Source organism: Janthinobacterium sp. JF4, from assembly GCF_059617925.1.
Map to the genome: position 1 here is coordinate 1 of NZ_JCAQAV010000044.1, position 44189 is coordinate 44189.

The 44189-nt window shown below is 62.7% G+C and carries 39 protein-coding genes and 1 pseudogene; 21 read left to right on the forward strand and 19 right to left on the reverse strand.

Annotation, left to right across the window (positions count from 1 at the left end):
* Positions 1-114: 114 nt before the first annotated feature.
* The 3 genes from AC54AF_RS23180 to AC54AF_RS23190 all read right to left on the reverse strand — a co-directional run bounded on the left by AC54AF_RS23180 (position 115) and on the right by AC54AF_RS23190 (position 4899).
* On the reverse strand, positions 115-2205 hold the full coding sequence (locus AC54AF_RS23180) for a M13 family metallopeptidase (RefSeq protein ID WP_496638433.1): 2091 nt from the start codon (positions 2203-2205) through the stop codon (positions 115-117).
* Between the two features lie 182 nt (positions 2206-2387).
* Positions 2388-4472 carry a M13 family metallopeptidase gene (locus AC54AF_RS23185; protein ID WP_496638434.1) on the reverse strand — a complete coding sequence of 695 codons (2085 nt, stop codon included), beginning with the start codon at positions 4470-4472 and terminating at the stop codon, positions 2388-2390.
* Positions 4473-4677: 205 nt separating this feature from the next.
* Positions 4678-4899 (reverse strand): hypothetical protein, encoded by a 222-nt coding sequence (locus AC54AF_RS23190; protein WP_496638435.1) that lies wholly within the window; start codon positions 4897-4899, stop codon positions 4678-4680.
* A 367-nt stretch (positions 4900-5266) separates the two neighbouring features.
* Here AC54AF_RS23190 and AC54AF_RS23195 point away from each other — a divergent pair, with 367 nt between their 5' ends.
* The 3 genes from AC54AF_RS23195 to AC54AF_RS23205 all read left to right on the forward strand — a co-directional run bounded on the left by AC54AF_RS23195 (position 5267) and on the right by AC54AF_RS23205 (position 9942).
* A complete protein-coding gene (locus AC54AF_RS23195) occupies positions 5267-6721 on the forward strand; it encodes a S41 family peptidase (RefSeq protein ID WP_496638436.1) in 1455 nt (484 codons plus the stop codon).
* A 181-nt stretch (positions 6722-6902) separates the two neighbouring features.
* On the forward strand, positions 6903-8024 hold the full coding sequence (locus AC54AF_RS23200; protein ID WP_496638437.1) for a beta-ketoacyl-ACP synthase III: 1122 nt from the start codon (positions 6903-6905) through the stop codon (positions 8022-8024).
* A gap of 208 nt (positions 8025-8232) precedes the next feature.
* Positions 8233-9942 (forward strand): cation:proton antiporter domain-containing protein, encoded by a 1710-nt coding sequence (locus AC54AF_RS23205; protein WP_496638438.1) that lies wholly within the window; start codon positions 8233-8235, stop codon positions 9940-9942.
* Positions 9943-10020: 78 nt separating this feature from the next.
* Here AC54AF_RS23205 and AC54AF_RS23210 read toward each other — a convergent pair whose 3' ends face one another.
* The gene (locus AC54AF_RS23210; RefSeq protein WP_496638439.1) at positions 10021-12066 is read right to left on the reverse strand and encodes an oxidoreductase; all 2046 of its coding nucleotides are present in this window, start codon (positions 12064-12066) and stop codon (positions 10021-10023) included.
* Between the two features lie 159 nt (positions 12067-12225).
* Here AC54AF_RS23210 and AC54AF_RS23215 point away from each other — a divergent pair, with 159 nt between their 5' ends.
* On the forward strand, positions 12226-12807 hold the full coding sequence (locus tag AC54AF_RS23215; protein ID WP_496638440.1) for an SRPBCC family protein: 582 nt from the start codon (positions 12226-12228) through the stop codon (positions 12805-12807).
* Positions 12808-12934: 127 nt separating this feature from the next.
* Here the strand turns inward: AC54AF_RS23215 and AC54AF_RS23220 are convergent, their stop codons facing one another.
* From AC54AF_RS23220 to AC54AF_RS23235, 4 genes are all read right to left on the reverse strand, one after another.
* Positions 12935-13390: a hypothetical protein gene (locus tag AC54AF_RS23220; protein WP_034752899.1), complete on the reverse strand. Its 456-nt coding sequence runs from the start codon at positions 13388-13390 to the stop codon at positions 12935-12937.
* 42 nt (positions 13391-13432) lie between these two features.
* A complete protein-coding gene (locus AC54AF_RS23225) occupies positions 13433-13873 on the reverse strand; it encodes a DUF2721 domain-containing protein (protein ID WP_034783716.1) in 441 nt (146 codons plus the stop codon).
* Positions 13874-13985: 112 nt separating this feature from the next.
* On the reverse strand, positions 13986-14942 hold the full coding sequence (gene pip, locus AC54AF_RS23230; RefSeq protein ID WP_496638441.1) for a prolyl aminopeptidase: 957 nt from the start codon (positions 14940-14942) through the stop codon (positions 13986-13988).
* A 77-nt stretch (positions 14943-15019) separates the two neighbouring features.
* Positions 15020-15502: an Lrp/AsnC family transcriptional regulator gene (locus AC54AF_RS23235; RefSeq protein ID WP_034783718.1), complete on the reverse strand. Its 483-nt coding sequence runs from the start codon at positions 15500-15502 to the stop codon at positions 15020-15022.
* A 152-nt stretch (positions 15503-15654) separates the two neighbouring features.
* Between AC54AF_RS23235 and AC54AF_RS23240 the strand changes: the two genes are divergently transcribed.
* Complete coding sequence (locus AC54AF_RS23240) at positions 15655-16275, forward strand: LysE family translocator (protein WP_496638442.1); 621 nt, start codon at positions 15655-15657, stop codon at positions 16273-16275.
* Here the strand turns inward: AC54AF_RS23240 and AC54AF_RS23245 are convergent.
* The 5 genes from AC54AF_RS23245 to AC54AF_RS23265 form a co-directional block, all read right to left on the reverse strand.
* Entirely contained in the window at positions 16212-17657 is a 1446-nt protein-coding gene (locus AC54AF_RS23245; protein ID WP_496638443.1) for a hypothetical protein, read from the reverse strand. The two genes, AC54AF_RS23240 and AC54AF_RS23245, sit on opposite strands and share 64 nt — an antisense overlap.
* A 117-nt stretch (positions 17658-17774) precedes the next feature.
* Entirely contained in the window at positions 17775-18515 is a 741-nt protein-coding gene (gene phbB, locus AC54AF_RS23250; protein ID WP_034752894.1) for an acetoacetyl-CoA reductase, read from the reverse strand.
* Between the two features lie 142 nt (positions 18516-18657).
* Complete coding sequence (locus AC54AF_RS23255; RefSeq protein ID WP_035823614.1) at positions 18658-19836, reverse strand: acetyl-CoA C-acetyltransferase; 1179 nt, start codon at positions 19834-19836, stop codon at positions 18658-18660.
* Positions 19837-20050: 214 nt separating this feature from the next.
* Complete coding sequence (locus AC54AF_RS23260; RefSeq protein WP_496638444.1) at positions 20051-20536, reverse strand: phasin family protein; 486 nt, start codon at positions 20534-20536, stop codon at positions 20051-20053.
* Positions 20537-20665: 129 nt separating this feature from the next.
* Positions 20666-21574, reverse strand: a complete 909-nt coding sequence (locus AC54AF_RS23265) for a LysR family transcriptional regulator (protein WP_034783726.1) — start codon at positions 21572-21574, stop codon at positions 20666-20668.
* A 118-nt stretch (positions 21575-21692) separates the two neighbouring features.
* Between AC54AF_RS23265 and AC54AF_RS23270 the strand changes: the two are divergent.
* Positions 21693-23626: pseudogene (locus AC54AF_RS23270) on the forward strand (5-methyltetrahydropteroyltriglutamate--homocysteine S-methyltransferase).
* A 115-nt stretch (positions 23627-23741) separates the two neighbouring features.
* On the opposite strand, the gene AC54AF_RS23275 reads toward AC54AF_RS23270, so the two are convergent.
* Positions 23742-24128: a hypothetical protein gene (locus AC54AF_RS23275; protein WP_496638445.1), complete on the reverse strand. Its 387-nt coding sequence runs from the start codon at positions 24126-24128 to the stop codon at positions 23742-23744.
* Positions 24129-24509: 381 nt separating this feature from the next.
* Between AC54AF_RS23275 and minC the strand changes: the two genes are divergently transcribed.
* From minC to minE, 3 genes are read left to right on the forward strand one after another with little or no spacing between them, the layout of a single operon-like run.
* Complete coding sequence (gene minC / locus AC54AF_RS23280) at positions 24510-25259, forward strand: septum site-determining protein MinC (RefSeq protein ID WP_496638446.1); 750 nt, start codon at positions 24510-24512, stop codon at positions 25257-25259.
* Between the two features lie 37 nt (positions 25260-25296).
* On the forward strand, positions 25297-26112 hold the full coding sequence (gene minD / locus AC54AF_RS23285; RefSeq protein ID WP_131689577.1) for a septum site-determining protein MinD: 816 nt from the start codon (positions 25297-25299) through the stop codon (positions 26110-26112).
* Between the two features lies 1 nt (position 26113).
* Positions 26114-26365 (forward strand): cell division topological specificity factor MinE, encoded by a 252-nt coding sequence (minE, locus tag AC54AF_RS23290; RefSeq protein WP_034752886.1) that lies wholly within the window; start codon positions 26114-26116, stop codon positions 26363-26365.
* Positions 26366-26368: 3 nt separating this feature from the next.
* Here the strand turns inward: minE and AC54AF_RS23295 are convergent, their stop codons facing one another.
* On the reverse strand, positions 26369-26872 hold the full coding sequence (locus tag AC54AF_RS23295) for a hypothetical protein (protein WP_131689578.1): 504 nt from the start codon (positions 26870-26872) through the stop codon (positions 26369-26371).
* A gap of 173 nt (positions 26873-27045) precedes the next feature.
* Between AC54AF_RS23295 and AC54AF_RS23300 the strand changes: the two genes are divergently transcribed.
* The 7 genes from AC54AF_RS23300 (at position 27046) to AC54AF_RS23330 (ending at position 34611) form a co-directional block, all read left to right on the forward strand.
* The gene (locus tag AC54AF_RS23300) at positions 27046-27735 is read left to right on the forward strand and encodes a response regulator transcription factor (RefSeq protein ID WP_101483426.1); all 690 of its coding nucleotides are present in this window, start codon (positions 27046-27048) and stop codon (positions 27733-27735) included.
* An 81-nt stretch (positions 27736-27816) separates the two neighbouring features.
* Positions 27817-29091 carry a glutamyl-tRNA reductase gene (gene hemA, locus AC54AF_RS23305; RefSeq protein ID WP_496638447.1) on the forward strand — a complete coding sequence of 425 codons (1275 nt, stop codon included), beginning with the start codon at positions 27817-27819 and terminating at the stop codon, positions 29089-29091.
* A gap of 86 nt (positions 29092-29177) precedes the next feature.
* Positions 29178-30254, forward strand: coding sequence for a peptide chain release factor 1 (gene prfA / locus AC54AF_RS23310; RefSeq protein ID WP_496638448.1), 1077 nt, complete (start codon positions 29178-29180; stop codon positions 30252-30254).
* Between the two features lie 154 nt (positions 30255-30408).
* A complete protein-coding gene (locus AC54AF_RS23315; protein WP_496638449.1) occupies positions 30409-30879 on the forward strand; it encodes a disulfide bond formation protein B in 471 nt (156 codons plus the stop codon).
* A gap of 11 nt (positions 30880-30890) precedes the next feature.
* Positions 30891-31721: a peptide chain release factor N(5)-glutamine methyltransferase gene (gene prmC, locus AC54AF_RS23320; protein ID WP_496638450.1), complete on the forward strand. Its 831-nt coding sequence runs from the start codon at positions 30891-30893 to the stop codon at positions 31719-31721.
* 216 nt (positions 31722-31937) lie between these two features.
* On the forward strand, positions 31938-33539 hold the full coding sequence (gene gshA, locus AC54AF_RS23325; RefSeq protein WP_496638451.1) for a glutamate--cysteine ligase: 1602 nt from the start codon (positions 31938-31940) through the stop codon (positions 33537-33539).
* A gap of 28 nt (positions 33540-33567) precedes the next feature.
* Positions 33568-34611, forward strand: coding sequence for a histone deacetylase family protein (locus AC54AF_RS23330; RefSeq protein WP_496638452.1), 1044 nt, complete (start codon positions 33568-33570; stop codon positions 34609-34611).
* 43 nt (positions 34612-34654) lie between these two features.
* On the opposite strand, the gene AC54AF_RS23335 is transcribed toward AC54AF_RS23330, so the two are convergent.
* Positions 34655-35437, reverse strand: coding sequence for a LytR/AlgR family response regulator transcription factor (locus AC54AF_RS23335; protein ID WP_496638453.1), 783 nt, complete (start codon positions 35435-35437; stop codon positions 34655-34657).
* Entirely contained in the window at positions 35424-36689 is a 1266-nt protein-coding gene (locus tag AC54AF_RS23340) for a histidine kinase (protein WP_496638454.1), read from the reverse strand. The genes AC54AF_RS23335 and AC54AF_RS23340 overlap by 14 nt, the downstream gene beginning before the upstream one ends.
* A gap of 284 nt (positions 36690-36973) precedes the next feature.
* Here AC54AF_RS23340 and AC54AF_RS23345 point away from each other — a divergent pair, with 284 nt between their 5' ends.
* The 3 genes from AC54AF_RS23345 to AC54AF_RS23355 all read left to right on the forward strand — a co-directional run bounded on the left by AC54AF_RS23345 (position 36974) and on the right by AC54AF_RS23355 (position 38667).
* On the forward strand, positions 36974-37399 hold the full coding sequence (locus AC54AF_RS23345; RefSeq protein ID WP_035823589.1) for an organic hydroperoxide resistance protein: 426 nt from the start codon (positions 36974-36976) through the stop codon (positions 37397-37399).
* A gap of 123 nt (positions 37400-37522) precedes the next feature.
* On the forward strand, positions 37523-37999 hold the full coding sequence (locus AC54AF_RS23350; protein WP_496638455.1) for a GNAT family N-acetyltransferase: 477 nt from the start codon (positions 37523-37525) through the stop codon (positions 37997-37999).
* Positions 37996-38667, forward strand: coding sequence for a Dph6-related ATP pyrophosphatase (locus tag AC54AF_RS23355; protein ID WP_496638456.1), 672 nt, complete (start codon positions 37996-37998; stop codon positions 38665-38667). The genes AC54AF_RS23350 and AC54AF_RS23355 overlap by 4 nt, the downstream gene beginning before the upstream one ends.
* Before the next feature lie 67 nt (positions 38668-38734).
* Here the strand turns inward: AC54AF_RS23355 and AC54AF_RS23360 are convergent, their stop codons facing one another.
* Together AC54AF_RS23360 and AC54AF_RS23365 are read right to left on the reverse strand one after the other, a co-directional pair.
* Positions 38735-39211, reverse strand: a complete 477-nt coding sequence (locus AC54AF_RS23360; RefSeq protein WP_496638457.1) for an FKBP-type peptidyl-prolyl cis-trans isomerase — start codon at positions 39209-39211, stop codon at positions 38735-38737.
* A gap of 145 nt (positions 39212-39356) precedes the next feature.
* Entirely contained in the window at positions 39357-41234 is a 1878-nt protein-coding gene (locus AC54AF_RS23365; protein ID WP_496638458.1) for a potassium transporter Kup, read from the reverse strand.
* A 238-nt stretch (positions 41235-41472) separates the two neighbouring features.
* On the opposite strand from AC54AF_RS23365, the gene rarD reads away from it, so the two are divergent.
* On the forward strand, positions 41473-42357 hold the full coding sequence (rarD, locus tag AC54AF_RS23370) for an EamA family transporter RarD (protein WP_496638459.1): 885 nt from the start codon (positions 41473-41475) through the stop codon (positions 42355-42357).
* Positions 42358-42453: 96 nt separating this feature from the next.
* Positions 42454-44121, forward strand: coding sequence for an energy-dependent translational throttle protein EttA (gene ettA / locus AC54AF_RS23375; RefSeq protein WP_034783756.1), 1668 nt, complete (start codon positions 42454-42456; stop codon positions 44119-44121).
* Positions 44122-44189: the final 68 nt, after the last annotated feature.

A 44189-nucleotide genomic window follows, 5' to 3' on the forward strand; every position in this document is an offset into this window, starting at 1 on the left:
AACGTTATTGAAAGCAACGCTGGGAGCGTTCCCACATCTGACGGTGACATAGCCTAAAAAAATGCCGCCCGGCTTGCGCGGGGCGGCTGGCAACTGATGCCTGGGACAAGCGTCTTACCACATGATGACGCGGTCTTTCGGTGGCAGATACATCTTGTCGCCCGGTTTCACGTCAAACGCCTGATAGAAGCCGGGCTGGTTGCGCATGGTGCCGTTGGCGCGGAACTGGCCTGGCGAGTGCGGGTCCGTTTTCAGCAAGACCAGTTGCTGCGCTTCGCGCATCTTCATGCGCCATACCTGGGCAAAGCCCGCATAGAAACGCTGCTCGCCCGTGAAGCCGTCGATGACGGGTGCTTTCTTGCCATTGAGCGACAATTTGTACGCCTTATACGCGATCGCCACGCCGGAATTGTCGGCGATGTTCTCGCCCAGGGTCAGTTCGCCATTGACGAAGTGGCCCTTGACGGGGCTGAAGCTGTTGTACTGCGCCACCAGCTGCTTGGTTTTCTTGGCGAAGTTTTTATGGTCGGCCTTGGTCCACCAGTCGCGCAGGTTGCCGTCGCCGTCGTACTGGGCGCCCTGGTCGTCGAAGCCGTGGCTGATTTCATGGCCGATCACGCCGCCAATGGCGCCGTAGTTGACGGCGTCGTCCGCGTTGGCGTCGAAGAACGGCGCTTGCAGGATGGCGGCCGGGAAGACGATTTCATTCAGTTCCGGGTTGTAATAGGCGTTCACGGTCTGCGGCGTCATGCCCCACTCGTCGCGGTCGATGGGCTGGCCCAGCTTGTTCAATTCGCGGTTGTAGTTGAGCAGGTGCGAACGCTGGATGTTGCCGATCAAATCGTCAGGCGCCACCGTCAGACCCGAGTAATCGCGCCATTTGTTCGGATAGCCGATCTTGGTGGTGAACTTGGCCAGCTTGATCTGCGCCTGTTTCTTGGTGACGGGGCTCATCCAGTCGAGCTTGTCGATGCTTTGCCGGTAGGCCGTCATCAGATTTTTCACCAGCGCTTCCATGCGCACCTTGCGCTCGGCCGGAAAATATTGCTCCACGTACAGCTGGCCCACGGCTTCGCCCAGCGCGCCTTCGACGGCGCCCACGCCGCGTTTCCAGCGCGGACGCATTTCCGTCACGCCCGTCAGGGTGGTGCCATAGAAAGAGAAGTTTTCATCGACATATGCTTTCGGCAGGTAGCCGGCGTTGGCGTGCAGCAAGTGCCACTGGAAGTACGCTTTCCACGTGTCCAGCGGCGTCTTGTTGGCGATCTCGGCAAAGCCTTTCAGGTAGCTAGGCTGGCTGACGATCACGTAATTGACCTTGCCGGCGATGCCCGTGTCCTTCAGGTAGCGGGCCCAGTCGTAGCCTGGCGCCACGCTGGCCAGTTTCGCCAGTTCCACCTTGTTGTAGGTCTTGACGGGGTCGCGGTTCTGCACATTGCTCCATTGCGCCTTGGCCAGTTCCGTTTCCAGCGCAACGATAGCCTTGGCGTTGGCAGCAGCATTCGCGTCGCCGGCCAGGCTGAGCATTTTTTCCACGTGGGCCAGGTATTTGGCGCGCGTGTCGGCCTTGCCTGCTTCCAGGTAGTAATCGCGGTCAGGCAGGCCCAGGCCGCTTTGCACGATGTCGGCCACGTATTTGGTGGAATCCTTGGCGTCCTGGTGGATGCCGAAGTCGTACGGCGAGGTCACGCCCAGCTTGCTGAAGTGGGCAATCACGGCAGGCAGTTCCGCCTTGTCCTGCAAGGCGGCGATCTTCGCCAGCTCCGCGTTCAAGGGGGTCAGGCCCAGGCTTTCCAGCTTGGCTTCGTCCATGAAGCTATTGTAGAAATCACCGATCTTCTGCGCATTCGAACCGGCCGCGCGGGCCTTGTCGGCGGCTGCGCCTTCGACGATGCCGCGCAGCTGGGTTTGCGTATCGTCGGCCAGCTTGGCAAAGCTGCCCCAGCTCGACTTGTCGGCAGGAATCACCGTTTCCGCCAGCCATTTGCCATTCAGGTGCTGGAACAGGTCGTCCTGCGCGCGCACGGCAGGGTCGACGTATTCGACGGCGATGCCGGACGTCAGCACGGCGGCCGCGACAGCCGTGGCGGTGGCAGGCGCGGCAGCGGCCTTCTTGGCAGGATCGGCGACGCCAGCGGCGCCAGCCATGCCGGACACGCCGGCCAGCAAACTCAGGGTCAATGCACTTAACAAATAACGATTCACGGTTGTCCTCTATATTATATTGTGTGGAATATAAGGGTCAGAAGGCCCAAGGCTTCTGGCCCGGTTTTTGACTGTAGCATACCGGCTGAAACGACAGAAACAACTTTGGCCAGAATGCAAAAAAGACCACGCAAGGTGGTCTTTTCTGTTGCTACAGGATTACGTTTTCATCCAGACAGGGCTTACCAGATGATCACACGGTTTTCCGGCGCCACATACATCTTGTCACCCGGTTTCACGCCAAACGCTTCATAGAAGCCAGGCTGGTTGACCATGGTGCCATTCGCGCGGTACTGGCCCGGCGAATGGGGATCGGTCTTGATCTGCACGATCTGCTGCGCTTCGCGCATCTTGCTGCGCCACACCTGGCCAAAGCCCATGTAGAAGCGCTGGTCGCCCGTCAGGCCGTCCAGCACAGGCGCCGGCTTGCCGCCCAGCGAAATCTTGTACGCCTTGTACGCGATCGCCACGCCCGAGTTGTCGGCGATGTTTTCGCCCAGGGTCAGTGCGCCGTTGACGTGGTAGCCAGGCAAGGGGCTGTAGCCATCGTATTGCTTGGTCAGCGCGTCGGCCTTGGCCGCGAAGTTCTTGCGGTCGGCCGGGGTCCACCAGTCGCGCAGGTTGCCGTCGCCATCGGACTGGCTGCCCTTGTCATCGAAGCCGTGGCTGATTTCATGGCCGATGACGGCGCCGATGGCGCCATAGTTGACGGCGTCGTCCGCGTTGGCGTCAAAGAACGGCGGCTGCAGGATGGAGGCGGGGAAGACGATTTCATTCATCGTCGAGCTGTAATAGGCGTTCACCGTTTGCGGCGTCATGCCCCACTCTTCGCGGTCGATCGGCTTGCCCAGCTTGGCCACCTGGCGGGCCGAAGCGAAATTGGCGGCGCGCATCATGTTGCCCACCAGGTCGCCCTGGACGATTTGCAGCTTCGTGTAATCGCGCCATTTGTTCGGATACGCGATCTTCGGCGTGAACTTGGCCAGCTTGGCTTGCGCTTCCTTCTTGGTTTCCGGGCTCATCCAGTCCAGGGTGTCGATGCTGTCCTTGTAGGCGGCCAGCACGTTCTTCACCAGTTCCTGCATGTGCGCCTTGCGCTCCGCCGGGAAATACTGCGCCACGTACAGCTTACCGACGGCTTCGCCCAGTACGCTTTCGACGGCGCCCACGCCACGCTTCCAGCGCGGCTGGTTTTGCGTCACGCCGCTGAGCACCGTGCCGTAGAAGGCGAAGCTCTCGTCGACGAAGTTCTTCGACAGGTAGCTGGCATAGCTGCGCAGCAACTGCCATTCGAAATACGCTTTCAGGGTGTCCAGGTCGGTGGCGGCCAGCACCTTGTTGTAGCCGGCCAGGTAGCTCGGCTGGTTGACGATGACGTAATCGACCTTGTTGGCGATGCCCAGGGCGGCCAGGCCGGATTTCAGGTCGTAACCGGGGGTCAGGTCATTCAGCTTGTTGAGGTCGGTCTTGTTGTAGCGTTTGACGGGGTCGCGGTTCTCGACCTTGGTCCATTGCGCTTCGGCCAGGGCCGTTTCCAGCGCCACGACAGCCTTGGCGCGGGCGGCGGCATTCTTGTCGCCTGCCATGGCCAGCATCTTTTCCACGTGCGCCTGGTATTTTTCTTTGACGCCGGCCTGCTTGGCTTCCAGGTAGTAGTCGCGGTCGGGCATACCCAGGCCACTCTGGCTCACATACGCCGCATATTTCGTCGAGGCACGGGCATCCAGGCCCACGTAGACGGCGTACGGGGTCGACACGCCCGTCTGGCTCAGGTGGGCGATCAGGGCCGGCACGCCCTTCTTGTCGCGCAGCGAGCGGATGCGGTTCAGTTCGCCGGCCAGCGGCTTCGTGCCCAGCGCATCGAGGCGGGCTTCATCCATGTAGCTGGCGTACAAATCGCTGATTTTCTGCGCTTCGGAACCGGCCTTCTTGTTTTTATCCTGTTGCGTGGCTTCGATGATGCCGCGCAACTGTGGCGTCGTGTCATCGCGCAGCTTGGCGAACGAACCCCAGCTCGACTTGTCGGCTGGGATCTCGGCAGTGGCCAGCCACTTGCCGTTCAAATGGGTGAAGAAATCGTCCTGCACGCGCACGGCGGGATCGATGTACTGCACGTCGATGCCGGAAACGACGCCACCAGAGGCAGGCGCGGAAGGTGCGACACTGGGCGCCACGGTCGGGGCGGCCACGGGGGATACGGGCTCGGCGGCATGGGCAAACGCAGCCAACAGGGTCAGGGTCAGACTGCTCAAGAGATAGCGATTCACGGATTGTCCTTATGGGGCATGTCAAAAAGACCGGGCGGATAGCTTCGGGCGGATAGCCTGCCGCGCCTGGCGCTGCAGGAATGTAGCACGCGAGCATGCCCTTTGGCCATCCTTGCCCCCGGACTGCCCGTGAATCGCCGCTCAGTTCGGCCAGGCTCAAGGGGTCCGGTGAGCATGGCGCGGGCTGGAACAGCGCATGGAGCGTTTATCCATACAGATAGAGCAGGTCGTCGATCAGCGCCAGCTCCTGTTGCGTGAACTGCGTGTGGTTGAACTGCCCGATAGCTTCGAGCACACCTCGAATCGGCACTTGCCGTGACGAATCCTGAACGATGTCAATCAGCAGGTCGACATCAGGATCCCGCCCCCTCAGATACTTTTCAATCAGTTCTTTGAGCGAGACACGTGCCTGCAAATCAGTTAACATTTTTTATCTGCTGGTAAGGAAGAAGCTCCAGTCTAAATGAGCCTGAGCCCACGGATAAAAAAAAGCCTGCGTCCGAAGACGCAGGCAAAACCACTTCGGGTCGAGAATGCGAGTCCACTATAGGGCCGCCGCACACGCTTTTTTTCGACTCTTACAAATGCTTACTCCCCTCAAGATGAACTATACATCGCATACAAAACCGCAACATTGGGCAAGCTGACAGCCCCGTTTTCGCGCGTAGACTGGCTCCAGGCACGCTTTTTCCCCGGCCGGCCCACGCCGGCAGAGATTCAGGTCTATACTTTCAGGAAAGCGCCGCTCCACGGGGACTGGCGCTTGTGCAAGACACGCTAGCTGCAAAGGTGCAATGATGGGCAAACTCAAAAATACCGGCTTGATCGGCCTGGGCGTGGTGGCCGGCGTCGCCGTGTCGCTGCAATTTTCCGCCATGGCGCAAAAAACCGTCGAACCGCCCCTGCCGCTGGAAGAGTTGCGCCAGCTGGCCGATGTGTTTGGCCTGATCAAGTCCGATTACGTCGAGCCGGTGGAAGACAAGAAACTGCTGGAAGACGCCATTTCCGGCATGGTCGCCTCGCTCGACCCCCATTCCGCCTACCTGGACAAGAAAGCCTACGCCGAGCTGCGCGAAGGCTCGGAAGGCAAGTTCGTCGGCCTGGGCATTGAAATTGGCCTGAGCGAAGACGGCTACATCAAGATCGTCTCGCCCATCGAGGACTCGCCCGCCTACCGCGCCGGCATCAAGGCCGGCGATCTGATCACCCGCCTCGATGGCCAGCCCGTGAAAGGCGTCAGCCTGGACGACAACGTCAAGCGCATGCGCGGCGAACCGGGCACCAAGGTGTCGTTGACCATTGCCCGCAAGGATGAACCGCAGCCGCTGGCGTTCACCATCACGCGCGAGGAAATCCATCAAAAAAGCGTGAAGGCGAAGATGGTCGAGCCGGGCTACGCCTGGCTGCGCGTGTCACAATTCCAGGAACCGACCGTCGACGACATGGCCGCGCAAATCACGGCGCTGTACCAGCAAGACCCGAACCTCAAAGGCATGGTGCTGGATCTGCGCAACGATCCGGGCGGCGTGCTGCAGGGCGCCATCGGCGTCTCGGCCGCCTTCCTGCCGAAGGACGCGGCCATCGTCTCGACGAATGGCCAGTTGCCGGACTCGAAACAGGTGTTCTACGGCCGCGCCGAATACTATGCGTTCCGCTCGGAAGGCGATGCCCTGGCAAAATTGCCGGCAGCTATCAAAAAAGTGCCGCTGGTGGTGCTGGTCAACACGGGCTCGGCCTCGGCCTCGGAAATCGTCGCCGGCGCCCTGCAGGATTACAAGCGCGCCACCATCATCGGCACGCAAACCTTCGGCAAGGGTTCCGTGCAAACCATCCGCCAGCTGACAGCCGACACGGCCGTCAAGCTGACGACGGCCCGCTACTACACGCCGAATGGCCGCTCGATCCAGGCCAAGGGCATCGTGCCCGACCTGCTGGTCGATGAAAATGCGGATGGCGACGGCCTCAACGGCTTACGCATCCGCGAAGCGGACCTGACCAAGCACCTGAGCAACGACCGCGACCAAGGCAGTGCCAACAACGGTACCAAGGCCGCGCCCGTCAATGACGAGATGGAAGAGCAGCTGCGCATCATCGCCCTGGAAAAGACCCGCAAGCCGCTGGAATTTGGCAGCAAGGACGATTTTCAGTTGCACCAGGCGCTGAACCACCTGAAAGGTTTACCGGTGCAACTGGCCAAGGCCGAACCGGTGGTAGTGCAGGCCGACGTCAAGAAAGAACAGAAAAAGTAGGCAATTTGGGGTCAGACCCGCCGGGTCTGACCCCCGTTACCCCGTCCAGGCGACAAAAATCAATCTTCCGCTACACTTCTTCCTCCCCCGCAACACGAAACTCTCTACGGTCGAGCCCGTTTGTGTAAAATTTGCTTCACTTATCGGCATCGCGCCGATTGCCAAATTTGAAAGTTTAACCATGAAACAAGTCGTCATCAGCGGTACCGGACTGTACACGCCGCCATTTTCGATCTCCAACGAAGAACTGGTCACCTGCTTCAATGCCTATGCGGAAAAGTTCAATGCCGACAACGCCGACGCGATCGCCGCGGGCACAGTGACGGCGCTGGACCTGTCGAGCGTGGCCTTCATCGAAAAGGCGTCCGGCATCCAGTCGCGCTTCGTGATGGAAAAGGAAGGCATCCTCGATCCGGCGCGCATGGTCTCGCGCATCCCGGAACGGGGCGATGACGAACTGTCGCTGCAGGCGGAAATGGCCGTCGCCGCCGCGCGCGACGCGCTGGCCCGCGCCGGCCGCACGCCGGACGATATCGACATGGTGCTGGTGGCCTGCAGCAATATGCAGCGCGCCTACCCGGCCATGGCCGTGGAAGTGCAGGATGCGCTGGGCATCGACGGTTACGGTTTTGACATGAACGTGGCGTGTTCGTCCGCCACCTTCGGCATCCAGCAAGCCGTGGCCGCCGTGCAAAGCGGCCAGGCGCGCGCCGTGCTGGTCGTGAATCCGGAAATCACCAGCGGCCACCTGAACTGGCGCGACCGCGACAGCCATTTCATTTTCGGCGACGCCTGCACGGCCATCATCGTCGAAGCGAAGGACACGGCCGTCTCTGCGCACCAGTTCGAGATCATCGGCACGGAACTGAAAACGCGCTTCTCTAACGCCATCCGCAACAATTTCGGCTTCCTCAACCGTTTTGACGAATCCGGCGTGGGCAAGGCCGACAAGCTGTTCCGCCAGCAAGGCCGCAAGGTGTTCAAGGAAGTGTGCCCGATGGCCGCCGAGATGATCAAAACGACCCTGGCCAAGGCCGGCGTGGAAGTGGCGCAAGTCTCCCGCTACTGGCTGCACCAGGCCAACCTGAACATGAACTTGCTGATCGCGCGCCTGATCCTGGGCCGCGACGCCGAGGCCAATGAAGCGCCCGTGATCCTCGACACCTACGCCAATACCTCGTCGGCCGGTTCCATCATCGCCTTCCATAAATATCAGGATGACATGGCGGCGGGCAGCACCGGCGTCATCTGTTCGTTCGGTGCAGGTTATTCCATCGGCTGCGTGATCGTGCGCAAGCTCTGAGCGCATGGGTGTAACATCGCCTGACCCCTGAATTAGGCGATGTTCGAGGTCGATAGGCATGCGTTCGTGGCCACCTGGACGAAGATAGTGCACAGGTTTTTTGCAATAAAGCCGCAGGAACATTCCGGCAGGGGCTTTGATGCGTTTATACTTGGTCGCTGAGCAACATCTTTCCCATCCGCACGTCCGCATAAGGAACCCACCACGCATGCCCCATGACATCAGCCTGATCACCACCATCGCCGCCGCCCTCGGGTTCGGCCTCATCTTCGGCTTCATCGCCGCGCGCCTGAAACTGCCGGCCCTGGTCGGCTATCTGGCCGCCGGCATCATCATCGGACCGGCCACGCCCGGTTTTGTGGCGGATGCGGAAATAGCCGGGCAATTGGCGGAGATCGGGGTGATGTTGATGATGTTCGGTGTCGGCCTGCACTTTTCCATCGAAGATTTGTGGGACGTACGCAAGATTGCGCTGCCTGGCGCCATCCTGCAGATCGGTGTCGCCACGGCGATGGGCATGGGCCTGGCCCACTGGTGGGGCTGGACCCTCGGTGGCGGACTGATCTTTGGCCTGGCCCTGTCCGTCGCCAGTACCGTGGTGCTGCTGCGCGCGCTGGAAGAGCGGGGCATCCTCGATTCCCTGAATGGGCGCATCGCCGTCGGCTGGCTGGTGGTGGAAGACCTCGTCACCGTGCTGGTGCTGGTGCTGCTACCGGCGTTCGCCGGTGTGCTGGGCGGCAAGGTCGCGCCGGATGCCGAGGCCGTCAGCCTGTGGCAAACCCTGGCCGTGACCCTGGGCCAAGTGGCCGGTTTCATCGTCTTCATGCTGGTCGTCGGCCGCAAGCTGTTCCCCTGGATCTTGTGGCAAGTGGCGCGCACCGGTTCGCGCGAACTGTTTACATTGTGCGTGATCGCCGCCGCCGTCGGCATCGCCTACGCGTCGACCCAGCTGTTCGGCGTGTCGTTCGCGCTGGGCGCCTTCTTCGCCGGCATGGTGCTGCGCGAATCTGAACTCAGCCACCGCGCCGCGGAAGAGTCCTTGCCCTTGCGCGACGCGTTTGCCGTGCTGTTCTTCGTTTCCGTCGGCATGCTGTTCGAGCCGAACATCCTCATCGACAAGCCCCTGCAAGTGCTGGCCGTGTGCGCCATCATTATCTTCGGCAAGTCGATCGCCGCCTTTTTGCTGGTGATGGCGCTGCGCTATCCGCCGAAAACGGCGATCATCGTCTCGGCCAGCCTGGCGCAGATCGGCGAATTCTCGTTTATCCTGGCCGCGCTGGGCCTCTCCCTGGGCCTGATGCCGCAGGAAGGCCAAAGCCTGATCCTGGCCGGCGCCATCCTGTCGATCGCCCTCAACCCGCTCGTGTTCAGCATGGCCAAGCCCTTGCTGCGCGTGATCGGCAACAGCGATTTCGCGCGCAAGTTCGAACGCACCACCGATCCGCTGGCCGAACTGCCGATGACGGTGCCGCAGGAAAAACTGTCGGGCCAGATCGTCCTGGTCGGCTACGGCCGCGTGGGCCGGCGCATCGCCGCCGCCCTGCTGGAACGGGGCATCCACTTCGTCGTGGCCGAGGAAAACCGCGAAATCGTCGACCAGTTGCGCAAGCAGGGCATCCCGGCCGTGGCCGGCAATGCGGGCGAACCGGCCGTGCTGATCCAGGCGCACATCACGCACGCCACCATGCTCGTCATCGCCACGCCCGACACCTTCCACGTGCGTGCCATGATCGAGACGGCGCGCGCGCTGAACCCGAGCATCCTGACGGTGGTGCGCACGCACAGCGAGGAAGAGGCGGAATTGCTGCGCGCGGAAAACGCGGGCAAGGTCTTCATTGGCGAGCACGAGCTGGCGAATGGCATGGCCGAGCACGTGTTGCAGAGTTTTGAGACGGCGAAGAAAGGGCATGGCCATTAAGGTTCTTTGATGCCAAACCTCTAGCCCATGCAAATGCCGGGGTCGGTCCCTGCGGGCCCGACCCCAGTTTTTTCCGGGTTATAAACTCGCCGCCAGCTCCGCCCCTTCCCGTATCGCCCGCTTGGCATCGAGTTCCGCCGCCAGCGCGGCGCCGCCGATTTTATGGAAACGGGGGCCGCCCGCCTGCACTGGCTTGCCATCCTTGCCGACGGGTGGCATGAGTTCCGTCAAGCTGTCCTGGCCCGCGCAGATGACCACGTTGTCCACCGCCAGCAGGCGCTGCTCGCCGCCCACCGTGATGTGCAAGCCTTGCCCGTCGATCTTGTCGTAGGCCACGCCGGCCAGCATGGCCACGCCATTTCTCGCCAGCGCCGCCCGGTGTACCCAGCCCGAGGTCTTGCCCAGTCCCGCGCCCACTTTCGAGGTCTTGCGCTGCAACAGGAAGATTTGCCGCACGGGATGCGGCGCTGTGGGCGGCACCAGGCCGCCCCCGGTCGCCGCATTCAAGTCCACGCCCCACTCGCCCGCCCACGCCGATACCGGCTGCGGCAGCGGGTGCGCCGGGTCGTGCAACAGATACTCGCCCACGTCGAAGCCGATGCCGCCCGCGCCGATGATGGCCACGCGCGCCCCCACGGGCTTCTTGCTCTGCAGCACATCCAGGTACGACAGCACTTTCGGGTGCTCGATGCCGGCAATGGCCGGCAGGCGCACCTTGATGCCGGTGGCGACGATGACGTCGTCGTAGCCGCCAGCGAGCAATTGCTCGCGCGTGACGCGCTGGCCCAGGCGCACGTCGACATTCAACAGCGCCAGCCGGCGCGCAAAGTAGCGTATGGTTTCCGTAAATTCTTCCTTGCCGGGAATTTGCATCGCCACCTTGAACTGGCCGCCGACGCTGTCGCTGCTGTCGAACAGGGTCACCTGGTGACCGCATTCGGCGGCCACGCAGGCGGCGGACAGGCCGGCCGGCCCGGCGCCGACGACGGCCACACGGCGCGCTACGGCCTTTTTCGCGTACACGAGTTCCGTTTCATGGCAGGCGCGCGGATTGACGAGGCAGCTGGCGCGCTTGTTGGCGAACGTATGGTCCAGGCACGCCTGGTTGCAGCCGATGCAGGTGTTGATCTCGTCGGCGCGGCCTGATGCGGCCTTGGCGACAAAGTCGGGGTCGGCCAGGAAAGGGCGCGCCATCGACACCAGGTCGCAGTCGCCCCGCTCGAGGATGGCGTTGGCTTCATGCGGCATGTTGATGCGGTTCGAGGCGACCACGGGTATCGTCACTTCGCGGCGCAGACGGCCCGCCACGGAAGCGAAGGCGGCGCGCGGCACGGACGTGACGATGGTGGGGACGCGCGCCTCATGCCAGCCGAAGCCCGTATTCAGAATCGTCACGCCCGCCTGCTCCAGGGCCTTGGCCACCGTCACCACGTCATCCCAGGTATTGCCGCCCTCGACCAGGTCGAGCAGCGAGTGGCGGTACATGATGATGAAGTTGGGGCCGACGGCGGCGCGGATACGGCGCACGATCTCCACGGGCAGGCGCATGCGGTTCTCGATCGTGCCGCCCCAGCGGTCTTGGCGCAGATTCGTGCGCGCGCACAGGAACTGGTTCAATAAATAGCCTTCGCTGCCCATCACTTCGATGCCGTCGTAGCCCGCCTTTTGCGCCAGGCGCGCGCAGCGCACGTAGTCGCAGATGGTGCGGGCTATGCCCCGTTCGCTCAAGGGGCGGGGGCGGAAGGGAGAGATCGGCGATTTCTTCGCCGACGCCGAGACGACAAACGGCTGGTAGCCATAGCGGCCCGCATGCAGGATCTGCATGACGATCTTGCCGCCCTCCTCGTGCACGGCGCGCGTCACCTTGCGGTGGTTCGGTACGTCGCCGAGGAAATTGAGGGTGCCGCCGAACGGTAGCAGCCAGCCCTGGCGGTTCGGCGAGATGCCGCCCGTGACGATCAGCCCCACGCCGCCGCGCGCCCGCTCGCGGTAAAACGCGGCAAGCTTGCCATAATGATAAAAGCGGTCTTCCAGGCCCGTGTGCATGGACCCCATGATGACGCGGTTGCGCAAAGAGGTGAAACCCAGGTCGAGCGGGGCCAGCAAATGGGGATAGGCAGTCATGGTGATCGGTCCGGTAAGGTGGTTGCAGGCCGTACGGTAGCAAGCATTGCCGATCGCCGCAGCGACTTTCTCTAGACCGGGAGTTCTAAATCGCCCGGCGCGCCGGCCGGCGATGGGTACAGCTTGTGCCGGGGGCAAGTTTCCCGTAGGCTAGGTGGCATGACGCGACTCTTCCTTTGCCTGCTGATGCTGTGCGCCGTCCCCGCGACCGCGCTGGCACAGGCGATACGCCTGGACAAGCTGAAGGTCGAGGTCAAGCGCATCGAGGTCGACGGGCAGCGCATGTATGAAGTCGATGCCAGCGGCAGCGTGCAGGCGCCGCCGGCCTCCGTGTGGAAGACCCTGACCACCTACGAGCGCATGAGCGAATTCGTGCCCGACCTCAGTTCCTGCCGCGTGCTGTCGCGCAACGGCAATGAAGTCATCATCGAGCAGCAGGGCATGGCGCGCTTCCTGTTCATGAACCACCCCATCCACCTGGTGGTGCGGGCCACGGAAACGCCATTTACCACCATCGACATCGCCCTGATCTCTGGCGACATGCGGCATTACGAATCGCGCTGGAATCTGTATCCGATTCCCGAGACGGGCGGCACGCGCATCGTCTTTTCCAGCCGGCTGATGCCCGGCTTCTATGTGCCCGGCATGCTGGGCACGACCATGATACGCGGCGATATCGAGCGCATGATGGCGGCCGTATTAGCCCGCATCGACAGCCAGTACGCCGATAAATCCGGATAACGACACCGGACAAAACCTACTGCGCGTCGCGATTTGCAGCCTCCGCTGCTCACTGTGCTAAAGCACAGCTCCGCAGCTCAGCTACAACTCCCATCCGCTCGCTACGGTTTCATCCGGTGTTAAAAAATCAGGCCAAATAGGTATCGCGGTCGCGGATTTCCGCGAAGTTCTCCAGGCTGCCCAGCTTCACCGTGACGGGATTCAGGCTCGCCTGCGGCTGCATCGAGCGCCAGGCGAACAGCCATTCCTGCTCGGGCGCCTCGGCGCGCGTCTTGGTGAAGGCGGCGCCCAGGGCGGCGCGCTGGCCGTATTCGACCAGGCCATCGATGCCGGCCCAGCTGGGCAAGGTGCGCTGCACGGCACGGTGCAGGCGCTCGCCGAATTCTTCCGTATTGTGGATGATCAGACAGGCATCGGCCGGGGCGAACAGGTCGAATAGTTGCTTGTCCCACACTTGCGAAAAGCTCAGGGTCAGACAATTGCCCGCTGGCGCCAGGCGGAACTGGCCCAGGCTCAGCGCCAGCTCGAGTTCGCTGCGCTGGCCGTAGCGGTGCAGGGTGGGGGGACGTTTGTAATCGTGCATGCTGGACTCGTTCTTCAATAGTAGGGTAAACCGGCGGGCCGCTTAACGTGGCGGGCGGATATGGCGCCGGATGCGCTGGGCCGTCGCGGCCAGATAAATTTCGCGCAATAAGTAAATAAAACAGCCGATCAGGCAAATCACGGCCAGCACAAAGAAGGCCGCGATGTATTTGTCCAGGGTCAGGTTCAGGATATCGCCCAAAAACAGCATGGCGATGATGACGCAGACGAAGAAACCGCACGCCGTGCTGAGCGAAATCGAATAATTGATCAGATGGGTACGCCGATACAAGGTATCTAGCTCATCCATATAGAAATCGTTGTAGCCGATGTCGAGCCGGTCTTCCAGCACGCGCGTGCGGTCGATGATACGGCCCAGGCGGTTGGTCAGCACCACCAGCATGGTGCCGATACCGGTCAACAGGAAAACCGGCGCAATCGCCAGCTGGATGATATGGCCGATGTCGCCGATCTGTATGTTCATGGATAAAAAGTCGTGGGTTCACACCGGCGCCCGACCCTGGCGCCAGCACAGGCCATAGTGTAGCAGGTGGCGCACGCCGGCTGGCCGCTTTGCCAGCCGGCATGTTTTAACGTCATGCGAAGCCGCGCCCCGGCACGAAGCGCTCGGTGGCGCGCACCAGCGCCGAAGCGATACCGTGCTCGAGCGCGCCATGGCCCGCGTCCGGGATCATGTCGAGCTGCGCGCCGGGCCAGGCTTGCTGCAAACGGTAGGCCGACAGCGGCGGGCAGATGGCGTCGTAGCGGCCCTGCACGATGACGGCCGGCAAATGCGCGATGCGCCCCATGTTGCGGATCAGCTGGTCTTCCTCGAAGAAACCGAGATTGGCCATGTAATGCGATTCGAGCCGGCCCACGCCCAGGTCCAGCGCGTCGTTCGGCGCATCTTCCGGCTGCGGCATCAGGTACACGCGGCGCCCCTCGAAGCGGCTCCAGGCGCGCGCTGCCGGCCAGTACACGGCGGGGTCGCTGCTGAGGATGCGTTTCACGTAGGCGGCCAGCAAGTCGCCCCGTTCCTCGGGCGGGATGGGTGCGGCAAATTCTTCATATAGTTCCGGATAGAACCAGCGCACGCCCTCGATGAACCAGTCGATCTCCGCCTGCGTGCACAGAAAAATGCCGCGCAGCACGAAACCGAGGCAAGCCTCCGGATGCGCCTGGCCATACGCCAGCGCCAGCGTCGAGCCCCAGGAGCCGCCAAAGACCAGCCATTGGGCGATGCCGAACTGAGCGCGCAGCACTTCGATATCGTCGATCAGCAGCTGCGTCGTGTTGTTGCGCCATTCGCCCAGCGGCGTGGACTTGCCCGCGCCGCGCTGGTCGAACAGGATCACGCGGTAGCGCTGCGGATCGAAGAAGCGGCGGTGCTGCGGCGACAGGCCCGCGCCGGGCCCGCCATGCAGGAACAGCACGGGAATGCCGTCGGGGTTGCCGCACTCTTCCCAATAAATGGTGTGGATATCGTCGACCGCCAGCATGCCGTGCCGGTTCGGCGACAGGGCGGGAAACAGGGGAGTCAGGGAATCTGGCATGGCGGTCCTTGGAGTGGCAGTCAGGCGCCAGGCACGATTCCTGGCAACTGTTCCAATTATAGTGCGCCGCCGGCGCCTCAGGCCAGCAGCAAGGGCAGGCGGTTCGACGACTTGATTTCGCGCATCGACAGGCTGGACTGGATTTCCGCCACGCCGGGCAGGCGGCGCAGCACGGTCGAGACGAATTCGCCATACGCTTCCAGGTCGCGCGCCACCACTTGCAGGAAATAATCGGCTTCGCCCGCCACGTTGTGGCACGACAAGATCTCGGGAATCGTCGCGATCGCCTGCTCGAACTGCGACGGCTGCTCGCCGCCGTGGTTGGCAAACACGACCCGTACGAACGCGACCAGGCCGATGCCCAGCTTCTTGCGGTTAAGCAAAGCCTGGTAGCCGGTAATAAAACCTTCCTCCTCCAGGCGGCGCAAGCGGCGCCAGACGGGGGTTTCGCTCAGCTTCAAGCGCTCGGCCAGGCGCGCATTCGACAGCCGTCCTTCATCCTGCAACAGCCTGAGTATCTGCAAATCGGTGGCGTCGAGGCTAACTTCTGGAATTTTCATCTATTTTTTGTTTTTATACGAGTGGAATCCACCCAAATACTAGGGCATGCAGGGCAGGAAAAGCAAGCACATTTCAGCACGACAAGAACATAATGGGGCCCGGTGAGCAGGCTGCAGCGTGCGCATGCTCCCACTTTCTTTTCGACTGGTCCATGTCCGATTCTACCTTCCTGATGTACCTGCTGGCACTGGCTGGCGCCTTTTTATTACCGGGCCCCGACATGGCGCTGGTGCTGGCGACGGGCGCTGCGCGCGGCGTGGCCACGGCGCTGGTGACGGCCCTGGGCATCGCCGGCGCGCGCGCCGTCCACGTGGCGCTGTCGGGCGCGGGCCTGGCGGCGTTGATGGTGACGCATCCGCAAGCCTTGCAATGGGTCAAATGGGCGGGCGCCGCGTATCTGTTGTACCTGGCGCTGCGCCTGCTGCAGTCGGCCCTGTCGACCAAGACGGCACAGGAAGAAGCCGCCCCCGCCACGGCGCACGGCGCCCGTGCCAGCCTGGTGCGCGGCTTCCTGACGAATCTGCTCAATCCGAAGGCACTGCTGTTTTGCAGCATGTTCCTGCCGCAATTCGTCATCGGCAGCGAGCAGGTCGGTATGCAATACCTGCGCCTGGGCGCCGTCCTGGTACTGGTGGGCTTGCTGTTCGACGCCCTGTACGCCGTGCTGGCCGCGCGCCTGGCGCGCCGCCTGCGCGGCAAGCCCTCGCCTTATGGCAAGTTCGTGCTGCCTACCGTGTTCGTCTTGCTGGCCGGGCGGCTGGTGCTGGGCTGAATTTTCAGCTCACCTGCCATGCCATCGGCAAAGAAGGCGGGGTAATCGTTCAGCAGGCTACGCTCCAGATCGTTGACCTTGCGAAATTGCCGCAGCGACGGTGCCATGGCCCGGCCCGCATCCCAGCTGCGCCAGGCGTTTGGCGCATCGAATTGCGCGTATAGCGCGTCGCCCAGGTCCTGGTACGCGGCCGCCATGTGCGGCTTCGCCTGCAGTACTTGCAGATACAGCGCGGTCGCTGCCGGCCATTGCCCCAGCTTGGCGCGCAGATTCCCCTCGAACAAGGCCAGTACGGGCTGCTCCATCCCCGTTTGCTTCCTTAACTCCTGCACGGTGGCCAGCGCGGCCGCGATGCCTGCCTGGTCCTTGGCCAGCAACCCCCGCGTCAAGTCGTGGATGGGCTCGCATTCCTGCATGGCCAGTATCTGCTGGGGCGACAGCTTGTCGACCAGTTCGCCTGTGGAAAAATGGTCTTCCAGCATGGTCAAAAACGCCTCGAAGGGCTTTTCTGCCGCAAACAGGCGCTCCGCTTCGGCCCGTAGCGCGAGATGTGCCTGGGGCGCCTGGGCTCCCGGCGGCGGCGGCAGCGCCGCCTGCGCCAGCACTCTTTCGAGCACCGGTGCATCGGCCGCCAGCGGGCGCGGCCGGTAGGCGGCCAGGGAATACGTGGCGGGCGCACCCACCGTCATGGCGCTGATGCGGAAATGGCGCGTGACCGTGCCGCCCACTTCCTGGTAGTGCAGGGTGAAGTCGGCGGGAATGCGCTTGCCGTCGGCCAGCATCTTCAGCACCAGAGGATGACCGCCCCAGGTGTAGCGCAAAAACTGGGCAAACGCCGTGGCCTCGGCGCCCCTGACGGGGCTGCCGGCGATCCCCAGACGCAGCAGGGGCTGTTCGTCGAGCGACCACAGCACGGCGCCATCGAGCACCTGGGGAACCAGTGCGCCGCGCCGCCTTGCCGCCCGCACCGATAAAGTCTGCTCTTCATACACGGGCAAGGTCGCATGCTGTTCCAGCTTGCCGGCCTGCAGGATGCCGGCGATGCCCTGCCGGTGGCGCAGCTCGATGACGCGAAAGCCGACGGCGTCGAACAGCGAGTAATTGTCATAGGTTCCCGCCGCCGTATCGATGGCGTAGCGGCGGCGCGTGGCAAAGTCGAGCACGGACAGGCTCGTGCCATCGCGCACGCTGAGGTAATGCGGGCCCAGCACCACATCGCTTTCCTGCGTATCGCGCACGGGCAAGCTGGTTTTCACGCCGGGTTGGTTGACGCGCTCGGTCGTCACCGTGACGTGGAACGCAACACCGGCCTGGGCCGCGCTGGCGCCCAGGTAAAGGATGGCGGCCACGCTGGCGCGGCGCAAGGCAGGTAAGAGGGTCATGGAAATGCTGCAGTGGAGAAATGCTGATTCTAAGGCAAATCCGGCCATCCCCTGGTTTTGCTGGCAAGCATAAAAAAAGACAGCCGCAGCTGTCTTCCTGTTTTACCGCAACAACGATTACGACATGTGCTGGCCGCCGTTGATCGAGATGTTGGCGCCGGTGACGAACGCCGCTTCATCGGAAGCCAGGTAAGCGACCAGGCCGGCCACTTCTTCCGGCTTGCCCAGGCGCGCCATCGGAATTTGCGGGATGATTTTGCTGTCGAGCACTTCCTGCGGAATCGCCATGACCATCTTGGTGCCGATGTAGCCTGGCGAAATGGTGTTGACGGTAACGTTCTTGCGCGCCACTTCCAGCGCCAGCGACTTGGTGAAACCATGCATGCCGGCTTTCGCGGCCGAATAGTTGGTCTGGCCGAAGGCGCCCTTCTGGCCATTCACGGACGAAATATTGATGATGCGGCCCCAGCCGCGTTCCACCATGCCGTCGCAGACGGGCTTGGTCATGTTGAAGACGGAATCGAGGTTGGTGCTCATCACGGCATCCCAGTTCGGCTTGTCCATCTTCTTGAACGTCATGTCGCGCGTGATGCCGGCGTTATTCACCAGCACGTCGACAGGACCGATTTCCGCTTCCACGGCCGCCACGCAGGCAGCCGCCGAATCGTAGTCGGCCACGTCGCACGGATACGCCTTGAAGTCATAGCCCATGTCCTTGGTCGTCGCCAGCCATTCCGCGACCTTCGGATTGCCTGGAGAATAGGTCGTGACCACGCGATAGCCGAGCGCCGCCAGCTTGAAACAGACCGCTTCGCCCAGACCACCCATGCCACCAGTTACCAATGCAACTCTTGCCATTTTCATCCCCTCAGTGTCGTTCTGTTGCTAAAAAATTAATAATTTAGTTGAAGCGATCCGTACCGCCGCGTGACGGCGGCGTACCGCAACAAACCCAGGCCGTCACGCACAGCGCGCGACGGCCTGGGTTCGGCGCCAGCGATTAATCCCGCTCGATGGCCAAAGCGACACCCATGCCGCCGCCAATGCACAATGCTGCCAGGCCTTTCTTGGCGTCGCGGCGGATCATTTCGTGGATCAGGGTGACCAGGATGCGCGCGCCGGATGCGCCGATCGGGTGGCCGATGGCAATCGCGCCGCCGTTCACGTTGATCTTGCTGGTGTCCCAGCCCATTTCCTTGTTGACGGCGATCGCTTGCGCGGCAAATGCTTCGTTGATTTCCATCAAGTCCAGCTCTTCATGCGTCCAGCCGGCTTTTTTCAGGCACAGGCGCGATGCGGAGACGGGGCCCATGCCCATGACGGCAGGATCCAGGCCCGACGAGGCGTAGGCCTTGATGCGTGCCAGCGGCTTCAAGCCCAGTTCCTTCGCTTGCGAGGCCGACATCATGATGACGGCGGCGGCGCCATCGTTCAGGCCCGATGCGTTGCCGGCGGTAACAGTACCGTCCTTGGCGAACGCGGGGCGCAGGCCGGACAGCGATTCCAGGGTCGAACCGGGCTTGATGTATTCGTCGCTGTCAAAGACCACGGTGCCTTTTTTGTTGGCGATTTCCAGCGGCAGGATTTCATCCTTGAACTTGCCCGCCTTTTGCGCCGCTTCCGCTTTCAGTTGCGACTGCAGCGCAAATTCATCTTGCTCGGCGCGCGTCACTTCGTATTTCTTGGCAACGTTTTCCGCCGTGATGCCCATGTGGTACTGGTTGTACACGTCCCACAGGCCGTCGACGATCATGGTGTCGATCATCTTGAAGTCGCCCATGCGGAAACCGTCGCGCGAGCCGTTCATCGCATGCGGCGAAGCGCTCATGTTTTCCTGGCCGCCAGCGATGATGATGTTGGCGTCGCCGCACTTGATCGCTTGCGCCGCCAGGTGCGTGGCCTTCAGGCCGCTGCCGCATACCTTGTTGATGGTGAATGCCGGGATGGAGCTTGGCAGGCCAGCCTTGATGACGGCCTGGCGCGCGGCGTTCTGGCCGACGGCAGCCGTCAGCACCTGGCCCAGGATGGCTTCGCCGATCAGGTTCGGGTCGATGCCGGTTTGTGCCAGCAAGCCCTTGATTACATGCGCGCCCAGTTCGGACGCAGGAATCTTGGCCAGACTGCCACCGAATTTGCCGACTGCGGTACGGCCGGCGGCCACGATTACGACATCATCCATTTATTTCTCCGATATGCAGGCCACGAAGGCCAAGGTCAAGGTGTTAATACAATCCAATGTGAATCCGGGGAAGACGCAGCAAGCTGCGTTTCATTCTAGCGCGGCATGCGCCGCAGTTCCAGCGCCGCACCGCAGGCGGCGGCGATGACAGCCTGCTTGCGGTGGCGGCGGGCGGCCTGGCGCGGCGGATAGCCGCTGCCGGGCCGCAACGCGCTTACGCCTGGCGAGCAGGACGCGTATTTTTATTTTTATCATACCCTTCATCGGCGCCGCCGAAAGTGGTTTTTAGAAAATTATTGAAGGGAATAATCAGGGGCACAGGCGTTTGCTTTACCACCTGCAACAGCTCGCCAAATTTTTGACGCGATGCAGCAAACTCACCCTTTGTCACAGTGTCGAATTTCTCCTGGGTTTCTTGAGCAACATCCTTTGCCTGGCGGCCATATGCACCGATGCGTTCGATGGCCAGTTGCGACTGCGTGCGCGACAGTTCCAGCAGCGCTTGCGTATCCTTCACGGACAGCAGCTGATTGCCCGCCACCGTAGCGGCGGCCAGCGCCGCGCGGACCGCATCGAGCTGCAAGTCCAGTACACTGGCGCCGCTGTCGACGGCGGCCTGGACATACGCTTGCGCGCTGATCAATTGTGCTTCCACCACGGCCTTGCCGGCCCGTGCCCATTGTTCGGAAAATGAAAACATGTCGTCCCTCTCCAAAGAGTAGGCGGCGCCATGTTGCGCCGCACAGTGCTCAACTGTAAGCGGTGGTTCATTGCTGAACCTTGATATTTATCAAGCTTTCGTGTTGGTTTGTTTTCAATACAACACTAATCAGGACAACAACTTGATACCGTCGAGCGAGGCCGCGCACTGCTCGCGTATCACGCTGACGAAATCGCGCACATACGCCTTGTCCTGCAGGTGATCTGGCACGGACACGTACAAATCGCTCCACAGGCCGTGCTCGCCCACCGGGCGCGCCACCACATAATCGTAATCGACGTAATTCTTGATGGCCCAGTTGGGCAAGGCGGCGATGCCGCGCCGGCTCGCCACCAGTTGCAGCACGGCGACCGTCAATTCGGCCGTGCGGCGCTCGAAGGCGATGCCGGCCGGCCGCAGCACTTCGCGGATCAGGTCGATGCGCTCTTCCGGCACGGGATAGGTGATCAGGGTCTCGCCCGTAAAATCGGCCGCCACCAACCGGCGCTGCGCCTGCAAGCGGTGCTTCTGCGCCATCACCACCAGCATTTCAAAGCGGAACAGGGGAAACACGGTGAAATCGGGGCCATACGGCGAGCCGATCACCAGATCCGCCTCGCCCGAGCGCAGCAAGTCCGCCGGTTCGCTGTGAAAGCCCGACACCAGGTCGATCTCCACTTCCGGCCAGCGCTGGCGGAACGCATCCATCACCGGCATCAGCCAGTCAAAGCAGGTATGGCATTCGAGCGCCACGCGCAACTGTCCCTTGTCGCCCTGCGACAGGCGCGCCACGTCGCGCTCGGCCAGCTCGATCTCAGGCAGCAGCTTGTCGGCCAGGGCCAAGAGCCGGCTGCCCGTGGCCGTAAACGCGATCGGCATCGACTTGCGCTCGAACAGGGGCGCCTGGTAGCGCTCTTCGAGCAAACGGATCTGGTGCGACAGGGCCGACTGGGTCAGGTTGAGCAGCTGCGCGGCGCGCACCAGGCTGCCGGACGAACGCAGGGCACTCAGGGTGCGCAGATGGCGGATTTCTAGCATCGGGAAATGGAAGGATATGCGTGAATTATTTTCATGTTATTCGTCAAAATGTTTCGTTTTGATTATAGACCAAGTTGCCGCACACTCTAGCGCATTCACATTAAATCTCGATGACATCATGACCGTGCACACTCATACCCTTGGCTTTCCCCGCATCGGCTTTGACCGCGAGCTCAAGCATGCGCTGGAAAGCCACTGGCGCGGCGAGTTGTCCGAGGCGGCCCTGGAAGCGATGGGCCAGCAATTGCGCGCGCGCCACTGGGCCTTGCAAAGGGATGCCGGCCTCGACTACGTCACCGTGGGCGACTTCGCCTTCTACGACCAGGTGGCCAACCATATCCAGCTGCTGGGCTGCGAACCGGCCCGCTTCAACTTTGCGCCGGAGCAGTCGCCGCTGTCGCGCTATTTCACCATGGCGCGCGGCGCAGAGGCGCACCATGCACACGCCGCAGGCACCGCCGCACTGGAAATGAGCAAGTGGTTTGACACCAACTACCATTACCTGGTGCCCGAACTGTCGCCGCAAACCCGGTTTTCGCTGGCCGCCGAGCGCCTGCTGGCGGAAGTGGCCGAGGCGCAGGCGCTCGGCCATCAGGTCAAGGCGGCCCTGATCGGCCCCCTCACCTTCCTCTGGCTGGGCAAGGAAAAAACAGCCGGCTTCGAGCGCCTGACCCTGCTGGAACAATTGCTGCCCGTCTACGGCGCCCTGCTCGACCGCCTGAAACAGCAAGGCGTGACGTGGGTGCAGGTCGACGAACCGATCCTGGGCCTGGACTTGCCGAGCGCGTGGCGCAGCGCCTTCGAGAGCGCCTACTGGCAGCTGAACCAGGTAGGTATAAATATCCTGCTGGCCACGTATTTCTCGCCGCTGGAAGAAAACCTCAGCCTGACGTGCCGCCTGCCCGTGGCCGGCCTGCACGTGGATGGCATCCGCGCGCCGCATGAGCTGATCAGCGTGACGGATTGGCTGCCCTCGCATAAAGTCTTGTCCATCGGCATCGTCGACGGGCGCAATATCTGGCGCACCGACCTCGACGCGGCCCTGGCCGTGCTGCAGCCGCTGGCGGCCAAACGCAACGGTCACCTGTGGCTGGCGCCCTCATGCTCGCTGCTGCACGTGCCGTTCAGCCTGGCGGCCGAGACGGACCTCGATGGCGAAATCAAGAACTGGCTGGCGTTCGCCACGGAGAAATTGGCGGAACTGGCGCTGCTGAAGGACGCGCTGGCGGGCCATCCCGATGACGCCGCGCTGGCAATGGCTCGCCAGGCCATCGCAGGGCGGCGCGCCAGCCATCAACGGGGCGAACTGGCGGGCGCCGGGTATGAACGGCAGGTGCGCGCCGAAATCGCCCACGCCGTCAGCCGCCAGGAAGCGCCGGGCCTGGACGTGCTGGTGCATGGCGAAGCGGAACGCAACGACATGCTCAACGACTTCGGCGAGCAGCTGGACGGTTTTGTTTTCACGCGCCACGGCTGGGTGCAATCGTACGGCGCGCGCTGCGTGAAACCGCCCGTCCTCTACGGCGACGTGCAGCGCCCGGCCGCCATGACGGTCGAATGGACGGTGCACGCGCAAGGCCTGACGCATACACCGCTGAAAGGCATGCTGACGGGTCCGGTGACGCTCTTGCAATGGTCGTTCGTGCGCGACGACCAGCCGCGCGCCAGCACGGCGCTGCAGCTGGCCCTGGCCATCCGCGACGAGGTGCAAGACCTGGAAACGGCCGGCCTCGGCATCATCCAGATCATCGAGCCGGCCATGCGCGAAGGCTTGCCACTGCGCCGCGGCCAGTGGGATGCCTACCTGGACTGGGCCACGCACGCCTTCCGCACCGCCGCGTCCGCCGTCAGCGACACGACGCAGATCGCCGCCATGGACGCCGACGTTATGACGATGAAAATAAGCCGCTCGGACATGGAACTGCTGACAGGCTTAGGCCAGCCAATGCGTGGGCGAACCCGGATTGCGGCCTGAAGACGCGGGGCTGGGCGGAAACGGAAGCGGCGTTGAAAAACATGGTCGCGGCGGCGCAGCAGATACGCGCCGGATAATCACGGCAGTACCGCCCTGTCTGCTGCGCCAAGAGCGTCATGGGAAAACGGAGGCGACTGCGATGCTGCAGCCATTCCCGCTTTCACACATGAAAAGACTGTCCTTATCTCGGCCTCAGCCAGGACATTGAAAAGCCATCTCAAATAAGTATGTGATTTGCCAGCCTTTTTTTCCTTGGCCGATATATATACGGGCATGCTCCTTGCACCATCCCCGGTAGGAAGACAGGGCATCCCTGTTATCCAAAAAATCCGTCCATTGGGTATTTTTTAACGCCTCGTCGATTTCTCCGACATCTGGTTCTTCACTTAGCAGGCACGTCTCCGCAATCACCCCGCCACTTGCGCCTCGACAGTCAACAATATAGTTTTGCAGTGACGTTCCCTGTATTTTGAGCGAAAGATATAAATTTTTCGTCGATGGCGCTCTATATTTCTCTTGGAGTAAAAGTAGGGACATTAAAACTAAAACAAATAAGAACCCGAAAATATTCTTTTTCATCTTGCAAAGCCATGCATTTTTATTGTTGTGCCTGCGGAAGGCAAACCTTCCATTTCAGGCGATGATTTCTTGCGAGGACTTCCCCCCACCAGATAAGCTGCATTTGTTCCATTGTTAATTTTATCACAAGCAATCTAGGGTGGAGACAGCGCAGCAGATGCGCGCCGCTTGATCCTGGAACAGCGCCGTCAGGGCGCATTCTCGGCTGCTTTCGGGGCGCCGCCCGGTTTTTTTGACATGAAGTAGGTGTTGCCCTGCGGAATAGCACGCGCCAGGCCCCTGATGCTGATTTTTTTGCAGTAGAATGCAAGAAATTTACTGCTCCCGATTGTTGCCGTACGGAACAGTTGGCCTGCCGCAGTTTCACTTTGATAAATGTTTATGTCCAAAAGCCCGTCGCAGAAGCCTATCGAAATCAAGATTTCCACCGTCGTCGCCGTTTCCGCCATTCTGCATAGCGCCGATACGCAGGCACTCGATGCCGCCTTGCGCGACATGACGGGAGGCGTGGCGGACTTTTTCGAGGACGACCTGGCCGTGCTGGACGTGGCGGCCTTGCCGCCCGGCAGCGTGTCCATCGACTGGGCCGCCCTCGTGGCCCTGCTGAAAAAATACCGCTTGAATGCCGTGGCCGTGCGCAATGCGCCGGCCGACATGCATGACGCCATCCTGGCGCAGGGCTTGAGCCTCGACAGCGGCAAGACGCGCGACGATGCGCCGCCCAAGGATGGTCCCAAGGAGACGCCCACGGCGGCGGCCCAGTCGGGCGCCGACGCGCAAGTGATGGTGATCGACACGCCCGTGCGTGCCGGCCAGCGCATTTATGCGCGCGGCTGCGACCTGATCATCACCGCTGTCGTCAACAATGGCGCCGAAATCATCGCCGACGGCAGCATCCACGTGTATTCCTCGCTGTACGGCCGCGCGCTGGCCGGCGCCTCGGGCAATGCCCAGGCGCGCATCTTCGCGCTGGCCATGGAACCGGAACTGGTCTCGATCGCCGGTGTGTACCGCACGTTCGAGGATGGTTTCCCCGCAGAAATGGCGCGCGGACCCGCGCAAATTCGTTTGGCTGGCGACAGAATCGATATACACTCTGTCAATCCGGTCACTCCCGTGAACCGCTCTTAAGCTGCACAATTCAAGAGATATCTGAAAAGGATTATTTGTGGCAAGAATTATTGTTGTGACGTCCGGCAAGGGCGGTGTCGGCAAGACGACCTCTAGCGCCAGTTTTGCCACTGGCCTGGCCATGCGCGGCCACAAGACAGCCGTGCTCGACTTCGACGTGGGCCTGCGCAACCTCGACCTGATCATGGGTTGCGAGCGCCGCGTCGTGTATGACTTGATCAATGTGATCAATAAAGAGGCCAGCCTGAACCAGGCCTTGATCAAAGACAAGCACTGCGACAACCTGTTCATCCTGCCCGCCTCGCAAACGCGCGACAAGGATGCCCTGTCGGAAGAAGGCGTGGAACGCGTGTTGAACGACCTGATCAACATGGGTTTCGAATTCATCATCTGCGATTCGCCGGCCGGCATCGAGCATGGCGCGCTGATGGCGCTGACGTTCGCCGACGAAGCCATCATCGTCACCAACCCGGAAGTGTCGTCGGTGCGCGATTCGGACCGCATCCTGGGCATCCTGCAAGCCAAGTCGCGCCGCGCGCAGACGGGCGGCGAGCCGGTCAAGGAACATTTGCTGATTACCCGGTACTCGCCGAAACGCGTGGAATCGGATGAAATGCTGTCCTACCAGGATGTGCAGGAAATCCTGCGCATCCCGCTGGTGGGCATCATTCCGGAATCGGAGCAAGTGCTGGCCGCCTCGAACCAGGGCAATCCCGCCATCCATTTCAAGGGGACGGATGTGGCGCAAGCCTACGAAGACGTGGTCTCGCGTTTCCTCGGCGAAGATGTCGAGTTGCGCTTTACCAACTATGAAAAGCCTGGATTACTCCAGCGCATTTTTGGGGCGAAGTGATATGGCCTTGCTTTCTTTCCTGTTCCCCCCCAAGCCGAAGACGGCCACCGCGGCCAAGGAACGCCTGCAGATCATCATCGCCCGCGAACGCAGCGGACGCGATGGTCCGGACTTCCTGCCCGCCCTGCACAAGGAATTGATCGCCGTCATTTCCAAGTACACCAAGGTCAATGCCGACGACATCAAGATCTCGCTGGACCGCCAGGGCAACCTGGAAGTACTCGACGTGAATGTGGTGCTGCCGGACGCGTAAGCTTTAGTCCGGCCTGACCGTGAGCAATTCCTGCGCCACCGCGGCGCAGGCATTCACGTGCTGGTTGCCGATCTGGCGGAACACGGCGTAGCCGATGGCTGCCGCCACCGCCTGGCCGGCGAACGGCACGAAGCGCGCCACCTGCTTGGTGGCAATCTTGACGCCACTGCGCTTGAGCAGGAGGAGGATCAGTTCGCGCGACACCAGTTTTCCCACCAGCATGCCCCCCATGCCCACCGCCGCGCGGTAGGCCATCATCTTGAACTGCGGGTTCAGCCGCTCGATCTGCTCGGGCGTCAGGCCGAATTCATGGTTGATATCATTGATCAGCATGGAAAACAGGCCGACATCCGACATCAAGTCGATGCCGGGAATGGGAATGGCCGAGGCGCCCGCCGACATCACGGCACGCCGCTGCACCAGGCGCCGGCAACGCTCGCGCACTTGCTCGATGTCGGCATGACTGGCCGGTATGAGGGTCCAATCGGTAGTGCTCTTGTCTGGCATGGCCATTTCTCCGCGAATAGGGGGGGTGTAGAGGAACAAGTGTAACGTAAAGGCCTGCGCTGCCGATTTCACTGGACACAGTTGCAATCTCTGTTATATTTCACTTGAGCATTCCTTAACATTACGATAAGCAGAGCGGACCGTCTGTTTGTTGCTACACATTCCAGCCCATTATGCGAATTGCCGTACTCGATAGCGACCATAGCCAGGCAGAACTGATCTGCCAGGTGCTCACCGCCGCCGGCCACGCTTGTCACGAGTTTCAGAGTGGCAAGGAAATGCTGGGGCAATTGCGCAAGGACAGTTGCGACATGCTCATCCTCGACTGGCATGTGAGCGATCTGGACGGTGCCGAAGTCTTGCGCCGTGCCCGGGAAAAACTGGCGCCGAAGGCGCCCGTGTTGTTTATGACCAACAGTTCCGGCGAAGACGACGTGGTGGCGGGCATGACGGCCGGCGCCGACGACTACATGATCAAGCCCCTGCGGCGCAGCGAACTGACCTTGCGCACCCAGGCGCTGCTGCGCGTGGCCTACCCGGCCCAGAATGGCGCCGAGTACTTGCAATTCGGTCATTACACATTTGAAACCCGCCCCGGCCGCCTGCTGAAGGATGGCGAAGTGCTCGACGTGACGCACAAGGAATTCGCCCTGGCGCTGCTGTTTTTCCGCAACCTGGGCCGTCCCCTGTCGCGCGCCTACATCCACGAAGCCGTGTGGCAGCGCGACACGGCCCTGCCCTCGCGCACCATGGATACCCACGTCTCGCGCGTGCGCAACAAGCTGCAGCTGAAACCGGAACACGGCTACCGCCTGGTGCCTGTCTACAGTTATGGTTATCGTCTGGAAAAACTGGGCGGGTGAATGGCGGCAAACGGCTGACCTGCTCAAAGCGCGGGCACAAAGCGTTATAATGTCGGCATAAGTCATCCCAACAGCCCTGAAATGCAACTGCTCGCCGTCGGCCTCAACCATACCACCGCTCCAGTGTCGCTCCGCGAACAGCTGGCGTTTGCGCCTGAGCATCTGGGTTCGGCGGTGATAGCGGCGCGTACCTGGTTCCAGCGCATCGACCTGCGCGACAACGACGAAGCGGCCATTCTCTCGACCTGCAACCGCACCGAGCTGTATGCGGCCAGCCACGTGCCGAACCCGCTCGACGCGGGCGCGCATTTCCTGGCCGATTATCACAAGCTCAACTACAGCGAGCTGCGCCCCCACCTGTACATGCTGCCGCAGCACGATGCCGTGCGCCACACCTTCCGCGTCGCCTCCGGGCTCGACTCGATGGTGCTCGGTGAAACGCAGATCCTGGGCCAGATCAAGGACGCCATCCGCACGGCCGACGAGGCGGGCGGCCTGGGCACGTATCTGCACCAGTTGTTCCAGCGCAGCTTTTCCGTGGCCAAGGAAGTGCGCAGCAGCACGGAAATCGGCGCCCACAGCGTGTCCATGGCGGCCGCCGCCGTGCGCCTGTCGCAGCGCATCTTCGACAAGATCGCCGAGCAGAACGTGCTATTCATCGGCGCCGGCGAAATGATCGAATTGTGCGCCACGCACTTCGCAGCGCAAAACCCGAAAAGCATCACCATTGCCAACCGCACCATGGAGCGGGGCGAAGAGCTGGCGCACCGCTTCAACGGCAAGGCCATCCGCCTGGCGGACTTGCCGGAGCAGTTGCACCAGTTCGACATCGTCATTTCGTGCACGGCGTCATCGTTGCCGCTGCTGGGCCTGGGCCTGGTCGAGCGCGCCATCAAGGCGCGCCGCCACAAGCCCATGTTCATGGTCGACCTGGCCGTGCCGCGCGACATCGAAGCGGAAGTGGGCCGCCTGAACGACGTCTTCCTGTACACGGTCGACGACCTGGGCAAGGTCGTGCAGACGGGCCTGGAAAGCCGCCAGGCGGCCGTGGCGCAAGCCGAAGCCATCATCGAGACGCGCGTGCAATCGTTCATGAGCTGGGTCGACGACCGCGCCATGGTGCCCGTCATCCAGCATTTGCATGAAAACAGCGAAGCGCTGCGCCTGATGGAAGTGGAACGGGCGCGCAAGATGCTGGCCAAGGGCGCCGACATCGATGCCGTCCTGGAAGCGCTGTCGAAAGGCTTGACGGCCAAGTTCCTGCACGGCCCGCAGCAAGCGCTGCACCACGCGCAAGGCGACGAGCGCAAGCAGCTGGTCACCCTGCTGCCGAAACTGTTCCGCCCCCGCCGTTAGCGCAGCCCCGCTGGCCGCCCGCGCGGCCGCCCCCGCCCGCCTTGCCGGGCCCGCACCATCCCCACACACTTTTACCGCGAATCGCTATGAAACCATCCATGCTGGCCAAACTCGATCAACTGGCGAACCGCCTGGTCGAACTCGACGAACTGCTGATGCACCCGGACGCCACGTCGAACATGGACAGCTACCGCAAGATGACGCGCGAGCATGCCGAACTGGGCCCGCTGGTGGCCCTGTACCGTTCCTACCTGGAAGCGGGCAACGACATCGCCACGGCACAAGAGATGCTGGCGGACCCGGACATGAAGGAATTCGCCCAGGAAGAGATCGAGGCGGCCAAGGCCACCATGGCGCGCCTGGAGCGCGAATTGCAAACCATGCTGCTGCCGAAGGATGTCAACGACGAGCGCAATATCTTCCTGGAAATTCGCGCCGGCACGGGCGGCGATGAGTCGGCCCTGTTCGCCGGCGACCTGCTGCGCATGTACACGCGCTTTGCCGAGCGCAACCGCTGGCAAGTGGAACTGGTGTCGTCATCCGACTCCGACCTGGGCGGCTACCGCGAAGTGATCGTGCGCGTGGTCGGCAATGGCGCGTATTCCAAGCTGAAATTCGAGTCGGGCGGCCACCGCGTGCAGCGCGTGCCGGCCACGGAAACGCAAGGCCGCATCCACACGTCCGCCTGCACGGTGGCCGTGATGCCGGAGGCCGATGAAGTGGAGGACGTCAACATCAACCCGGCCGACCTGCGTATCGACACCTACCGCGCTTCGGGCGCGGGCGGCCAGCACATCAACAAGACGGACTCCGCCGTGCGCATCACCCACTTGCCGACCGGCATCGTGGTCGAATGCCAGGATGACCGCAGCCAGCACAAGAACAAGGCGCAAGCCATGAAAGTGCTGGCCGCGCGCATCAAGGACGTGCAATTGCGCGAACAGCAGTCGAAGGAAGCGGCCACCCGCAAGAGCCTGATCGGCTCGGGCGACCGCAGCGAGCGCATCCGCACCTATAATTTCCCGCAAGGCCGCCTGACGGATCACCGCATCAATTTGACCTTGTACAAGCTCGACTTCATCATGGATGGCGATTTGACGGAGTTGACGAATGCGCTGGCGGCAGAGCACCAGGCTGAATTGTTGGCCGCGCTAGGTGACTAAAGGCTGGGGTCAGACCCTCTCCACCGCTGACGGCGGATCAGGCGTCGGCGCAAGCGGGGGTCTGACCGCGGGGTTTAAGTAGCGGCTAAGCAATAAAAATCCGGCCTTGTGCGAAAATGACCAGCTCGATTCCATCCACCTCACCGTGTCGCCCATGAAAAATTCACGCACCGTCCTCCTGTCGATCGCCGCCCTGTGTTTCCTGATGCTGGGCGTGGCCATGTATTTGCAGCATGCCATGCACATGGCGCCGTGCCCGCTGTGCGTGATCCAGCGCTACCTGTTCCTCGCCATCGGCATCGCCTGCCTGGCCGGCGCGGCGGCCAACCGGCCGAAAATCGGCGCCGCAATCGGCCTGGCTGGCGCCTTGGGTGGCCTGGGCGTGGGCGCCAAGCATCTGTACGTGCTGGCCAACCCCGGCTTTTCGTGCGGCATCGACCCGGTCGAAACGGCGCTGAACAAGATCTTCACGGCGCAAGTCATGCCCTTCATGTTCGAATCGTATGGCGCCTGCGAAAACGCGGGCGAGCCGTTTTTCGGCCTGTCAATTCCGCAATGGGCGTTCATCTGGTTCGCCATTTTTAGCGTCGGCCTGCTGTGGACCTTGCTGCGCCGTCAGAAATAATTGAAAGCACCATGCCAGAAACCTTGATCCCCGCCGGCAGCACTGTCGGCGCCCTGCAAATCCGTCCGCTGCTCGACCCGCTCGACAACCGCATCCTGCTGGGCCACGCGCTGGGCCTGTCGCGCGTCGCGCTGATCACGCAATCGGAGCGCGTGCTCACTGCCGATGAAGCCGAACGCCTGTCAGGCTTGCTGACACGCCGCCTGCAGGGCGAGCCGATCGCCTACATCGTGGGCCAGCGCGAATTTTTCGGCCTGCCATTCGAAGTCAACGATGCCGTGCTGATTCCCCGCCCCGACACGGAAGTGCTGGTGGAACTGGCGCTCGAGCGCCTGCCGCCCGGCGGACGGGTGCTCGACATGGGCACGGGCAGCGGCGCCATTGCCGTCGCGCTGGCGCACACGCGCCCCGACGCCGTCGTCACGGCCCTGGACGTCAGCAGCACGGCGCTGGCCGTGGCGCGCCGTAACGCCAGCGCCAACGGCGTCAACATCACCTTCATGGCCAGCGACTGGTTCGAAGCGCTGGGCACGGAAAAGTTCGACCTGATCGTCTCGAATCCCCCCTACATCGCCAGCGGCGACCGCCACCTGGCCGAGGGCGATTTGCGCTTTGAACCGACGGGCGCCCTGACCGACCACGCGGACGGCCTGTCGGCCCTGCGCACCATCGTCTGCGGCGCCGCGCGCCACCTGGCGACGGGCGCCTGGCTGCTGATGGAGCACGGCTACGACCAGGCCGCTTCCGTGCGCGGCTTGCTGGCCGACGCCGGCTACAACAAGGTGCAAAGCTGGCGCGACCTGGCCGGCATCGAAAGAGTCAGCGGCGCCCGCCTCGGCTGACCGCAGCCACCTGCGCAAAGCTTGACCCGGCGGCGCGCCAGATCCCCCCGCAGTTTGTTAAAATATCAAGCGAATTCCTGACCGAAGCGCCGCCCCCGTTCCCCGGGGCGGACGCTGGCGACGCGGCGTTTTTTGGGCCGGCGCCGACGCATTTGCCAAAATTCGGTTAATCTCAGCACAAATTATTTATCTGCTGCACAAGAAAGGAAGCTCAAATTGCCCAACCTGTTGACTCGCCGCCTGGCATTGCTGACCGAAGATGCCAACCGCGCGCTGCTGGGCGGCTTGCGCGGCATCGAGCGTGAAACCCTGCGCGTCGACCACGCCGGCCATCTGGCTTCCACGCCCCACCCCGCCGCCCTGGGCTCGGCGCTGACACACCCGGAAATCACCACCGACTACGCCGAAGCGCTGCTCGAATTCATCACCCCGGCCGAAGCCGACATCGCCGTCACGCTCGACAAGCTGGGTATCGTGCACCGCCACGCCTACAGCCGCCTGGGTGACGAGTTGCTGTGGAGCCAGTCGATGCCCTGCCAGCTGCCGCCCGAAGCGGAGATTGAAATCGCCAACTACGGCACGTCGAACATGGGCATGCTCAAGCACGTGTACCGGCGCGGCCTGGCCTTGCGCTACGGCAAGGCCATGCAATGCATCGCCGGCATCCATTACAACTACTCGCTCGACGAGCAGCTGTGGCAAGTGCTGGCCAGCACCCCCCACACCAGCGCCAGCCCCACGCAGGCAACCGCCACACCGAAAGACGTGCAATCGGAAAGCTACCTGGCGACGATCCGCAATTTCCGCCGCTACAGCTGGCTGCTGATGTACCTGTTCGGCGCCTCGCCGGCCCTGTCCGCCGGTTTCCTGCGCGGCCGCCCGCACAAGCTCGACACCTTGTCCGACGACACCTTGTTCCTGCCTTACGCCACCAGCCTGCGCATGAGCGACCTCGGCTACCAGAACGATGCCCAGTCCGGCCTGCGCCCGCACGAAAACAGCCTGGAAGACTACGTCAACGCGCTCACGCACGCCGTCAACGACCCGTATCCGCCGTATGCGGCGCTGGGCACGAAGAAGGATGGCGAATGGATTCAGCTGTCCACCAACGTGCTGCAGATCGAAAATGAATACTATTCGACCATCCGCCCGAAACGCGTGATCCGCACGGGCGAGCGCCCCATCCAGGCCCTGTGCCTGCGCGGCGTGCAATACATCGAAGTGCGCTGCATGGATGTCGACCCGTTCGAACCGGTCGGCATCAGCCTGGAAACGGGCCGCTTCCTCGACGCCTTTTTACTGTTCTGCGCGCTCGACGACAGCGCGCCCATCTCGGCCGAGCAAAGCGCCTGCTACACGAACAATTTCGCCCGCACCGTCAAGGAAGGCCGCAAGCCGGGCTTGACCCTGCGCCGCGATGGCGAAGAGATCACCCTGCAGGCGTGGGGCGAGGAGTTGCTGGCGCGCATCGCGCCCGTGGCGGCCTTGCTCGATGCGCGTCTTGGCGGCACGCAGCACGCGGACAGCCTGGCGGCGCAGGCAGCCAAGCTGGCCGACCCGGATGCGACGCCATCGGCCAAGGTATTGGCCGAGCTGCGCGCCAATGGCGGCTCGTTTGCCGCCTTCGGCCTGCGCCAGAGCGAACGCCACGCCGCCTACTTCCGCGCACATCCGGCGACGCCGGAGCACAGCGCGTATTTCGACGAGTTGGCCGCCAGCTCGCTGGCCGAGCAGCGCGCCATGGAAGCGGCGCCGGCCGGCAGCTTCGACGATTTCGTCGCCGCCTACCGCGCCAGCACCCTGTGTTCGCACACCTGATCCTGCCTGACTTTCCACCTGGCGCCCCATGCTGACCTTCTACAATGAATTGCACGGCCAGCACCGGGGCCGCTTCGAGCTGTTTCGCGGCACCATGGTGCCCTGCTTCGAGACGCCGGAGCGGGCCGACATGGTGGTGGCCGAACTGGGAAGGCGCAACCTGGGCCGCATCGTCACGCCGCACGGCGTGCCGCTGACGTCGCTCGAACGCGTCCACACGCCCCGTTACCTGCATTTTTTGCGCCACGCCTGGCAAGACTGGCTGGCGCTCGACCCGGACAATGCCAACAAGGACGCGCTGCCCTCCGTCTGGCCCGTGCGCACCTTGCGCAGCGACATCGAACCGGATGACTTCACGGCCAAGCTGGGGCTGTACTCGATGGACAATGGCACGCCGCTGACGGCCGGCACCTGGACGGCGGCCAAGACGGGCGCCGACTGCGCCGTCAACGCTGCCCACGCGCTGCGCCTTGGAGAACGGGCCACGTTCGCCCTGACGCGCCCGCCGGGCCACCACGCGGGCAGCGATTTCTTTGGCGGCTACTGTTTTCTCAACAACGCGGCCCTGGCCGCGCAGCATCTGCTCGACGACGGCGCCCGCAAGGTCGCCATCCTCGATATCGACTACCACCACGGCAACGGCACGCAAAGCATCTTTTACCAGCGCGACGACGTGCTGTTCGCCTCCCTGCACGCCGACCCGCGCGGCGAATATCCATTTTATCTCGGGCACGCCGATGAAACGGGCAGCGGCGCGGGGCTCGGCTACAACGTCAATCTGCCGCTGCCGGCCGGCACGTCCGCTCCCAGCTGGTTCGCCGCGCTGGAAACGGCCTGCCTGCGCATCAATATGTATGCGCCCGACGCACTGGTGGTGTCGCTCGGCGTGGACACCTTCGCTGGCGATCCCCTCTCGCACTTCTCCCTGCAAAGCGGCGACTACCTGCGCGTGGGCGAGCGCCTCGCGCATCTGAACCTACCCACCGCCTTCATCCTCGAAGGGGGCTATGCAGTGAAGGAAATCGGCATCAATGTCGTCAATGTGCTCGAAGGTTTTGAGACGGCGGAGTAGGCCTGTGGTGATGTCGGCTTACGCCCTGGCGGGCTAAGCCGACCTACATATTCCGAAACAAACTCATGAACGGCTGGCTCACGGCCAGGGTTTCCGGCCGCGTCTTCAGGCGCAGGGCACCACGTCCCACCTCGTCGCGCGTGACGGACGCCACCATCTTCATGTTGACGATGGTGGAGCGGTGGATCTGCTTGAAGATGGCAGGGTCGAGCACGTCGAGCAATTCGCGGATCGGCTTGCGCAGCAGCGCCTCGCCCTCCGCCGTCATGACGGCCGTGTACTTGGTGTCGGACTGAAAATAGGCGATGTCTTCCACCATGATCAGCCGCGTATCCTTGCCGCTGCTGGCCGTCAGCCACACCAGCGGCGGCGACTTGGCCGCCGCCGGCAAGACGCTGCTCAATTGCTGCAGCAAGCCGGCCAGTGCGCCGTCGCCCGCCCGGGTCTTGCCGGCCCGTGCCTGCACGCGCTGCAAGGTCGCTTGCAGGCGCTCGCGGGCGATGGGTTTCAACAGGTAGTCGACGGCGCCCTTGTCGAAGGCATCGATCGCGTACTGGTCGTAGGCCGTGACGAACACCACCTGCGTGGCGGGACTGGCGTCGAGCGCGCCGGCCGCCACCTCCAGCCCCGTCAAGCCCGGCATGCGGATATCGAGGAAGGCGACGTCGGGTCGCAGGGTGGCGATGGCGTCGAGCGCCGCTCCGCCGTCGTCGCAGGCGGCGACGATGCGCAAGTTGGGCCACTCTTCGGCCAGCAGGGCCACGAGCGCGTCGCGCAACAGGGTTTCGTCTTCGGCGATGACGCAGGTCATGTCAGGCGGATGCATATGACACTCCTTGCGCCGTGCTGTCGGGCACCGTGATGGTGGCCGTCACGCCATCGGGGAAATTGGCGACAATGCCAAACGCGGCGGCATTGCCATAGATCAGGCGCAGGCGTTCGCGCACATTGCGCAGGCCAATGCCCGTGCCGGCGCCGTCGTCGCTGAACCCCTTGCCGTCGTCGGCCACCGTGACGATCACCGTGCCATTGCCGCTGCGCGCCATGATCCAGACGGTGCCGCCGCCGCTTTTCGGCTCCAGGCCATGCTTGATGGCGTTTTCCACCAGGGTTTGCAGCATCATCGGCGGCAGCTCTGCCTGGCGCAGGTATTGCGGCACTTCGATCTGCAGGTTCAGGCGTGCGCCCATGCGGATTTTCAGGATGTCGAGGTAGGCGCGCGCCCGTTCCAGTTCCGTGCCCAGCGTCGACATGGCTTGCTCCGTGCGCGGCAGCGAGTGACGCAGGTACAGGATCAAGTTGCCCAGCATTTCGTCGGCGCGCACGGGATCGCTGCGCGTGAGCAACTGGGCGCTGGCCAGGGTGTTGTACAGGAAGTGTGGCTCGACCTGCGCGTGCAGCAGGCTCAGCTTGGCCACCGTGAGTTCCTTTTCCGTCACCGTCTGGCGCGCCTCGGCCTGCTCGCCGCGCCGGCGCTGCGCCACCCGGCGCGTCATCGCCCGCGTCACCGCTTCCGCGTTTTCCAGGTTGCTGCCATGGTCGACGAGGAACCAGTCGGTCCAGGCATTGCGCGCCGGTTCGCAGATCAGGGTCACGCTGCCCGCCTCGCCATTCGGCGTGACGGTGGCGAGGATCTGGTTCGGCCGCGGCTCGAGGAAACCCAGCATGCGCATGCGGGGCAAGCCCGTGTGCGTGTAAGGCGCCGCGCGGCGCACTCTAGCCTGCACCTGCAGGCTGTCGCGCGCGCTTTCAACCACTTCACTGCCCGGCAATTCGCGGATGGCAGCGTCGATCATGTCGAACGCCTCGCCCGCCTCGAACGGGATCTCGATCTGGCGCCGCTGGCGGCTCGACAGGGTGCTGGCATTGACGGTGCCGGCGATCAGGCGCACGCGCCGCACGTGCGAAAACGCATTCGTGATAACGACGCTGGCCAGCAGTGCGCCGACGATGACAAAGAAGCCCTCCGTCTGCCCAAAGATATAGCGCAGGAAATTCTCGACCAGGATCGCCGTGGCGATGATGTACGTGACCATCGTGGCCAGGGTGATGCGCAGGATAAAGAAGAGGCTAGTCATGATTTTTCCTTGGGGTGTGAAGTGGGCCAAGCATAACCATCGGCCCCGGCGACGGTGGCCATTATGCGATGGAAGCCCGGTAGTGGCGACAAAGGCAAGAAAATAAAGCATAAATTCACGCCCTTCCCAAATAAAATCGCTTGCAATTAAATAGCACACGATATATATTGAGCACATGGACGCCGCAAATTGCTTCTGCAGACGGGCATCCTGGGGCAGCAGCCCACGAAACAAGTAGCACACTATTTAGTAGTCAACTATTTATCTATCTAAAGGAAACCATCATGTCGATCAAACAAGTCCTGTACCGCGCGCAAGCTACCGCCACCGGAGGCCGCGAAGGCCGTGCCGTCTCGTCCGACAATGTGCTCGACGTCAAGCTGACCACGCCGAAAGAACTGGGCGGCAATGGCGCCGTCGGCACCAATCCGGAACAACTGTTCGCCGCCGGCTACTCGGCCTGCTTCATCGGCGCCATGAAATTCGTCGGCGGCCGCGACAAGATCGCCCTGCCGGCAGACCTGTCCATCGAAGGCAACGTCGGCATCGGCGCCATCGACACGGGCTTCGGCATCGAAGTGGAACTGAAAATTTCGCTGCCAGGCATGGAGCGCGCCGCCGCCGAAGCGCTGGTCGCCGCCGCCCACATCGTGTGCCCCTACTCGAACGCCACACGCGGCAACATCGACGTCACCCTGACGATCGTGTAAGAGTACCTGGGCTGCTGCGCATCGCGCTTTGCCAGCAACACCGCACTGCCATGAAGGCAGCGCGGTGTTTTTTCACGTGTGCCTTTAGAATGGCGCTCTTTTCCTGATTTTTCCGGAGTACGCATGATCGCCTGGCAATGGAACACCTTCGACGAACTCGGCCCCCACGCTTTGTACCAGGTGCTGGGCTTGCGCCAGCGCGTGTTCGTCATCGAACAGCAGTGCATTTACCCGGACCTCGATGGCCATGACCAGCAAGCCATGCATCTGCTGGGCTGGCAAACGGCCGATGGCCAGCGCCGGCTGGCCGCGTATCTGAGGGTGCTGGCGCCCGGCGCCAAGTACGTGGAAATGTCGCTCGGCCGCGTGCTGACGGCGCCCGAGGCGCGCAGCACGGGCGCCGGCAAGCGCCTGCTGGCGGAAGGCATCGCGCGCGCCGAACGCCAGCATCCTGGCCACGCCATCCGCATCGGCGCGCAGCAGTACCTGGAGCGCTTCTACCAGTCCTTCGGCTTTGTCACCGTCAGCGCGCCCTACGACGAAGACGGCATACAGCACGTCGACATGCTGCGCGCAGTGCCGCCGGGAGCGGCAGCATGACGACGGCCCTCATTTCCTGGAGCGGCGGCAAGGATTCCTGCCTGGCCCTGTGGCGTGTGCGCAACGCCGGCACGAGCGTGCCGCTGCTGATCACGGCCATGGATGAAGACGGCCGCAAATCGCGCTCGCACGGCGTGCCGCCCGAGCTGCTCGAGGCGCAGGCGGCCAGCCTGGGGGCACGCCTGCAGCGCTATCACGCCAGCTGGGCCAGCTACGAGGAACGATTCATCGCCATGCTGCGCGCGGCGAAAGACGAAGGCATAGCCCATGCGATCTTCGGCGACATCGACTTGCAGCCGCACCGCGACTGGGAAGAAAAAGTCTGCGCCAGCGCCGGCCTGACGGCGCACCTGCCCCTGTGGGGCGAGGATCGCCGCGCGCTGGTCGATGAGTTCCTTGCCGCCGGCTTCAAGGCCATCGTCGTGTGCATCAATGGCCAGCACCTGCCGCGCGAATTTTGCGGACGCGAGTTCGACGCCGCCTTTTTGGCCGACCTGCCGCCCGGCGTCGACGCCTGCGGCGAAAACGGCGAATTCCACACCTTCGTCTACGACGGCCCCGCCTTCAGCGCACCGGTGGCATTGCGCCGCACGCAAGTGCTGCAATATGACGCGCCGGCCAATCTGGGCGGCGCCACGTACTACTTCCAGGAACTGGCGCCAGCCTGAATCTGCCGCAAAAGCAACAAGGGCGATTCCGTGGAATCGCCCTTGTTATCAATTGCCCTGCGCGTGCTTACTTTTTCGTCACTTTTCGCAACGTGATGTCGAACACCAGACCCGCGTAAGGCGGGATCACCACCGCACCCGTCGCGTCACGGGTGCCGCTCACGCCATAGCCCAGGTCATACGGAATGACCAGGCGGCGCGTGCCACCCTCTTGCATGCCGACCAGGCCACGGTCCCAGCCCAGAATCACTTTGCCGATACCGAGAACAAACGTAAAACCCTCGAGAGGAGGGGACGTTTCGAACTGCGCGCCTTTGCCGTCCGGCTTGCTGGCGTCATACAGCCAGCCCGTGTAGAGCACCGTCAGGGTATCGCCTGCGGCGGCGGCCGTGCCGGTGCCTTTCACCAGGTCAGGAAAGACGAATTCTTTGACTTGCGTGTTCGGGTCAAGCACGACCGGCTTCTCGGTGTTGGCAGCAGCGCCGCAAGCGGTCAGGGCCACGGCGCAAGCGAGGGTGGCGATCATTTGAAATACCGATTTCATGGTTTCCCTTTAAATATTGGTGTGTGGCTAAGCCCGTACGGTGCGGACCGGTACGGGCTGCAGTTTAACAGGACTCGCATAGCCCATTTGTAAGCAGACGTAAGCAGGGCAGTCAATGTGTCTCGATGCAACGTTGACACAATATCTATATTTCCACCTGCGTGCCCAGTTCGATCACCCGGTTGCTCGGAATCTGATAGTAGTCGGCGGCCGTGCGTGCATTGCGCGACATGGTAACGAACAGGTGTTCACGCCACGGCATCATGCCATGTCCCGGCGTCGAGATGATGGTCTGGCGCGCGATGAAGAACGACGTTTCCATCATCTCGAAATCCAGTCCCTGCTGGGCGCACTGCGCCAGCGCGGCCGGAATGTCCGGTTCATCCTTGAAGCCGTAATGCACATTGACCTGGTAGCACTGGTGGCCCAGGTCCACCACGCGCACGCGCTCGGAAGGCGCCACCCACGGCTCTTCATGCATGAAGACGGTCAGGAAGATCACCCGCTCATGCAACACTTTGTTGTGCAGCAAGTTATGCAGCAGCGCATGCGGCACGCCATCCGTTTCGCCGCGCAGGAAGATGGCCGTGCCGGGCACGCGCAGCGGCGGCGCGATGAATAGCGACGAGAGGAATTCGTTGAGCGGAATCGCATGCTTTTCCAGGTTCTGGAACACCAGTTGGCGGCCCCGCTTCCAGGTCAGCATGACGATGAACAAAATCGAGCCCAGCAGCAGCGGGAACCAGCCGCCATGGAACAGTTTCAACGCCGTCGCCGACACGAGGTTGATATCGATGATCAGGAAAAAGCCCGTGGCGCCCCAGCACAGGGCCAGGTTCATCTTCCAGCGGTAACGGATCACGAAGAAGGTCAGGATCGTAGTCGACAGCATGGTCGCCGTCACCGCGATGCCGTAGGCGGCAGCCAGGTTTTCCGAGGAACCGAAACTGACGACAGCCAGCAGCACCACGGCCAGTTGCAGCCAGTTCACGGCGGGAATGTAGATCTGCCCGATTTCGCTTTCCGACGTGTGGCGCACGCGCATGCGCGGCAAAAAGCCCAGCGCGATCGCTTGCTTGGTCATCGAGAAGGTACCGGAAATGGTCGCCTGCGAGGCGATCACGGTGGCCATGGTCGACAGGATCACCAGCGGATACACGCTCCACGCGCCCAGCTGCTGGTAAAACGGATTCGACACGGCTTCCGGATGCGCCAGCAGCAAGCCGCCCTGGCCCAGGTAGTTCAGCGCCAGTGCGGGAAAGGCAATCAGGAACCAGGCCAGGCGGATCGGCTTCTTGCCGAAGTGGCCCATGTCGGCATACAGCGCTTCGGCGCCCGTCAGCGCCAGCACCACGGCGCCCAGGGCGACGAAGGCGACAAAGCCGTTATTCATCAGGAAGGTCGCCGCGTGCAGGGGATTGAGTGCGGCCAGGATGGCCGGCGACTTGATGATGTTGACCACGCCCATGCCGGCCAGCGCGGCAAACCACAGCACCATGATGGGGGCAAAATAGCGGCCGATGCCGGCCGTGCCGTGCGACTGCACCGAGTACAGCGCCACCAGCACCACGATCGTCAGCGGCACCACGTACGGACTGAAGGCGGGGGTGGCCACTTCCAGGCCCTCGATCGCCGACAGCACGGAAATGGCCGGCGTGATCACGCTGTCGCCATAGAACAGGGTGGCGCCGAAGACGCCGATCACCATCAGCGGGAAATGCCAGCGCGACAGGCGGCTGACGGACGACAGCACCAGCGCCATCAGGGCCATGATGCCGCCCTCACCGCGGTTGTCGGCGCGCAACACCAGGGTCACGTACTTGAGCGAGACGATCAGGGTCAGGCCCCAGAAAATCAGCGAGACAATGCCCAGCAGGTTCTCGGGCGACAGCAGCAGGCCGTGGGCCGGGTCGAAGACGGTCTTCAGGGTGTACAGCGGGCTGGTGCCGATATCGCCGTAGACGATGCCCACGGCCGCCAGTGTCAGGCCGGCAAGGCCGCTTTTTTTATGTTCCGACGTCAAGGTTGCACCCGTTTTTGTTTTGTTGCATCGCACAATATGATAGGTATTAGCAAATAGCAAGAGTATTTTTGCATGGTTCCGCAGCTGCCCCAAAGTCGTGGTTTTGTGCCGTTCCGCCATGCTGCGCGGGCTTGCGGCCATTGATTTGTTGCCATTCTACGCCTCGCCAGCGGCGCCGGGCAGTCCCCGATGTTTTCAGCCATAATGACAGACTGTCTACTCTCCAGCGAACCCCGTCATGAATCCAGGCATGCTCTACGCCTCCCTCGCCTTTCTGTGCTGGGGCCTGTTCCCCCTGTACTTCCACGCCATCGGCGAGATCGCGCCGCAGGAAATCCTGGCGCACCGCATGGTCTGGTCGCTGTTGTTCCTCGGTATCGTGCTGACCGTGCGCCGGCAGTGGAGCTGGCTGGGCAGCCTGAAAGCGCAGCCCAGGGTGGTGGCCAGCTTCGTCGCCAGTGCCTTTTTGCTGTCCGCCAACTGGTTCATCTACATCTGGGCCGTCAACAACGGCCACGTGGTCGACGCCAGCCTCGGCTACTTTATTACCCCCCTGATCAATGTCATGCTGGGCTTTTTGCTGTTGCACGAGCGCCTGCGCCGCCTGCAGTGGCTGGCCATCGGCCTGGCCGCCTGCGGCGTGGCCTGGCTCACTTGGCAGGCGGGACAGGTGCCCTGGATCGCCCTGCTGCTGGCAGCCTCGTTTGGCGGCTATGGCTTGCTGCGCAAGACGGCCGCGCTGGGCGCGCTGGAAGGCCTGTCGTTTGAAACATTGATTCTGTTCCCTCTGGCGCTGGCCTATATGCTGTGGCTGGGCTGGCATGGCCAGAGCGGCTTCGTCAATACAGATTCCACCGCCACGCGCGCGTTGCTGCTGGCGTCCGGCCCCATCACGGCCATTCCCCTGCTGCTGTTTGCGGCCGGCGCGCGCCGCCTGCCGCTGGCCGTGCTGGGTTTGCTGCAATACATCGCTCCCACGGGCCAGCTCTTGATCGGCGTGTGGGTCTTCCACGAATCGTTCACGCCCGAGCGCATGCTGGGCTTCCTCGTCATCTGGACGGCGCTGGGCCTGTATGCGGCCGAGGGGCTGTGGAACAGCCGCCGCGCGCGCGCCACCGCCTAGTCTTGCCCTGGCGGCCGTTTCCGCAGCGCGCAGCGCTGGCCGGAAGCGGGCGTTTACCGTATCCTGTCCGTCTTTGTATATCACCCGAGATTTCTAATGGCAAATTACGTCTACACCATGAATCGCGTGGGCAAAATCGTCCCGCCCAAGCGCCAGATTCTGAAAGATATTTCCCTCTCCTTCTTCCCAGGCGCGAAGATCGGCGTGCTGGGCCTGAACGGCTCCGGCAAATCGACCCTGCTGAAGATCATGGCCGGCATCGACACCGACATCCAGGGCGAAGCCGTGCCGATGCCGGGCCTGAACATCGGCTACCTGCCGCAGGAACCGCAGCTGGACCCGGAAAAAACCGTGCGCCAGGAAGTCGAGTCGGGCCTGGGCGAAGTGTTTGAAGCGCAAGCCAAGCTGGAAGCCGTGTACGCCGCGTATGCCGAGGAAGACGCCGATTTCGACGCCCTGGCCACGGAACAGGCACGCCTGGAAGCGATCATCTCGACCTCCGACGGCGGCAACTTGAATTTGCAGCTGGAAATGGCCGCCGACGCGCTGCGCCTGCCGCCATGGGATGCCAAGGTCGGCGTGCTGTCCGGCGGTGAAAAGCGCCGCGTGGCGCTGTGCAAGCTGCTGCTGTCGAAACCGGACATGCTGCTGCTCGACGAACCGACCAACCATCTGGATGCGGAATCGGTCGACTGGCTGGAACAATTCCTGCTGCGCTTCCCCGGCACCGTGGTGGCCATCACCCATGACCGCTACTTCCTCGACAACGCAGCCGAGTGGATCCTGGAACTGGACCGCGGCAGCGGCATTCCATGGAAGGGTAACTACTCGACCTGGCTGGAGCAGAAGCAAGCCCGCCTGAAGCAGGAAGAATCGACGGAATCGGCGCGCCAGAAGGCGCTGCAGAAGGAATTGGAATGGTCGCGCCAGAACCCGAAAGCGCGCCAGGCCAAGTCGAAGGCCCGCCTGGCCCGCTTCAACGAGTTGTCCGAGCACGAATACCAGAAACGCAACGAAACGCAGGAAATCTTCATTCCCGTGGCCGAACGCCTGGGCAATGACGTCATCGAGTTCAAGAACGTGTCGAAAGCGTTCGGCGACCGTTTGCTGATCGATAACCTGAGTTTTACCGTACCGCCAGGCGCCATCGTCGGCATCATCGGCCCCAACGGCGCCGGTAAGTCGACCTTGTTCAAGATGATCACCGGCAAGGAACAGCCGGACAGCGGCGAAGTGGCCATCGGCCAGACGGCGCGCGTGTCCATCGTCGACCAGAACCGCGATTCGCTGGCCGACAACAAGTCCGTCTTTGAAGACGTATCCGGAGGCGCCGACATGCTGACGGTCGGCCGCTTCGAAATGCCGTCGCGCGCCTATCTGGGCCGCTTCAACTTCAAGGGTTCGGACCAGCAGAAAATGGTGGGCAACCTGTCCGGCGGTGAACGTGGCCGTCTGCACCTGGCGAAAACCCTGCTGATGGGCGGCAACGTCCTGCTGCTCGATGAACCGTCGAACGATCTGGACGTGGAAACCTTGCGCGCGCTGGAAGATGCCTTGCTGGAATTTGCCGGCAGCGTCATGGTCATTTCCCATGATCGCTGGTTCCTCGACCGTATCGCCACGCACATCCTGGCCTTCGAAGGCAATTCGCAAGTCACCTTCTTTGACGGCAACTATCAGGAATACGAAGCCGACAAGAAGAAACGCCTGGGCGAAGAGGGCGCCAAGCCTAAACGTATTCGCTACAAGCCGCTGACCACCTAAGTTTTAGATCCGGATCGGCATAGGGGGCGGCCCTGAAGGGCCGCTCCCCTGCCACACCACCCGGCATG

What these genes read in the sequence shown, in the direction of transcription:
- hemA (WP_496638447.1), top strand. Translation starts at nt 27,817, where the DNA reads ATGCAACTGCTCGCCGTCGGCCTCAACCATACCACCGCTCCAGTGTCG.
- AC54AF_RS23205 (WP_496638438.1), top strand. Translation starts at nt 8,233, where the DNA reads ATGCCCCATGACATCAGCCTGATCACCACCATCGCCGCCGCCCTCGGG.
- AC54AF_RS23275 (WP_496638445.1), bottom strand. Translation starts at nt 24,128, where the DNA reads ATGAAAAAGAATATTTTCGGGTTCTTATTTGTTTTAGTTTTAATGTCC.
- AC54AF_RS23360 (WP_496638457.1), bottom strand. Translation starts at nt 39,211, where the DNA reads ATGAAATCGGTATTTCAAATGATCGCCACCCTCGCTTGCGCCGTGGCC.
- AC54AF_RS23245 (WP_496638443.1), bottom strand. Translation starts at nt 17,657, where the DNA reads ATGACCCTCTTACCTGCCTTGCGCCGCGCCAGCGTGGCCGCCATCCTT.
- AC54AF_RS23350 (WP_496638455.1), top strand. Translation starts at nt 37,523, where the DNA reads ATGATCGCCTGGCAATGGAACACCTTCGACGAACTCGGCCCCCACGCT.
- AC54AF_RS23210 (WP_496638439.1), bottom strand. Translation starts at nt 12,066, where the DNA reads ATGACTGCCTATCCCCATTTGCTGGCCCCGCTCGACCTGGGTTTCACC.
- AC54AF_RS23330 (WP_496638452.1), top strand. Translation starts at nt 33,568, where the DNA reads ATGCTGACCTTCTACAATGAATTGCACGGCCAGCACCGGGGCCGCTTC.
- AC54AF_RS23295 (WP_131689578.1), bottom strand. Translation starts at nt 26,872, where the DNA reads ATGCCAGACAAGAGCACTACCGATTGGACCCTCATACCGGCCAGTCAT.
- AC54AF_RS23335 (WP_496638453.1), bottom strand. Translation starts at nt 35,437, where the DNA reads ATGCATCCGCCTGACATGACCTGCGTCATCGCCGAAGACGAAACCCTG.
- AC54AF_RS23200 (WP_496638437.1), top strand. Translation starts at nt 6,903, where the DNA reads ATGAAACAAGTCGTCATCAGCGGTACCGGACTGTACACGCCGCCATTT.
- AC54AF_RS23240 (WP_496638442.1), top strand. Translation starts at nt 15,655, where the DNA reads ATGTCCGATTCTACCTTCCTGATGTACCTGCTGGCACTGGCTGGCGCC.
- AC54AF_RS23355 (WP_496638456.1), top strand. Translation starts at nt 37,996, where the DNA reads ATGACGACGGCCCTCATTTCCTGGAGCGGCGGCAAGGATTCCTGCCTG.
- AC54AF_RS23195 (WP_496638436.1), top strand. Translation starts at nt 5,267, where the DNA reads ATGATGGGCAAACTCAAAAATACCGGCTTGATCGGCCTGGGCGTGGTG.
- AC54AF_RS23340 (WP_496638454.1), bottom strand. Translation starts at nt 36,689, where the DNA reads ATGACTAGCCTCTTCTTTATCCTGCGCATCACCCTGGCCACGATGGTC.
- AC54AF_RS23315 (WP_496638449.1), top strand. Translation starts at nt 30,409, where the DNA reads ATGAAAAATTCACGCACCGTCCTCCTGTCGATCGCCGCCCTGTGTTTC.
- AC54AF_RS23235 (WP_034783718.1), bottom strand. Translation starts at nt 15,502, where the DNA reads ATGAAAATTCCAGAAGTTAGCCTCGACGCCACCGATTTGCAGATACTC.
- rarD (WP_496638459.1), top strand. Translation starts at nt 41,473, where the DNA reads ATGAATCCAGGCATGCTCTACGCCTCCCTCGCCTTTCTGTGCTGGGGC.
- AC54AF_RS23225 (WP_034783716.1), bottom strand. Translation starts at nt 13,873, where the DNA reads ATGAACATACAGATCGGCGACATCGGCCATATCATCCAGCTGGCGATT.
- prmC (WP_496638450.1), top strand. Translation starts at nt 30,891, where the DNA reads ATGCCAGAAACCTTGATCCCCGCCGGCAGCACTGTCGGCGCCCTGCAA.
- AC54AF_RS23215 (WP_496638440.1), top strand. Translation starts at nt 12,226, where the DNA reads ATGACGCGACTCTTCCTTTGCCTGCTGATGCTGTGCGCCGTCCCCGCG.
- AC54AF_RS23345 (WP_035823589.1), top strand. Translation starts at nt 36,974, where the DNA reads ATGTCGATCAAACAAGTCCTGTACCGCGCGCAAGCTACCGCCACCGGA.
- AC54AF_RS23265 (WP_034783726.1), bottom strand. Translation starts at nt 21,574, where the DNA reads ATGCTAGAAATCCGCCATCTGCGCACCCTGAGTGCCCTGCGTTCGTCC.
- AC54AF_RS23260 (WP_496638444.1), bottom strand. Translation starts at nt 20,536, where the DNA reads ATGTTTTCATTTTCCGAACAATGGGCACGGGCCGGCAAGGCCGTGGTG.
- prfA (WP_496638448.1), top strand. Translation starts at nt 29,178, where the DNA reads ATGAAACCATCCATGCTGGCCAAACTCGATCAACTGGCGAACCGCCTG.
- phbB (WP_034752894.1), bottom strand. Translation starts at nt 18,515, where the DNA reads ATGGCAAGAGTTGCATTGGTAACTGGTGGCATGGGTGGTCTGGGCGAA.
- AC54AF_RS23190 (WP_496638435.1), bottom strand. Translation starts at nt 4,899, where the DNA reads ATGTTAACTGATTTGCAGGCACGTGTCTCGCTCAAAGAACTGATTGAA.
- pip (WP_496638441.1), bottom strand. Translation starts at nt 14,942, where the DNA reads ATGCCAGATTCCCTGACTCCCCTGTTTCCCGCCCTGTCGCCGAACCGG.
- AC54AF_RS23300 (WP_101483426.1), top strand. Translation starts at nt 27,046, where the DNA reads ATGCGAATTGCCGTACTCGATAGCGACCATAGCCAGGCAGAACTGATC.
- minE (WP_034752886.1), top strand. Translation starts at nt 26,114, where the DNA reads ATGGCCTTGCTTTCTTTCCTGTTCCCCCCCAAGCCGAAGACGGCCACC.
- AC54AF_RS23255 (WP_035823614.1), bottom strand. Translation starts at nt 19,836, where the DNA reads ATGGATGATGTCGTAATCGTGGCCGCCGGCCGTACCGCAGTCGGCAAA.
- minC (WP_496638446.1), top strand. Translation starts at nt 24,510, where the DNA reads ATGTCCAAAAGCCCGTCGCAGAAGCCTATCGAAATCAAGATTTCCACC.
- ettA (WP_034783756.1), top strand. Translation starts at nt 42,454, where the DNA reads ATGGCAAATTACGTCTACACCATGAATCGCGTGGGCAAAATCGTCCCG.
- AC54AF_RS23220 (WP_034752899.1), bottom strand. Translation starts at nt 13,390, where the DNA reads ATGCACGATTACAAACGTCCCCCCACCCTGCACCGCTACGGCCAGCGC.